Below are 56,262 nucleotides of genomic sequence, written 5' to 3' on the forward strand. Positions count from 1 at the left end.
CGAAATTCACCGACACCACGCCGGTTGACGCAGATGCCGCATTCGCTAGGGCTTGACCGTAGCAACGACGGCCAGGACCACACGGTTTTGCCGTACGCACGGCCCGCCATTTCACCACCGGTTTCGACGACGTTGTGCACCTTGCCGCCGACCTGATGACGAGACGAAGCCTAGCAGCGCCGCTCGTCGGAACGAAGCCTTGGGCTCACGGAGAGCAATCCGCCCTGCCCTTGGCCACTCGCACCCGAACGCTGCCGCGTCCACCGAAAGCCCGGCTCGCGAACATGACGACCACAAGATCGCCCCTCAAGGATGAGCCGGGATGGACGACACATACGCCATTTCCGAATTTCGGTAAAGTGGAATATTTTTGTGGGGAGGGGTTGACGGGGTGGCGGGTGTTTTGCCCGACGGGTAGTCCTCCCATAGGTCAAAGCCGCACATGCGAAGCTTGGGGAAATCGTAGCGGGAGACCGCTACGGTGCCAAACCCACGACTGTGGAGGCGCTGTTCGCTTACCGGAGGGCAGCTTAACCCCCGGCCTCGTGCCTTGATAGCCCGCCAGAAGCCGCCGTTCTTACGCGGTCCACGCGCGCCCGCGCATCGATGCAAAAATTCACGATTCCGACCGTATCATTCGGTGCACCTCTCCCCCGCGGAGAGAGGTGATCCGAGTCCTCGCCTTGTACCGATTCAAGCGCGTTCATCCGGTCTAGCTCGGAACAGGGGCTTCCGATTCCAGCAGGGACGCGGCCTTGAGATCGCTCCAGAGCGCGGCTGGCACCGTGGTGGTCAGCGCTGCCACGTTGCGCTCGACCTCCTGCGCATTATGCGCCCCGAGGACCACGCTCGCGACCGCGGGATGACCGAGCGCAAAATGTAGAGCGGCCGTCGGCAGCGCTACGTCATGAGCTGCGCAGATACGCTGGATTTCGGCAACCTTCGAAAGGATCTGCGGCGGTGCGTCCTGATAATTGTACTTGGCGCCCTTGGTGGCGCCCGTCGCCAGAATCCCCGAATTGAACACGCCGCCGAGCAGCACCGCGATGCCCTCCTTCAGCGCCAGCGGCATGAACTCTTCGACTGCTGGCTGCTCCAGCAGCGAATAGCGCCCCGCGAGCAGCATCACCTCGAAGGATCCGGCCTGCGCGAAGCGCACGCACATCTCGGCCTCGTTGACGCCGATCCCGATGCCCGCGACCACACCTTCGGAACGAAGTTTGTCCAGCGCTACATAGGCCCCGGACATCGCTTCGCGAAACCGGTCCTCGATCGCGTCCTTGCCGTGGGTCCACACATCGACATCGTGGATTAGCAGCAGGTCGATCCGGTCGGTGCCAAGCCGCAACAGCGACTGCTCGACCGAGCGCATGGTGCCGTCATAGGAATAGTCGACGACGGCCCGGTGCGGCTGTCCGCCAACAAATCCGGACCGAGTCTCCGGCTGGTGAAACGGATCCATCCAGCGACCCGTCTTGGTGCAAAGCACCACATCCTTGCGGGGCACGCGCCGGAGCGCCGTTCCGCAGCGATGCTCCGACAGGCCGTTGCCATAGTGCGGTGATGTATCGAGCAGATTGATGCCGAGCTCGAAGGCGCGGCTCGCGGCGGCGATCGCAGTGTGGTCGTCGAGCTCGAGAAAGAGATCGCCGAGCGGTGCGGTTCCGAACCCGAGGATGGAGACTTCGAGACCGGTCCGGCCAAGTGTGCGGCGCGGCAAAGCTGATTGCGAAATCATGGTGGATTGCTCTTCCTTCTTCGCGCCTTGATCGCGCGCTCGTCTCATTGCAGCGACGCGCAGCGTATGTATTTGCCGTCGGGTGTCAACGCGAGGATTGCGGGTCTCGTACAAGACTATTCCGCTCATACATTCGGGTTGCTAAGAAAAGCGGAACCGGCACGCGGGCACTTCACGACCTGCGGCAACGAAGGAGGAACGATGCTCCCCTATGTCACGCACGATCCGCGATTTGCCCGCCTGGTCTTTGGTCACGCCAATCTCGAAAAACTCACCAGCGGCTGCCGCTGGGCCGAAGGACCCGCTTACTTTCCGGCCGGCCGCTATTTGATCTGGTCCGACATTCCGAGCAACCGGATGATGCGCTTCGACGAGACGGATTCATCGGTGTCGGTGTTCCGCTCGCCGAGCTTCAACTCGAACGGCAACACGACCGATCGCGAGGGGCGGCTGGTCACTTGCGAGCACTTCATGCGCCGCATCACCCGGACCGAGCACGACGGCTCCATCACGGTGCTTGCCGAACAGTTCGAAGGGCGTCGGCTGAACTCGCCCAACGATGTCGTGGTGAAATCGGACGGCTCGATCTGGTTTTCGGATCCGACCTACGGCATCGACAGCGATTACGAGGGCCGACATGCCAAATCCGAGATTGGCGCCTCCAACGTGTACCGGATCGATCCAGCGGGCGGCGAGATCAGCCTGGTCGTCTCTGACCGCGTGCAGCCGAACGGGCTGGCGTTCTCGCCAGACGAGAAGCTGCTTTATGTCGCCGATACCGGCGCGACCCACGTCGACGGGCTGCCCGCGACGATCTGGTCCTACAAGGTGCAGGGAAACGAGGTCGCTGAGCCCTCGCTGTTTTCCACCTGCCCCGACGGGCTCTATGACGGATTTCGCTGCGACATCCATGGCAACATCTGGACGTCGGCGGGACGGAGCGTGTTCTGCTACGGGACCGACGGGACGCATATCGGCACGATCCCGATCGGTGAGATCGTGGCGAATGTCTGTTTCGGCGGTCCACGGCGCAACCGCCTATACATTTGCGGACAGACCTCGTTGTATTCGATCTTCCTCAATACGCGCGCGGCCGTGTAAGCTTAGGCCGGCCATCTAGCTCGTGACGCGTTCGCCCCGCCCGTAGACGAGCAGCATGAAGATGATAACGAGACCATAGATCACCTGGCGGCCCGCCTCCGGCATCTCCATGATCGACAATACGCTGTTCAGGAGCACGATCAGGACGACGCCGATCAGCGTGCCGAGATAGCGGCCGCGGCCGCCGAGGATGTTGGTGCCTCCAATCACGACGGCGGCGATCGAGGGCAGCAGATAGGCGTCTCCCATGCCTTGGTAGGCCTTGGTGGAATAGCCGGCGAGCAGCACGCCCGCGAGCGCGGCAGCAAGGCCGCAGAGCACGAAGCAGACCACCGTGACGCGGCGCGTGTTGACGCCGGCCAGATAGGCCGCCGCCTCCTTGTTGCCGATGGCGTAGATGTAGCGGCCGAGCGACATGCGCTGCAGGATGACGACCACCAGCACGGACACCGCGGCCCAGACGAACAGCGCGTTGGGAATGCCGAGCGTACGATCGCCCGCCAGCATCCGCATCAGGTCGGTCGCCCCGGTCTGCGGTGCGTAGCCGCCAGTATGCGCGACCATCAGGCCGCGCATCACGGCATTCACGCCCAGCGTAAAGATCATCGAGGGGACCCGCAGATACGCGACCCCGACGCCGTTGACGAGCCCGACCAGAACGCCGACCCCGAGCCCGACCGGAATTGCGAGAGGACCGCCGACCGAGGTCGCCATCATGGCCGCGGCGGCGAGCGTCCAGGGCACCGACAGGTCGATCTGCGCGATCAGGATCACGATCATCATGCCGGCCGAGACGATCCCGAGGAACGCACCGATCTGCAATTGCTGCAGAAGATAGGCCGGAGACAACAGGGGAGCGCTGCCGAAACGGGCGAATGTGTAAACCGTACCCGCGACGAGAATGACGACGATGAACGCCGCCGCAATCAGGATCGGGCGGTCGTCGCGCGAGAGACTGAATGAGGCCGCCGTCATCGAAACAGCTCCAGCGTGTTCTTGACGCGTAGCATGCCCAACGCGCCGATGCTGACGGCAGCGAGCAGGATCACGCCCTCGAACAGCGGCTGCAGAAGAGGGGCAATGTCGAAGATGCGGAAGAAGAAGGAAATCACGCGCAAGACCATGGCCCCGAAGATCGACCCGATCGCACTGCCGGTTCCGCCAAGCAGCGAAGTGCCGCCGATCACCACGGAGGCGATCGAGTTGAGCGTATAGGCGCCGGCCTGCGGAATGTCCGCATTCCCAGACGACGTCTGGATAGCAAGGAAGAGACCGCCGCAGCCGGCGAAGAAGCCCGCGAGCGTGAAGGCGGCGATCTTGGCGCGCTCGATCGGAAGGCCGGACATATAAGCCGCGCCCTCGGCCGAGCCGATCGCATAGACGGCGCGGCCGAGAACGGAGCGGCGGAACGGCACCCACACCAGCAGCGGAATGAGAACGAGAAGCACAAAGGGCACCGGGATCCAGGCGAACGGCGCAAACCAGGCAGCCGCGCCATCGTCGAAGATGTGCACGGTCGAGGCGAAATCGCCGAGCGAGTTAGTCAGCGCCCAGTTCAGATCAACATCGATCTTGCCGCCCGGGGTCGGACGCAGGAAAAGCGCGATGCCGATGTAGACCGCGCCGGTCGCAAGCGTCGCGATGATCGGCTGGATGCGCCCATAGACGACGACGCAACCATTGATAAAGCCGGCAGCCGCGCCGATCGCAAGGCACACGGCGATCCCGAGCAGAATGCCGCTCACGCCGCCCGGAAAGGTGCCGAGGCCGAGATGCACGCCGAACATGTCGAGATGCAGCGGCGCACCACCTGCCGCGCCGGTCAGGAGGTAGCTCGCAAAGCAGCCCACCATGGTCATGACCGCTCCGACGGAGAGATCAAGGCCCGACATCAAGACCGGCACTGTCTGCGCCATCGCCAGCATGGCGAGCGCAAAGATTTCGTCGCCATTCTGCACCAGCACGGCGGAGGAGAAACCGCGGGGATGCGCGGCGTTGTAGAAAATGTAGAGGGCACAGAACAACAGGATGGCGGTGACCAGACCGATGTTCTGGCGGATCCTGATCGCGATATCGTCAAGCATGCGCCGCCCCCGCTGCGGTATCGGTGTCGACATTCAGGGAGCTTGCGACAATGTTGGTCTCGGTGAGGTCGTCGCCCTCGAGCTCGCGCACGATGCGGCCGTCATACATGATGACGACGCGGTCGCAGCAGCCGATCAGCTCGTCATAGTCGGTCGAGTAGAACAGGATTGCGGCGCCCTGGTCGGCGAGTTCGCGCATCAGCCGGTAGAGCTCCTGCTTGGTGCCTACGTCGATTCCGCGCGTGGGATCGTTGAGCAGGATGATGCGCGGATCGGTCATCAGCCATTTGGCGAGCACGACCTTCTGCTGGTTTCCGCCCGACAGCGTCGAGACCGCATCACTCGCTGCGTCCAACTTGATCTGTAGCCTCGCGATGGCTCGCTGGATCGCGGTGCGTTCCCGGCCGGTATCGATGAATGGGCCAGTGGAAAGCGCGTCGAGCGATGCGATCGCAAGATTGTCCGCGATCGACATCGGCAGCATCAGTCCTTCGGTCTTGCGGTCCTCAGGGACGAGCGCGATGCCGACCGATTTTGCCGCCGCCGGGGAGCCGGGACGTACTTCGCGATCCGCCACCGTGAGACGACCAGTGACGCCGCGCAAAACACCGAACAGAGCAAGCAACAGGGATTTCTGGCCCTGCCCGTCGAGACCGCCGAGCCCGACGATCTCGCCGGCGCCGATGCTCAGTGAAATGCGATCGAGCTGCCTCTCCCAGCACAGGTTCTCGAGCGCCAGCACCGGCTTCGCGGCATTTCGCGCAGGCTTGGGCGGATACTGGGCCGCGATGTCACGCCCGATCATGAGCTGGATGATATCGGCGGTCGAACGCCTCCCCTTGTCGAAGGTCTCGATATGGCGGCCGTTGCGAAACACCGAGGCGCGGTCGGCGAGCGCCTCGACCTCGTGCATGCGGTGCGAGATGTACAGGATTGCGACGCCCGCGGCCTTGAGCCGTGCCAGCATCGCATAAACCTTCTCCACATCGGCGCTCGTCAGTGCCGATGTCGCCTCGTCGAGGATAAGCAACTGCGGCCGCTTGCCGAGCGCCTTCGCGATCTCGACCACCTGGCGCCTCGATAGGGGCAGATCGCGCACGCGCCTCAGGGGGTTGACGTCCTCACAGCCGATCTCGGACAACAGTTCTTCGGCGCGGCGGCGCTGGGCCTTCGCATCGATCAGGCCGAACCGCCGCGGCGGGGATGCAATGGAGATGTTGTCCGCGACCGAGAGGTCGGGCATCAGCGATAGCTCCTGAAAGATGCAGACGACACCGGCTGCATTCGCCGCCGACGGCGTGGCGAAGCTGACCTCGCTCCCCGCGAGGCGCATGCGGCCGCTGTCGGGCTGCACCACACCGGCAATGATCTTGATCAGGGTCGACTTGCCGGCGCCGTTCTCGCCCAGCACGGCGTGGATCTTGCCGCGCTCGCAGGCGAAATCGACCCCTTCCAGCGCCCGAACGCCGGCATAGCGCTTGGAGATGCCGGCAAGCTCCAGGAAGGCGGATTGCGTCGGGTCGGCAACCGGCATGCCCGGGCCTTCACGCGACGGCGGCCCGGCGAATGCCGGGCCGTGACAGAGACATCGCTGGAGCCGTCACTGGGTGTTCTTCTCGCTCTGCGACATGATCTCCGGCGCAGTGAAGTTCACGCCGCACGGCGTGAACTGATTCGGCGCGAAGAAGTTGGCATTGAGCTCAGGCCAGTAATTCGTGCCGGGCTTGAGATCCTTGTAGGTCGCCACTGGAATCGGGATCGAGATCAGCTGCGGCATAATGTTGCCCTGCAGCGCCGAGATCGCCGCCTTGGTCGCGATCGCCACCAGCGCCGGCGATTGGCCGTAGGACATTCCCTTCAGTCCGTCCTTGGCGTGATCGGCGATCTGCTTGCGGTACTCGTTCTCGCCCTCACCCGACATCGGCACAAAGGGATGCTTGGCAGCCATCAGCGCCTGCACGGTGCCGTCGGATCCGCCCTGGGTGAATACTCCATCGAAATGGCCATGCACTGCTAGCGCATCCGCAGTCACCTTCTGCGAGGTGCCGGTGTCCCAATTACCCACCACCTCGGTGATTTTGAAGCTGTTGCCGGGCGATTCTAGTACCTCGCGGAAACCGAGATGACGGTCGCGGTCGACGGAATTTCCCGGCAGGCCGCGGACTTCAAGGATGTCGCCGGATTTCTTGCCGCTCTCGTCGATCAGCCATTTGGCCGACATCCGGCCCATTTCCTTCTGGTCCTCGTTGACCATCATCACCTTGTCGGTGTCGAGGACGTTGTCGAACGGCACCACCACGACGTTGTTCTTGTCGGCAAGACGGATGATGCGATCAAAACCGTCGGGAGCGACCGCAATGGTAACGATTGCGTCGAAGCCTTGGTTGATGAAGTCCTCCATCGCGCCAAGTTGCGCCGCCACATCGGTCCCGGTGGAAACGACCTTGAACTCCTTGATGTTCTCTTTGATACCCGGCTGATCGGCGAAAGCCTTGGCAGTCTTCACCATCTGGATGCGCCAGGTGTTGCCGACAAAACCGTTGACCAGCGCGATCCTGTAGGGGCCCGCCTTCTTGGGCCACTGAAAGAATTTGGTCTCGGACGACCATGGCTTGAAGCAGGCGGGGTCGGCGCCCGGGCCGGAGACGACCTTAGGACCTGCCAGAGCACTCACCGATGACAACAGCAAGCCGGCGCAAGCCAGCCCCGTCAGACGAAGCGTCCACACCATGTCGTGTCTCCCTGAGCGTTTGTGTTCCACCCTAACGCGGCGCGTAGCCATGCCGGGAATTGACCTTCCCGTGCGCGTGTTGCGTTAGGATGGCACGCAACTTGCGATGCTGACAAGCCGAGGGCGGACGCTCCGGCGCGAGACACGATCTGCACGCACGGCCAACCGACGACAATTGCGGGAAGCAGAAAACGTAACAATGACAGTCGGATGTTCGTGGGCGGCAAGGGATTGTGCAACGGCGAAGCTGGCCGTGGCCGGCCTTTCATGGTGGCATCCACGCGCGTGACGAAAAAAATGACACTCAGGGAAAAGTGTGAATCGCGACGCGAAGCCGAACGAAGCCCGCTTGCTGAAGCTGGGTTGAAGCCAGAAGCCCGGACTACTTGCTTTCGTCCGGCAGGGTCGCGTAGCGCTCCTTCGCTGAGATGATCGCTGTAGGAACGCCGATCGCTCGCAGCTCCTCACTCAGCAGCTCGAAGACGCGATCAGGTATCGCACTGCGACGTGGCTGGCGAACATCTCGCTTGCTTGACACGTTCTGGAGTGCCGGTCTCTAATCTCCCTCAAGGTCCTGCGGTTGGACAGGCAACTCTTTCTGCCCCCAAGCAAGAACAGGCTCGACTGCCCCCACCCATCGACTCTCAGATCGAGGGTGCGGAATCCAAGATAGTTTCCTGGGAGGGAACAATGGACAGACGTCAGACGCTCAAGCTGATCGGTGGTACGGCCGCGTTTGCCGGTGCCGGTTTTCCGGGCCTTGCCTTTGCGCAAGCCCAAAAGGAAATGGTCACGGTCGTGAAGATCGCGGGAATTCCGTGGTTCAACGCACTTGAAAAGGGAATCCAGAAGGGTGCGAAGGACTTCAGCATTAATGCCACTATGGTTGGCCCGGCGAACGTCGATCCGGCACAGCAAGTAAAGCTCCTTGAGGATCTGATTGCCAAGAAAGTCAACGTGATCGGCTTGGTCCCGCTTGATGTAAAAGTCTGCGAGCCCGTGCTGAAGCGCGCCCAGGCCGCCGGAATCAAGGTCATCACGCATGAGGGTCCGGAACAGGAAGGTCGTGACTGGAATGTGGAATTGATCGACTCCGTTCGCTTCGGCGAGGTGCAGATGGAACGTCTCGCCAAGGACATGGGCGGCGAAGGTGATTATGTGGTCTATGTCGGGACTCTTACGACGCCGCTTCACAACAAATGGGCCGATGCCGCGATTGCCTACCAGCAGAAGAATTTTCCGAAAATGAAGCTCGTCGCCGACCGCTTCCCCGGCGCCGACGAGATCGACACCAGCCAACGCACGACGCTCGACGTGATCAAGGCCTATCCGAACCTGCGTGGTATTCTCGGCTTCGGTTCGAATGGACCTATCGGGGCCGGAAATGCTGTGCGTCAACAACGCCTTGGCAAGAAGATCGCCGTGGTCGGCACCGTGCTGCCGAGCCAGGCGAAGTCGCTTATCGCGGACGATACGATCCGCGAAGGTTTTCTGTGGAATCCCACCGATGCGGGATACGCGATGGTCGCGGTGGCCAAACTCGTGCTCGATGGCAAACCGATCACGGATGGCGTCGATGTACCCGGCCTTGGCAAGGCAGCCGTCGACGTTGCAGGAAAGCAGATCAAGGTGGACAAGATCATGCGCATCAACAAGGAAACCATCGACGGGCTGATCGCCGGAGGGCTCTAGGCCGACACCCGTTTAGTCGCCTCATCGCGCTGCATTCCCGGCCCTTCCGGTCGGGAATGCAGTACCACTCGAGTGATCGCACGATCGAACGTCCATTGCAGGCGAACCTTTGGCGACTTTCCTGGAGATGTCCGACATATCGAAGCGCTTCGGCGGCGTGCACGCGCTCCGCGGCGTCGATTTCACTCTGGAAGTCGGCGAGGTGCATTGCCTGGTCGGTGAAAACGGCTCCGGAAAATCCACACTGATCAAGATCATTTCGGGCGTCGAGGCAGCGGAGCCTGGCGGCCGCATCGCAATTTCCGGCAAGGAATATCCCAAACTAAACCCGGTCTACTCCACGCATTGCGGCATTCAGGTCATCTACCAGGATCTTTCGCTATTCCCCAACCTCACCGTCGCCGAGAATATCGCGATGGCGCACCATCTTGGCGGCCTCCATTCGGTGAACTGGGCCTCAATGCGCGCCACCGCGAAGACCACAATGGCAAGGATCGGCGTCGAGTTCGACCCGGACGCGAAAGTCTCAGAGCTCAGCATTGCCGGACGCCAGCTGATCGCGATCTGCCGCGCCTTGGCTGCGGATGCCAAACTCCTGATTATGGATGAGCCGACGGCATCGTTGACCCGCCACGAGGTGAACGCCCTGATCGCGCTCGTAAGGGAGCTGAAGCGTGCTGGCATCTGCGTCGTTTTCGTCAGTCACCGTCTCGACGAGGTGCTTGAAATCGCCGAACGCGTAACGGTACTGCGGGATGGCGCCAAAGTCGGTACTTTTGCTGCAGACACAATCGACGGTGGGAAACTCAGCCATCTGATGACCGGTAAGTCCTTCGAGTATCAGGTACAGGCGCCTGAGCTTGCCGCTGGCCCGGTCGTGCTGGAAGTGAAGGGCCTTGGCCGCCAGGGTGAGTATGAGGATGTAAGCTTGCAGTTGCGCGCAGGGGAAGTGGTGGGTCTCACCGGTCTGCTCGGCTCGGGTCGAACCGAACTCGCGCTATCGCTGTTCGGCATGAAGCCGCCCGACCGCGGCACCATCTTGCTTGACGGGCAGCCGATCGCGCTCCGGACAAATGCAGAGGCGATCGATCGAGGGATCGCCTATGTATCCGAGGATAGGCTTACGCTTGGTCTCATCCTGAATCAGTCCGTCACGGCGAACGTCACGCTCACCGTGCTGGAACGTCTGGCTGGCGCATTCGGCCTGATTGCCGCAGGCGCGCGACAGAGCCATGTGGCTCGGTGGGTCTCCGAACTCGGGATTAAGGTCTCCAACCCGGCCAACGCGGTGAAGACCCTCTCCGGGGGCAATCAGCAGCGGGTCGTGCTCGCCAAATGGATGGCGACCAGCCCGCGGGTGCTCATCCTCGATAGTCCTACGGTGGGCGTCGACATCAGCGCCAAGGACGGAATCTATGAAATCATCCGGCGGCTGGCCCGCGACGGCGTTGCGGTGCTGATGATATCAGACGAAATCCCGGAGGTCCTTTATCATAGTCATCGCGTGCTGGTGATGCGGGAAGGACGTTTGACAACCGATGTGGCTGCCGCAGCCACTTCCGAAGATGCGCTTCGGCAGGCCGTCAATGCCTGAATCGCGCATTGCATCATTTGGGAGGTTTCGTCGCAGCCATGAGTTCTGGCTGCTGATGGTAATCCTCGGGCTCTGCGCCAGCTTGGGCTTCGCGAATGCCCAATTCCTGACCGTGCAGAATCTGTTTGATCTGCTGACCTCCTACGCCTTCGTCGGCGTCCTGGCGCTCGGACTATTGGTCGTGCTGATCGCCGGGGGTATCGACATCTCGTTCACCGCCACCGCGTCCGTGGCGCAATATGTCACACTCTCGCTTGCCAATGCTTACGGCGCGAACTGGATCAGCGTCTTTGCGATCGCGATTGGGATTGGCGGTGCGCTGGGTGGCCTCAATGCGATCTTCATCCAGAAACTTCGAATACCATCGATCATCGTTTCGGTCGCAACTCTGAACATTTTCTATGGACTTCTGATCTTCTTCACCGGCGGCAAATACATCTATTCGTTGCCCGACTGGTTTGCGACCGGAATATTCTGGTTCGAATTCGAATGGGGCAAGGATAGCTCGTACGGCATCAACCTGCAGATCCTTGCGCTCGCGCTGGCGTTTCTCGTCACCTGGCTCCTGCTTAATCGAACTAATATCGGCCGGCAAATCTATGCCATGGGAGGCAATGCCGACGCTGCACAGCGGCTCGGCTTCCACATTTTCGGTCTCAACATACTGGTCTATTGCTACATGGGTGTCATGGCCGGAATCGCCTCCCTGATCCAGGCACAACTCGCGCAATCCGTTGCCCCGACAGTGCTGGTAGGCAAGGAACTCGATGTGGTCGCCGCCGTCGTGCTGGGCGGCGCCAGCTTGATGGGCGGCGTCGGCACAGTCCTCGGCACGTTTTTGGGCCTGACACTGCTCGCGGTGCTCCAAAACGGAATCATTTTGTTGGGCGTTTCGTCCTACTGGTCGCCGTTCTTCGTCGGTTTGGTTATTCTCATTTCGGTCTCAGCGACCGCCTGGTCCCAGCGAGAGCGGCGAACCCGGAGCGCGCGCCGATGAGCAATGCGCCCGCCCTCTCGCTTCGCCGGCGTATGGTCGGCCTCGCCGGCAGCGGCACGGTCACCACCCTCACCCTGCTGTTGTTCGCGCTCTGGGTGGCGTTCGCGATCACGATCGGCGACCGGTTCTTCTCGGTCAACACGCTGCAATCCATGGCTTTCCAGATGCCCGAACTCGGCATCCTCTCACTTGCGATGATGCTGGCCTTGCTATCCGGCGGACTCAACCTTTCGATCATCGCGACCGCCAATCTGTCCGGACTGACCATCGCCTTCCTGCTGACGCACTACATCCCGGGGAGTCAGGGCCTTGCCTGGGTCGGCATTCAGGTGCTGGCGATCGCTGCAGGATTCGCAGTGGCCGCATTGGTCGGCCTCCTCAACGGTTTTGTCATCGCCTATCTCGGCGTTTCGCCGATCCTGGCCACGCTCGGCACGATGACGCTCTGCAAGGGCATCGCGATCGGCCTGTCGCGCGGTAACGTCATCTCCGGATTTCCGGAGCCCATTGTATTTATCGGCAATGGAACGGTTTTCGGGGTACCCTTTGCTTTGATCGTACTTGTGTTCTGCGCCTTGCCCGTCGCGCTCATGCTGAACGCGACGCCGTTCGGGGCAAAGGTTTACATGATCGGCTCGAACGAGAAGGCGACCCGCTACTCCGGCGTCGATACACGCGCCGTCCTCCTCAAACTCTATGTGTTTTCCAGCTTGCTCGCGGGCGTGGCAGCGGTGGTCATGTTGGCACGTTTCAATTCGGCCAACGCAGCATACGGCGAGAGCTATCTGTTGGTCACCATTCTCGCGGCCGTCCTCGGCGGCATCGATCCGTTTGGTGGCTTCGGCAAAGTCGGCGGGCTATTGCTTGCGCTGATCATCCTTCAGGTGATCTCATCGGCATTCAACCTTCTGAACCTCAGCCAATTCCTCACGCTGGCGATCTGGGGTGGAATCTTGATTGCCGTCGCGGCGGTTCCTCATTTCGCCGGCAAAGCGCCGCGGTAGCCAGCGATGATGCGCTCGATCGCCTCGCCCCGTATCGCAGTTCTCGACATTGGCAAGACCAATCTCAAACTGCTAGTGGCGAGCGAGGACGGCTGGCCGCTCGAAACACATGCGCTTCCAAATGTGCCGATGACTCAGGGCTCGTACCTCGCCTATGACCTTGCCGGGTTAGAAGAGTGGTTTCTCGATACCCTTGCCGTCGTGTCTCAACGCCATGCCATTGGAGCCGTGATCGTGGCTGCGCATGGATGCGGTGCGGTTCTCGTCGACGGTGATACGCCAGTGCTGCCGATGATGGACTATGATGCCGTCTCTCCACCGGCAATCGATGAAGCATATGCGCGAATCGCGCCCGGTTGCGATGAAGTGTTTTGCGGAATCGGAGGGGCGATGCGGCTAGGAAAACAGCTGCTGTGGCAGGAAAGCGCGTATCCCCTCGAATTCGCCCGCGCAAAAACCTATCTGACCACCGCGCAGTTTTTTGCCTTGCGGCTTGGCGGACGTGCGGCCAGTGAAATCTCACAGCTCGCGGCTCAGAGCCATATCTGGGACCTCATCCACCAGCAGCCTTCTTCTCTTATGCGCAAGCGCGGCTGGACACATCTGCTGCCCGAATGCGTACCCGCCGGCGAGGTGCTAGGGACGGTTTCGGAATCCGTAGCCAGGCGCTCCGGCCTGGCGCAATCGACCGAGATCCTCTGTGGCGTCCATGATTCCAACGCCAACCTGTTCCGCTACAAGGCCGCCGGCATGGCCGATGCCACGATCCTATCGACCGGTACCTGGATGATCGGCTTTCAGCGCGGCCTCCCCCTGGACAAACTCGATTGCACGCGCGCGATGGTTCTCAATATCGATGTCGATGGCGAGAATGCACCTTCGACATTGATCGCGACCGGCCGCGAATACGACCTGATCCGCGGGAACAATTGTGCTTCCGATGCAGCCGTCCTTGCCGCATTGCCCACCCTGCTGTCGAGGGGAACCCTGGCGCTCCCCTCATTCGTCGGCGATGATGGATTGTTTCCGGGCGCGGCTCGCCGCGGACGGGTCATCGGACCGCCCCCCGAAACGCCTGCCGAATGGCAGGCATTGGCGGTGCTCTACGCAGCATTCAGCGCAAACCGCTGTCTTGATGCGCTCGAGAGCTCAAAACGCATAGTCATCGATGGTGGCTTTGCCGCAAACCTGCCCTTCGCCCGTTGCCTTGCGACTTTGCGATCCTCGCAGAGCGTCTGGGTGAGTCGGTCTCCGGACGGAACGGCGCTTGGCGCTGCGCTGCTGTGGCGGCGGTTCTCGCGTACGCTGCCGGTTTCGAGCGTGCTCCTTGAAGCCGTCACATCACTCAGCAACGATGGGTTCGAACCGCGCGACCTTTCCGCCGCCTACCAGTCCTGGATCGCTTTCTCGGAGCCGTCTTCATGACAGACCACAATCATGCCGATCTCCGCCAAGGCATTGTCGATACCTGCAGGGAGATGAATCGAAACGGCCTCAATCAGGGCACATCCGGCAATCTTTCGCACCGGATTCCAAACGGCATGCTGATCACGCCTACCAGTCTGCCCTATGATCGGATGCAGCCAGACGACATTGTCGCGATGGATTTTGCCGCGAACTACCAGGGCAACCATCGGCCTTCATCCGAATGGCGCTTTCATCGCGATATTCTGCGAGCACGCGAAGACGTCAACGTCGTGCTGCATACGCATTCCACCTTCAGCACGATTCTCGCCGTTCATGAGCGTGGCATTCCCTGCTTCCACTATATGGTTGCAGTTGCGGGTGGCAACGATGTGCGCTGTACGCCATATGCTTGTTTCGGCACTCAGGCACTATCGGACTACGCCCTCAAGGCCCTCGAAGATCGCAACGCTTGCCTCCTTGGCCATCATGGCTTGATCGTGACGGCCCAAACGTTCGAAAAGGCGCTTTGGCTCGCCGTGGAGGTGGAGACGCTGGCGAAGATGTATGTCCATGCGTTGGCTATCGGCGAGCCGCCGCGCCTCAGCGACGCTGAAATGGCGCAGGTACATGAGCAGATGAAACGCATGGGATACGGCCAGGCGCCTGATCTTGACGATGTCGGCGATGTTCCGCGCGCCCTCCCTGAGTCGAAACGGACGGCACATTGATGGTGGATTTCGCGGACAGCTGCCACCAAGTTCGCTCGGCACCGGCCCACGCAGAACGAAGGCCGAGGCCGGATGTGCGGGTTTGACCGTCACAGCCCTTGGGCAGAAGACGTGCGCGAACAATCAGGCTTGCCCGCTTCACCGCTCAACAGTTCAACGACTTAGCTTGTCGATCGGCTCCGCGCAATTGCGGCAGGATACGCCGCCCTCACCGGGAGAAGAACCTCGTCATCGACGCAGACCTGATCCCGGGCGCCGATGGCGCGTCGCCTTTTTCGCGCGTGCGGGGCAGACAAACAATCACCTGCATGGAGTGAAACTATCAAAGTTTAATGCGCTCTGTCGTTCTCATCGATCAGATTGGGGACGGGTTCTGAGTTATTAGGCGACCAATGCAGGCAGGATTTGCGTTCTCCAAGCTCGCCGACCGGTTGGCGAGCCTCACTCCCGTAACGGCTGACGATCTCCACCTGCTCGCGGACATGGCAAGCACAATCGCGCATCTCAGTTCGCGTCAGGCCGTTTTGCGGCATGGCGATGATACCACCCAGTGCTGCCTGCTGCTTCAGGGATATCTGTCCTGGCAGGATGCAGAGAGTACGGACGGGCAGATCACGTCAATCCATGTTCCCGGTGACATCGCCGATCTACACACGCTTTATCGTCCTCGCGTTGACGGCAACCTGATCGCGCTCGGGCCCGCCATCGTCGCTCTCGTGCCACACCGCTTCTTTCACGATTTGTCCGCGCGTTCGCCTGCGATGTCTCGCGCATTGCTGCTGATGCTGCTCACCAGCCACGCCATTCAGCGCAACTGGACGGTGAACCTGGGTAGTCGTGATGCATTGACGCGAGTGGCGCATCTGCTGTGCGAGATCACCACCCGCCTGCAAAGCGTCGGCCTGGCGAGAGATCTCAGGCTGCCGTCACCCTTTACCCAATCGGACCTTGCGGCAGCGTGCAGCATTTCCCCAGTGCATGCGAACCGCACAATTCAGGAACTGCGACGATGCAACCTCCTGCAATGGCAGGGTAAGACGGTAACGATCACGGACTGGCCGGGACTCGTGCGGCTCGCAAGATTCGATCCGACTTACCTGGGCATTCAGTCCAGCCGCGACGATGCGTCGTCCTCGCGTCTCAGGCCACTTACGGCGGACCTTGCGCTCGCTTGAGCCCGTTTCGGACGACACCTTGACGGATTGCGGAGCGTGCAATCAGGGCCTGCCGCGCTTCTCCAATGACATCATCCCAATTATCTGGCGTCCTCTGATGAAACAGCCGCAGGCTCGGATACCAAAGGGAGTGGGACTCGGATGACGGCCAGCGCCAGTCGCAATCCGCATGCAACAAGACCCACGCATCACAGCCGAGTGCTCCCGCGAGATGGGCCACCATGGTATCGACGCAAATGAGCAGATCGAGCCGCTGGAGGAGATGACCGAGAACCGTAATGTCAGGTGTGCTGACGTCCCTCGCGCCGATCTCGGCCAGTTCGCGCGCTCGGGCCCCGCGTTGCAGCGAGCAGAGCGTCACGCCGGGAACGTCAAGTTGCCCCAACAGGGACGGCGGGATGGTCCTTCGTTTGTCCCAGTTGCCGACTTCCCAAACCAGACCGACGGCAAGCCTTCGCAGTCCAAGACCTGGAACTTCAAGACCTGGAACTTCAAGACCTGGAACTTCAAGACCTGGAATTTCGAGACCTCGAAGTTCAAGACCTCGCACTTGCGCAAGTGCTGGCGCGACCGCCGGCGGCAGCGATACGTAAGGTGCCCGCATCTCGACGTGCTCCCGCCCCGCCCTTATGGCATGCGGCACCTCCATGATTTCGACATCGGCTTCGAAGTCGACCTCAGGCGTACCATCATGGAGCGCAAAGGCCCGATCGACGCCAGCCGTTCGCTCGACCAGCGGCAGAAGCTCGCCCTGGCACCAGACCGTGACCCGGCGCGCGACGTCACGAAGCGGCCGCATGAAGCGCAGGAACTGGATGGTGTCGCCGAGCCCGTGGTAGCAGCGGACCAGCACATCCTTGCCCGTCAGCTCCTCGCCGCGCCAGATACGCTGCAGGTGCCGAGGCCCGGTGTGCTTGGGTGGATACGCAAGCATCGCCAGATCGCGGTCGCTGATCGCCCAGGCGCGTTCGAAGTCGCCTGCCCGCATCGCTTCCGTCCAACTAACCGACACTCGCGGTGATCCGATCAACGCCGCACGAATTTGTGAAAACGGCTCATCTTGCCATCCTTGGTGCGGTCCTGGTGAAGGAACGCGATGCCGGTCTCGTCGAACTTCGCGAAGAATTCGTCCCAGCTGATCCGGTCGAGACCTTCGTCGGGCGGATCGAAATCGATGCGCAGGATACCGGCGTGTCCGTCCTCCTCGGTAGCCTTGACCGTCGCGGGCTTTCCGCCGCGTTCCTCCGCCCATTTCCTGATCACGTCATGGCTGGTGGTCTGCTGGGCTTCGCTGGTTTGTGATTTGGTTGACATGTCACACCTCGACTGCTGACAAAGAGCGAGCGACGAATAGGTCGTCGCGTCAGACTGTTCGCCGTGAACGCCGGACGGAAGGATTTGTTCTTTCGTGGTGTCGGGCTCTCTCAGAGCATCATCTTCTTCATCTTCATCATGGAAGCTTTTAGTTCCCGCCAAACTGCTCGGGATTCTATCCCAGGTTAAGGGCGCGAAATTTTTTTGGCCGGAATCTGACGTAGTGCCGTGAGTTCAGGAACGAACATACGTTCCTCACGTTCGCCGACGTACTTACGTCAACACTGCAAGTCTTCAACACTGCAAGTCTTTAACACAGTACGTCTTCAACACTGCATGCCTTAACGCTGCACGTCTTCCGGAGGGCCTAGATCCATGCATTCTCGTCTTCAGGACAGGCGGCGCGTGCGCGTCGGCATCGTCGGTGTCGGCAATTGTGCGAGCTCCTTCGTTCAGGGGCTCTCCTATTACCGGGACGCCAAATCGAATGAGCCGGTGCCTGGGCTGATGAACGCCGATCTCGGCGGCTACCACATCAGCGACATTCAGGTCGCGTCGGCCTTCGACGTCCATGCCGGCAAGGTCGGACGCGACGTGGCCGAGGCAATCTTCGCAGCGCCGAATAACACGCACCGCTTCTCCGACGTCGCGCCCACCGGCGTCATGGTCCAACGTGGCCCTGTCATGGACGGCGTCGGCCAATATCTCAAGGACGACGTTCCGATTGCGGATGTTGCGGAAGCCGACGTCTCCGAGGTGCTCGCGACGTCGCGGACGGACGTGCTTGTGTCCTATCTTCCGGTCGGTTCGCAGCGCGCGAGCGAATTTTACGCCGCGCGCGCGATCGAGGCCGGCTGCGGCTACGTCAATTGCATCCCGGTCTTCATTGCCTCGAATCCCGACTGGCGGCGGCGATTCGAGGATGCAGGCCTGCCGATCGTCGGCGACGACATCAAGAGCCAGGTCGGCGCCACCATTCTGCACCGTGTGCTCGCCAATCTCTTCCGCGAACGCGGCGTGCGGTTGGACAGAACCTACCAGCTCAACGTCGGCGGCAACACCGACTTCAAGAACATGCTCGAGCGCGAGCGGCTGACGTCCAAGAAGATCTCCAAAACCCAGGCCGTGACCAGCCAGTTCGATGTGCCCATGGATGCCGATAATATCCATGTCGGCCCGAGCGACCATGTGCCGTGGCTGACCGACCGCAAGCTGGCTTTTATCCGCCTGGAAGGCACGACGTTCGGCGGTGTTCCCTTGAGCGCGGAGGTCAAGCTCGAGGTCTGGGACTCCCCGAACTCGGCGGGTGTCGTCATCGACGCGGTCCGCTGCGCCAAGCTCGCCATGGACCGCGGGCAGTCCGGCGCGCTGACGGGCCCCTCGAGCTATTTCATGAAGTCGCCGCCTCAGCAGTTCACGGACGAGGAGGCCGGACGGCGAACGCGCGCTTTCATCGACGACAAGGCGTACGCCTGATGGCGAAGATTATTCATCTGATCCGCCATGGGCATCATGCCCTGCTCGGCCACACGCTCTGTGGCCGGATGAAGGGCGTAGAGCTCGATGATCTCGGCTGCGAGGAAATCGCGCGATGCGCCGATACCTTCACGCCGCCGCCGAGCATGGTCCAGTCGAGCCCGCAGCGGCGCTGCATGCAGTCGGCCTGCATCCTGGCGGCGCGCTTCGGCTTGCCAGTCGAGATCGTGCCGGCACTCGACGAGCTCGACTACGGCGAATGGACCGGACTGTCCTTTGAGGCGCTCGGTCGGGATCCCCGATGGTCGCGCTGGAACGAACAACGCGGAACGAACCGCCCGCCAGGCGGCGAAAGCATGCGGTCGCTCCAGAAGCGCGTCGTCGCCCATCTGGAACAAGTGCGCAATGATCATGGTAGCGGCACCGTCGTCGTCGCCGTCAGCCATGCCGAACCGATCCGCGCAGCGCTGCTGCATTATTCCCGGAAAGAGCTCGACGACTTCCTCTCGATCAAGATCGACCCCGGCAGCGTCAGCACCCTCAGCGTGGACAATCGCGGACTCAAGATCACCGGGATCAATCAGCGGGTGCCAGCGTGAAGATCGTCATTTTCGGCCTGACAATTTCCTCGTCCTGGGGCAACGGTCACGCCACCTTGTGGCGAGGGCTTTGCAAGCATCTCGCGCGCGCCGGCCACAGCGTCGTCTTTTTCGAGCGCGACGTGCCGTACTACGCCGGCGCGCGGGATTTGCACGAACTGCCCGGCGGCCAATTGCGACTGTTCCCGAACTGGGACGATGTGCTTCCTTTGGCGCGCAGCGACATTCGTGATGCCGATGTCGCGATCGTGACCTCCTATTGTCCCGACGCGATCACCGCGACGGAGCTCGTCCTGTCCGAGGGTCGGGCGGTGCCCGTGTTCTACGATCTCGATACGCCGGTCACCCTGGCGAAGCTGATGGCTGGCGAGACCGTTCCCTACATCGGGCCGCGCGGCCTGCGGGATTTCGCCCTGGTCCTGAGCTTCACCGGCGGTCCACGCATCTGCAACGAATTTCGCGACAGGCTCGGCGCTGGCAATGTCCGTCCGCTCTACGGCCATGTCGATACGGACATTCATCGGCCGGTGCCGTCGCAGCCGCATTACCGTGCGGATCTGTCTTATCTCGGCACATATTCGCAGGATCGCCAGCGCGCGCTCGAGGCCCTCTTCGTCGAACCCGCACGTAGCAGGCAGGATCGGCGCTTCCTGATCGGGGGTGCACAATACCCGGAAGATTTTCCCTGGTCGCCAAACATTTACTTCGTGCAGCACTTGCCGCCGTCTGAGCACGCGTCGTTCTTTGCGTCGTCCCGGCTGACACTCAACGTCACGCGCCGGGCCATGGCGGAGATGGGCTGGTGCCCCTCCGGCCGCCTGTTCGAAGCCGCTGCCTGCAAGGCCCCGCTGCTCAGCGACGACTGGCCGGGACTCGATGAATTCTTTGTACCCGGGCAGGAGATCCTGATCGCACGCGATGCGAAGGACACGCTCGCCGCGTTGACGATGACCGACGCCGAGCTTCAGCACATCGCCGGGCGCGCCTATGAACGGACCATGGATCAGCACACATCCGACAAGCGCGCAGCCGAACTGATTTGGCTGTTCGAGCAGACGGCATCCCTTGGCGCGCGCCGACAGCAACCCGAGGAGGCCTGATCATGTGGGGTATTGTTCCGGCCGCGGGCCGCGGCAGCCGTATCCAGCCGCTCGCCTTCTCCAAGGAGTTGCTTCCGGTCGGAAGCCAACGGGACGACGGCATCGACCGTCCGTGCGCGGTCTCCGAATATCTGCTGGAGCGGCTGATCCTTGGGGGGGCCGACAAGATCTGCTTCGTGATCTCCCCCGGCAAATCGGACATCCTTGAATATTTCGGCGATCATTATGGCAGCGCCCAGCTCGCCTATGTCGTGCAGCCCGATGCGTCGGGGCTGTGCGATGCCGTGTTCAGGGCGGGCACGGTCGTTGGCCACGACGAAGACATCCTGGTCGGACTTCCGGACACCGTCTGGTTCCCGAAGGCAGCCTTGCAGGCATTGCCGGCCGCCGACCTGTCGTTTCTGCTGTTTCCAGTCGAACACCCCGAGTTCTTCGATGCCGTCGTGCTCGACGGCGACCGCGTCACGGAGATCCAGGTCAAGCAGCCGGATGCGGCGTCGAAATGGATATGGGGCGCCTTCAAGATGTCCGGCAACGGATTTCGCGAACTCCAGTCGTTGTGGACAAAGCGCGAGCGCCGGGATGAATATTTCGGGACGCTCGTCAATGCCTACATCGCGGCCGGCGGCCGGGGTCTCGGCGTCAAGGCCGGCGAATCCTATGTCGACGTCGGCACCATCGACGGCTACCGGACGGCAATGGCGTTGCTCGCGGAAAGCTCTCCCGGGAACGGACGCTCTCGACTGCTGGCCGGCGGTTCGCCGGAGGCAGCCCGCCCGGCCCCCGCAATGAACAATGGAGTGACCGCATGAGCAGTGGCGCCTTCTCCCGCGAGGAAATCCGCCAGCGCGTCGATGCGCTCGGGCCATGGTTTCACAATCTGGACCTCAACGGCGTGCCGACAGCGCCTTCACACTTTCTCGGCGACTATCCCAACGTGAAATGGCGCCGCTTTTCCGGGATCATTCCGGACCGCCTCGAAGGCAAGACCGTGCTCGACATCGGCTGCAATGCCGGTTTCTACGCCATGGAGATGAAGCGGCGCGGCGCCGAGCGCGTCCTCGGCCTGGACACCGACGACGAATATCTCGCGCAAGCCCGCTTCGCGGCTGAGGTGAACGGGCTCAGGATCGAATTCCGCAAGATGTCAGCCTATGATGTCGGACAGCTGCGCGAAAAATTCGATCTCGTGATCTTCATGGGCGTCCTCTACCACCTGCGGCACCCTCTGCTGGCGCTCGACCTGATCCACGAGCACGTGGCCGGCGATCTCCTGCTGTTCCAGTCGATGCAGCGCGGCGACAGCCGCGTGGATTCCCTCGACAAGAACTACGACTTCTGGACCACCGATCAGTTCGATTCCCCGGGCTATCCAAAGCTGCACTTCATCGAGAACAAATATGCCGACGACCCCACCAATTGGTGGGTGCCGAACCGCGCCTGCGCCGAAGCCATGCTGCGCAGCGCCGGCTTTGCGATCGCGGCGCATCCGGAAGAGGAAGTCTATCTCTGCAAGCGGGTGACAAGGCCGCAGGCGGAAGGTCCGGTTTATCCGTCGCGGGAGACCGGCCGATGATCGAAGCCGCCAAGATCTGGAACGAGCCCAACAACAAATCGCACTGGGACATCCTGATCGATCCGGATTGGACCATGTTCGCCAGCCTGGCGCTGGCTGCCGGAAAGGCGATCCGCAGCGCGCATCCCACACTCCCGCGTGTGCTTGGCGGCATGTCGCCGATCGATCCGTCCTTCATGCGCAACATGCAGGCGCGCGGCGTGCTCGATCATGTCGATGCCGTGGCCGTGCACGGCTTTCCGCTGGACTGGAACCTGTGGCAGATCGCGGAATGGCCCGCCAAGATCGAGGAGATCAAGGCGGTCACCTCGCTACCGGTCTGGGTGACGGAGGTGGGAGTCTCGTCCTTCGGTGCCGAGGAGGTGCAGGCCTGGGGACTGACGCGGACCGCTGAGCTATTGACTGGCCGGGCGCCGCGGATTCACTGGTACAGCCTGTACGATCTGCCTTCGAGCTGGGAGGCGACTACGCGGCACAAGGAAGCTGAAGGCTCCTCCTACTACCGGCATTTCCACATGGGGCTGCTGCGCGAGGACGGCACGCCGAAAGCTGCCGCGGACTTGTTCGGCCAATATGCACCTGCGATGGGCCTGTGCCAGTGGTTTCACTTCGAGGACCACCGCCTCGATGACGCCGTGCGCTGGATGCGCCGACTCGGCGTGCAGCATCTCAGGACCGGCCTGTCCTGGGCTGACAGCTTCCGTCCCAATGCGCTCGCCTGGTTCGATCGGCAGATGGACGCGCTGGCCGAGTTTCAGGTCACGGTGACCTTCTGCTTCACCCCGGAACATCGGGGTATCGAGCCTCATCACACCAGCCCGCCGCTCGACGTCAACGAGTTCGCGGATTTCTGCGCACAGATGGTCGAACGCTATTGCGCGAAAACCGGGCTCGCGCCGTCCGCAGCGTCTTCGCGCGCGGCCATCTCGGAGCCGACATGCGTGCCCTGATCCTGGTGATGGACTCCGTCGGCATCGGCGCCGCGCCCGATGCCATCAATTACGGCGACGAGGGTGCTGATACCGTCGGCCACATTGCTGACATGTGCATGGCCGGCAATGCCGACGGACCACGCCGGGAGGGGCCGCTTCGGCTTCCCAATCTGGTCGCGCTCGGCCTTGGCCAGGCTTGCCGTCTCGCCACCGGGCGCGTACCGCCGGGGCTCGATGGCCGTCCTGAGCATGCGCGATTTGGCTGCGCGAGCGAGATCTCCAAAGGCAAGGACACGCCATCCGGCCATTGGGAGATCGCCGGCGTGCCGGTGCCGTTCGACTGGGGCTATTTTCCAAGAACCAAGCCGTGCTTCCCGCGCGACCTGATGGAGCGCCTGTGCAAACAGGCCCGATTGCCCGGCATCCTCGGGAACTGTCACGCGTCCGGCACCGAGATCATCGCCGAATTCGGCGAGCGTCACATCAGGACGGGCGAACCGATCTGCTATACATCGGCCGACAGCGTGTTTCAGGTCGCAGCGCACGAGGACACGTTCGGACTCGAACGCCTCTATGAGGTCTGCCGCATTGCGCGCCGACTGATCGATCCCCTCAACATCGGGCGCGTCATCGCACGTCCCTTCATCGGCACGTCGGCAGGCGACTTCAAGCGAACAGCGCATAGGAAGGACTTTTCCGTTCCGCCGCCGGGGCGGACAATCCTCGATCTTGCCGAAAGCGCAGGCCGTGACATCGTCACGATCGGCAAGATCAACGACATCTTCGCCCATCGCGGCACCGGAAGGAACTTGCGCGGCGACGGCAACCAAGCGCTGTTCGATGCCACGCTCGATGGGCTGGCCTCTCTCGCAGAGGGCGGCATGCTCTTTGCAAATTTTATCGATTTCGACACACTGTATGGCCATCGCCGAGATGTCGGGGGCTATGCAGCGGCACTCGAAACCTTCGATGCACGCGTTCCGGATCTGCTGAACCGCCTGCGCGACGATGATCTCCTGATCATCACGGCCGATCATGGTTGTGACCCAACCTGGAGCGGCACCGATCATACGCGGGAACAAGTGCCGGTCTTGGCGTGGAACGCACGATCAACTTCTCCGATCGGCAAGCGCGCCGGATTTGCGGACATCGGCGCGACGGTCGCGAGCCATCTCGACCTGCAGGCGCCGGTTCACGGCGTGCATTTTTAGCCCGCTGCACCGGACAGATTCACCTGGGTTATTGATCCAGGTTAGAGAAATATTCGTTTGTAGGTTTCGCAGGAACGAACATTCCTTGCATCGCTTCTTATTCCAAATGTGACTGGCGCGCCGGTCGCCCGACCAGAACAGCAGCGCGCTTTCATTCTCATCACGGATTGATCCCGCAGGATCGATCTCACGGCGGCACGGAGCGGTGAATGACGCGAGTATTGATCACTGGAGGTGCGGGATTCATCGGGTCGCATGCGGCCGACGCACTGCTGGCGGCCGGCTATGAAGTCCGCCTGCTCGACAATCTCTCGCCGCAGGTCCACGGAGGCAACCGCCAGCGTCCCGCCTATCTTGCCAAAGACGCGGAGCTCGTCGTCGGTGACGTCACCGACGCTCTCGCGGTCGATCATGCGTTGCGCGGCACCGACATGGTGCTGCATCTCGCATCAGCGGTCGGCGTCGGCCAGAGCATGTACGACATCGAACCCTACGTCAGAACTAACGAGCTCGGTACCGCCGTGCTGTTGCAGACGCTATCCAAGCGCCCGGTCTCGCGGCTCGTGGTGGCCTCGTCCATGAGCATCTACGGCGAGGGCCTTTACCGGAGCGCCGATCAGAGCGTGGTCGCCTGCGAGGAGCGGGCGGTCGAGCAGCTTCGCCGCGGCGATTGGGAGCTGCGCGATGCGGCCGGCCACCCGCTCGACCCCGTTCCTACGCCGGAGACAAAGCAGCCTTCGCTGAGCTCGATCTATGCGCTCAACAAATATGCGCAGGAGCGCATGTGCCTGATCACAGGCAAGGCTTATGGCATCCCGACCGTGGCGCTACGCTTCTTCAATGCGTTCGGGCCTCGTCAGGCCCTGTCCAATCCGTATACCGGCGTGCTGGCCATCTTTGCCGCCCGGCTGCTCAACTGCCGCCCTCCCCTCGTCTTCGAGGACGGCCGGCAGCGCCGCGATTTCGTCCATGTCCATGACGTTGCCCGCGCCTGCCGGTTGGCGCTGGAGGCGGAGCACGCGCAGGACGTCTTCAACGTCGGCTCGGGCCAGAGTCGCACCATTCTGTCGGTCGCGGAGGATCTGGCCGAAGTCATGGGGCGCCGCGACATTGCGCCCGAGCTGACGCGGAAATATCGCGCCGGGGATATCCGGCACTGCTTCGCCGACATGGGAAAATCCCGCGACGTGCTCGGCTTCGAGCCTCGCGTCGTATTCAGGGCCGGGCTCGAAGAGCTGGCGGAATATCTCGCCGACCAGATCGCTGACGATCAGGCCGAGCGAGCCACCAAGGAGCTGCAGCAACGAGGATTGGTCGCGTGATGAGTGAACGAGACAACAGACCCGTCCTGATCACCGGCGGCTGCGGGTTTATCGGTTGCAACCTCGCCGATCGCCTCGCGGAGCGTGGCGAGCCGGTGCTGATCCTGGACAACCTCGCCCGCGCCGGCGTGCGGGAGAATGCGCAATGGCTGAAGTCCCGGCATGGCGACCGGGTCACAATCACCGTCGCCGACATTCGCGAGCCGATCCCGGTGATCGACGCGGTACGCGAAGCCCGCGCCGTGCTGCACTTGGCCGCCCAGGTCGCCGTCACCGACAGCGTGAGCGATCCGGCCGCCGATTTCGAGATCAACGCGCGTGGCACATTGAACGTGCTCGAAGCCGTGCGGCTCCACAACAACGCCGCGCCAATCGTGTTCGCCTCGACCAACAAGGTCTACGGACGCCTGATCGACGATGGCGACATCGCGCTCACCGGTCGCCGCTACACGCCGACAAGCGGCCTGCTGGCCGCCGGCATCTCGGAAAATGCGCCGCTCGACTTCTACAGCCCCTATGGATGCTCCAAGGGAACGGCGGATCAATACGTTCACGACTATGCGCGGGTCTACGGCCTCCAGACCGTGGTGATGCGGATGAGCTGCATCTATGGGCCCCGTCAATTCGGCACCGAGGATCAGGGCTGGATCGCGCATTTCCTGCTGAGCGCCATCCGCAGCAAGGAGCTGACGATCTATGGCGACGGCCATCAGGTCCGCGATGCGCTTCACGTCTCCGACGCGGCCTCGGCCTGGCTCGCCGTGCTCGATGGCATCGCGCTCGCCCGTGGACGCGTCTTCAATCTCGGCGGCGGTCCGGCCAACGCAATCAGTCTGCTGGAATTGATCGACCGCATCACCGATCTGACCGGCCGCAAGGTGGCCTATCGCTTTGCTGATTGGAGGCCGGGGGATCAGCCCTGGTACGTCACCGACACGCGCGCGCTCTCCAGCGCGCTCGGCTGGGCGCCTCAGGTTTCGTTCGCAGACGGCCTCCGATCCCTTCACACCTGGCTGGACGGCCGGTTCGGATCGTCGCAAGGTAACCGCGAGGCGCTGGCATGACGCGTGTTGCCCTCATCAATCCAAACTGGGATTTTGGCGGCAGCATCTATTTCGGCTGCCGATCCCCTCACCTTCCGCTCGAACTCGGGATCTCCGAGCATTATTTGAAGGCGGCCGGGCACAAGACGCTGCTGCTCGACGCCCACATGTTCGATCTTTCCCTCGCCGATATCGAAGCCGAGCTGCGCGCGTTCGGCCCCGACCAGATCGTCATCACGACGGCACCGACCTATCTATTCTGGCGCTGTGCCCCTCCCGAGCTCCGCGTTCCGCAGGAGCTCGCGAGGGCGGTGCGCGATTTGGCTCCGATCCTGATCGCGGTGGGCCCGCATGGCTCGACTGTGCCAAGGACCGCGCTTCAAAAGCTCGGCACCGATATCGTCGTGATGGGCGAGTGCGAGGCGTCCTTGCTGCGTCTCGCCAATGGCGAGCGGGACTTTCCGGGCCTGTGCTTCGCCGATGGCGCATCGCTCCGTGTCAATGGCGGCCCGCAGGCCGTCGCGTTCAAGGATCAGCCGCCGCTCGACTGGCCGGAGGAGATGATCCGGCGGCACCATCATCACCATCATCGTTTCGAAGCCGAGCCGCAGGCGCCGGGAGCCGAGGTCGAGTCGTCCAGGGGATGTCCGTACAACTGCACCTTCTGCGCCAAGGAGAATTTCCGCAACGCTTACCGCAAGCGGCCTGCCTCCATCGTTCTCGAAGAGATCGACGGCCTGCGTCATCAGGGCATCGAATACGTCTATTTCATCGACGAGATTTTCCTTCCGAACGCGGAACTGCTGGAAGGGCTGACCACACGCGGGCTGAAGTTCGGTGTGCAGACCCGCATCGACCTCTGGAAGCCGGATATGCTCGCGCTGCTCGGCCGCGCCGGCTGCGTCTCGATTGAAGCCGGCATCGAGAGCCTCACGGTCGAGGGCCGCGCCGCGCTCGCCAAGAACTGCAAGATGACGACCGACCAGCTTGCCGAACGGCTGGTTGAAGCGCGCCGTCACGTTCCTTTCGTCCAGGCCAATTTGATCGAAGTTCCCGAGGATGATGATCCCGTCGTGCAGCGCTGGCGCCGCACCATGCAGGATGCCGGCATCTGGGCCAACGATCCGGTCCCGCTGTATCCCTATCCGGGCTCGCCGGATTATCGAAAGCTGTGGGGCGAGCCCGACGATTTCGCCTGGGAGCGCGCACACCGGCACTATCTTGCGATGTTCGACCAGTTCAGCGACGTGCAGAACGATCGCCCGGTCCCGCTCGAGACTCTCGAACTGCAGGTGACATCATGAGCCGCAGCTCGCAGCTCAGGATCCTGATGACGACCGATACCGTCGGGGGCGTCTGGACCTACTCGTCCTCTCTTGCTTCGTCCCTTGCTGCGAAGGGCGCCGACGTCACCCTTGTGACGATGGGTCCGCGCGCGCGAGCCGGCCAGCTTGAGATGCTGCGTGGCTCGCGGGTCCGCCTGATCGAAACGGACCTTGCACTCGAATGGCAGGACCCGGAAGGACGAGATCTGCCCCAGGCCAGGCGCGTCCTTGCGAAGCTCGAAACCGGAATCAGGCCCGACGTCGTTCACCTCAATAGTTTTCGCGAGGCGACCTTCGCCTGGCGCGCTCCGGTGGTCGTCGTCGCACATTCCTGCGTCAACTCCTGGGGGCTCGCCTGCCGCGATACGAGCTGGCTCGGCGAACCGAAATGGCGCGGCTACACCGAACGGGTGACGGCCGCACTCGACACCGCACAGGCCTGGGTTTGTCCCAGCCAGTCCTTCAACGATGACATTGCGGAAATCTATCGGCCTCGCTCGCGCGGCATCGTGATCTGGAATGGAATTGGCCCTCAGGGTCTCGCGGGACGGAAGCAAGACATGATCTTTGCGGCGGGCCGGCTCTGGGACCGCGCCAAGAACATCGAGGTCCTGGCGGCTGCGGCGCCTGGGCTGGACTGGCCCGTTCAGGTTGCCGGGCCGGTGAACGAGTGCCCTTCGGCTTCCGTCACATGGCTCGGGCATTTGCCTCACGAAGCCATGCGCGCGCACTTGCAGCACGCCGCTATCTTTGCCAGCCCCGCGCTCTATGAGCCGTTCGGCCTCTCCGTTCTGGAAGCCGCGGCGGCGGGATGCGCTCTCGTCCTGTCCGACATTCCCACTTTCAGGGAATTGTGGAGCGGGGCCGCGCTGTTCGTCGACCCCACCGACAGCAAGGCGCTGCATCGAGCACTCGCGGATCTGTGCACCGACGATCGCGAGCGAGTGCGGCTGCAACGTGCCGCCTTTGAGCATTCCCTGACCTACTCGCTGACCCGAACCACGAGCGCCTATCTCAGCCTCTACGAGGAGCTGCTTGCTGACCATCACGCGCCCGCCCCCATGGAGGTACGCGCATGAAATGCGTTCTGTTCTACCACGCGTTCACCTCCTGCTGGAACAACGGCAATGCCCATTTCCTGCGCGGCTATGCCCGCGAACTTCACGCGCTCGGTCATGAAGTCGTCGTGTTCGAGCCGATCGACGGCTGGAGCCGATTGAATGCGATCCGCGAGGGTGGCAGTCAGACGATGGAGGATATTCCAACGCTGTTTCCCGGCATCGGCATCCGCCGCTACGACGCCTCCCTTGATCTCGATGAAGCCTTGCACGGTGCCGACCTCGTCGTCGTCCACGAATGGAATTCGCCTGATCTGATCGCAGACATCGGATCGAGACGGGCTCACGGCGCTCCGTTCACGCTGCTGTTCCACGACACCCATCATCGCGCCGTCAGCGCGCCGGACGAACTTGCGCAGTTCGACCTCGACGGCTTCGACGGTGTGCTCGCCTTCGGCGAGGTCCTTCGTCAAATCTATCTGAAGCTCGGCTGGGCCGACCGGGCCTTCACCTGGCACGAGGCGGCCGACATCGCCCTGTACCATCCGCTGCCGCATGTCGAGCGCACCGACGATGTCGTCTGGATCGGAAATTGGGGCGACGGCGAACGCAGCACCGAGCTCAACGAATTTCTGGTCGAACCCGTGGCCGAGCTGAAGCTGCGCGCGGGGGTCTATGGCGTCCGCTATTCGGACGGGGCGCTCGACACCATTCAGGCGGCAGGCATTCGGTATGGCGGCTGGCTGCCCGCACACTGGGCTCCCATCGCTTTCGCCGGCGCACGCGCGACTGTCCACGTTCCCCGCGGCCCCTATGTCCGCTTGCTTCCGGGCATTCCAACCATTCGCGTCTTCGAGGCGATGGCCTGCGGCATTCCACTGGTCTCGGCCCCCTGGTCGGATGCGGAAGGCCTGTTCCCGGAAGGTGCCTATCTCGGCGCCTCCGACGGCACCGAAATGAAGCGGGCGCTTCGTGCGCTGCTCGATGACCGGGAGTTATGGTCCTCCACCGTGGAGACCGGACTCCGGACAATCAAGGAACGTCACACCTGCCGTCACCGGGCGGAGCAGCTTGTCGGCATCGTGCAGGACCTCCGGGTCACAGGCCACTCCAAAAAGCCCCTGCGATACATCGGAGCCTCCGCATGAAGATCTGCTTCTTCGGGTCCAGCCTCGTCTCATCCTACTGGAACGGTGCTGCCACCTATTACCGCGGCATGCTGAAGGAGATTGTGGCCCTCGGCCACGACGTCACATTCTTCGAGCCCGATGCCTTCGAGCGCCAGGCCCATCGCGACATCGACGATCCGGACTGGGCGAAGGTGGTGGTCTACGCCGCGACGCCCGACGGCTGGCGAAGCTCGCTTGAGGAAGCGGCCCGCTCGGCCGACATGCTGGTCAAGGCCAGCGGCGTCGGCGTCTTCGATCGGGAGCTGGAGAACGCGGTCGCTGAAATTCCGTCGAATGCGATGCGCATCTACTGGGACGTCGATGCCCCCGCGACGCTGGAGTCGGTGGCGGACAATCCAGACCATCATCTGCGCCATGCGATCCGGTCCTACGACATGGTTTTGACCTATGGCGGCGGCGATGCTGTCGTATCCGCTTATCGCGGCATCGGCGCGCGAGACTGCGTGCCGATCTACAATGCGCTCGACCCCACCACGCACTTTCCGGCGCCGCCCAATGCGCACTTCACCTGCGATCTGAGCTTGCTGGCAAACCGCCTCCCTGATCGCGAGCAGCGCGTCGAGCGGTTCTTTATCGATGTCGCCTGCCGATTGCCGGACAAGACGTTCGTGCTCGGTGGATCGGGGTGGGACTCGAAAGACACGCCAGCCAATCTGCACAAGGTCGGGCATGTCGGGACCGGCGACCACAACGCGTTTTTCGGCTCCGCTCTGGCTACGCTGAACGTCAATCGCGATAGCATGGCCCGCTACGGCTTCTCGCCGCCAACGCGCGTGTTCGAAGCCATCGGTGCCGGAGCCTGCCTGATCACCGACCAGTGGGACGGCATCGATCATTTTCTCGAACCAGATCGCGAGGTGCTAGTGGCCGCGAGCGGGGCCGAGGTCGCAGAGCATCTTGCCGCACTGCGCCTCGACCGGGCTCAGGCGATCGCAGCGCGCGCTCGTGCGCGCATTCTGAGCCATCACACCTACCGGCAGCGCGCGCGCCAGTTCAACGATCTCTTTGCCGCAAGCAGTTCGCGAATCGAGGCAGCAGAATGAACCTCACCATCGTCGTCGTCGGTCTTTCGGTTACTTCGTCCTGGGGCAACGGTCATGCCACGACCTACCGCGCCCTGATCGAAGCCCTGGCACGACGAGGTCACCACGTCACGTTTCTGGAACGCGACGTCCCCTGGTATCGCGAGCATCGCGATCTTGCCAAGCCTTCCGCTTGGACCGTCGAGCTTTATCAATCCTTGAAGGACATCCCGCAGCGTTTCGGCAAGATAATCCGCGATGCCGATCTGGTGGTCATTGGCTCCTACGTGCCCGACGGCATCGCGATCTCCGAATGGATCACGACCCACGCCCGGGGGATTACCGCCTTCTACGACATCGACACGCCGGTCACGCTTGCCAAGCTCGAGCAGGGCCTGGACTATCTTTCCGCGGCGATGATCCCGCGCTTCGACCTTTATTTGTCCTTTGCCGGCGGCCCGGTGCCCGGCATGATTGAGGAGAACTATGGCAGTCCGCTGGCGCGGGTGCTGTATTGCAGTGCCGACACCGACATCTACGCGCCACAACGCGTGGAGAAGAAGTGGGCATTAGGCTATCTCGGAACCTATAGCGAGGACCGGCAACCGGTTCTGGAGCAGTTGCTGCTCGCCCCTGCTCGCACTCTGTCACGCGAGCAATTCGTCGTCGCCGGGGCGCAGTATCCCGATGAGGTGGTCTGGCCCGCCAATGTCGCCCGGATCGAGCACCTCACGCCCAGACATCATCCGGGATTTTACGCAGAGCAACGCTTTACGCTAAACGCCACCCGCGCCGACATGCGCGCGCTCGGCTTCTCGCCCAGCGTTCGGCTGTTCGAAGCGGCCGCGTGCGGCACGCCCGTCATCTCGGACCGGTGGCCTGGAATCGAGACCGTCTTCGAGCCTTTCCGGGAAATCCTGCTCGCATCGAGCCCCCGCGACGTCGTGGAGATCCTGCGCGACATGCCCGAGGAGCGGAGGCGCACGATCGCGGAAAACGCACGGCGGCGCGTTCTGGCCGACCACACCTCCGACCATCGCGCCCGGCAAGTGGAGACCTACTACGCCGAGGCATCGGTCCGTCGCCGTCGGAAAGCCCCGCAACTTCCCGCCTCGCGTCCCATGCAGGTCGCTCAAATCTGAAAGGCACCACCATGACACTTCAGACCCGCATCAACGCGTCCCGCCGCTCCCCCACCGTTCTGGTGGCCGGCGGCGCCGGCTTCATCGGATCCCACCTCTGCGACTCGCTTCTGCAGCGCGGCCACACCGTGATCTGTCTCGACAACCTGTTTACGGGAAGGATCGACAACATCCGGCCGCTGCTCAATCATCCGAATTTTCGCTTCATCGAACATGACGTGCGCGATCCCGTCGAGATCGACGGCGACATCGACCGGATCTACAGCCTCGCCTGCCCGGCGTCGCCCCGTCACTATCAGAAGGATCCGGTCGGCACGATGAAGACGTGCGTGCTCGGCACCATCAACATGCTGGAGCTCGCGCAGCGGAAAGGCGCGCGGGTGCTGCAGGCATCAACCAGCGAGGTCTACGGCGATCCGGAGGTCCATCCCCAGCCGGAAACCTATCTCGGCAACGTCAATCCGATCGGGCCCCGGGCCTGCTACGACGAGGGCAAGCGGGCCGCGGAAACGCTGATGTTCGATTACCATCGCATGTACGGGGTCGAAATCAAGGTCGCGCGCATCTTCAACACGTACGGACCCCGGATGCTGGAGAATGACGGACGCGTGGTCTCCAACTTCATCGTGCAGGCACTTCGCGGAGAGCCGATCACGATCTATGGAGGTGGTACGCAGACCAGGAGCTTCTGCTTCGTCGACGATCTCGTGCACGGCCTCCAGCTGCTCATGGAGAGTTCGTCTTCGATTACCGGTCCGTGCAATCTGGGCAATCCCCACGAGGTCACCATCGAGGCCATTGCGCGCGACGTGCTGGCGTACACGGAATCAATTTCCCCGCTCCGGTTCGAGGAGTTGCCCAAGGACGATCCAAAGCGCCGCAAACCGGTGATCGACACAGCCGTTCGAGCGCTGGGATGGCGCCCGCGCGTGGCGCTCAAAGACGGTCTCAAGGCGACGATCGCCTATTTCGCCATGCGCATGGCCGGGGAAGCGCCGGCACTCGTTCCGGCCATTGCACCGCGCCGGGGCGGACGTACCGGGGCACGCGGCAAGCTGACGATCGCCGATCGGCAGTGATCAGCGGAACTCCTCGCGAGCCCTCAAGCCCGTGAAGCAGCCGCGCCGCGGACCGACTTGCAGAGGTTCTCGAGATGGTACTGGTATTCGGAGATCGCGCGGTTCGCCATCCGGATCCGATTTTCCTGGCCTTCCTGGACCATCATGGTGATGCGTTGGGCTAGAAATACGCACGCATCGAATTCATCGTGGATCGCTCCACTACGGGCGAGAAAGTCCCATGCGATCTCATAGGCCTGTTCGGCAGCAGGATTGCGGTAGTCGTTGAAGATGATGTGCGTCATGACAGCAAAACGCGGATGAGAGGGTTTCGGTCCTGCGAGCCCATATGACAGCGCAGGCAGCCTCGGCGGCCGATACATGCCCGTAGGAACGAACGATTCCTGCCCGTGTTGACCTCGCAGTTCCTACCGACGGCTTTTTGTTCATGGTCAAGGATCTATCGCGTGAAACGGAGAAGGACGGCACCCGGAAGCTGATGATGGCGGGATCGGGAGTGGCCGCGGTCCTGTTTGTGGGGTTCATCGTCTGGTTCGCCGTCCCGCAGATGTTCGGGGCAACGGACTATCTGGGCCGCCCCTCCACAGGAGCCGGCTGCCTCAACGATCAGCAGCGCGAACAGCTCCGCTCCATCCTCTCATCAGCGCATGACCCCGCGATGGATCGCCCGAATTTCGAGATGATGATCGGTACTTCCGTGCCGCGCCAGTACGCTGATCGCGTGCCGCCGCATCGACGGATTGTAGAGAGGACAGCTTATGCCGAAAGCAAAAGAACCTGAAAACGATCCGAGAGAAACCCCGGTCGACGATCCGCGACAGCAGACCGATTTGCCAACCCACCGGCAGACGGACCAGCCTTGGCAGGGGAATCCCGAGAAGGAGCAGATCGACCCAAAGCGTCCCCCGATTGATCTGGAGCGGTGGCAAAAATCGAATACCCACTAGCTGCGACGCACGTACCTCGTTCACGCGTCGAGCTCATGGATGGTGGGCCGCAGGTCGCCCTCATCCAGATCGAGCGTCGCCAGCGTGATCGGCAGCTTGAAGCGCCTCGGACCGGCGCTCCCGGGATTCAGGAAAAGCACTCCGTTGATCGTGTTGACCTGCACCCGGTGCGAATGTCCTGATATCACCACGTTCACACCGGTTGCCGCAGGGTCGATGGCGAGCGTCTTGAGATCGTGCAGAAGATAGAAGCAACGAGCGCCGAGGCGCACCGTTTCGGTTTCGGGATAGCGCCTCGCCCAGCTGCCGACGTCGACGTTTCCCCTGATGGCGGTGACAGGTGCTATTCGGCAAAGCCGCTCCAGAACCTCCGGCGCGCCGATATCACCGGCGTGGAGGATATGCGACACTCCCGCAAGACAGCGCTCGGCCTCCGGCCGGAGAAGGCCATGCGTATCCGAGATCACGCCGATCCTCATCAACATGTCAGGCCGGGACTTCAGTGCAGGACATCCATTGGCACTTTCCCGATCTCCTCACCCTCCTGGTTCGTGACCAGGATAGAAAAATGACGATTCCTGAGTTCGGGACGCTCCGCGAGGCTTTTTCTCGGACAACGCAGTCCCGCAAGCGGGGCTCCGACGACTACGGGTCGGGAGTACAAAATCGCAGGAGATAGTAGTTAGGGGTGCAAAATCGCGGAATTTGGTAGCGGGAGAGGGACTCGAACCCCCGACCCCAGGATTATGATTCCCGTGCTCTAACCAGCTGAGCTACCCCGCCACAGGGTCGCGAGGGCCTGACAAGGCCGATCTCGCGAACGCGCGGCATATAAGGAAGGGGGCGGCGGGCTGTCAATCCGCCTTCGCTTCCGCTTAGCGAAAGCTTCGGCGGACATGGCCGCGGGTGGAGACGAATTGGCTTGTTTTGAGCTTAATTTCCGGCCGCACCGTCATGGCCGGGCTTGTCCCAGCCATCCACGGACTTCTTCGCTGCCGCCGAGAACGTGGATGCCCGGGACGAGCCCGGGCATGACGACGAGATTGGGGATGCGGAACAGGGCCTATTTCGGCCTTACTGTCGGATCCCCGCCGGGGCTGCCGGGGGGCGGGATCACGGGCATGGCGCCGTTCGTGCTAGGCGCCGGGGCGTGCATCTCGGGATCGACGCCGGAGGGCGGGCAGAGCACGCCGTCCGATTTGGCCAGCTTGTCGCCGAGCGGTTCCCGGGACTGGCCGGTGGTGGTGCCGTCGGCTGAGCGGTTCGGGCGGTCCTGCGGCGTGCAATTAGTGGCGTGCTGCGGGGATGGCGGCGCGGTTTGTTGCGGCGGCGTCGCCGGGGCGGGCGGGGCCTGCGCGATCGCGCTGCCGGAGGCGGCGATCAGGAGGCTGGCCAGAATGATGTTCGATGTGGTGCGCATGGGAGGGAAACGCGCGGGGCGCGCGCCCTGTTCCCACCCCCGAACATTACGATTTGAGGTAGCGGATCAACGAAAAGTGCCCCATCGGCGGCATCGGGCGGCGCTCCGCCAGCGTAACGCCGCCGTGCTTTGCGGCCCAGACGACCAGGCGGGCCCACGGAAACTCCGGGCGCCAGCCGAGGCGGCGGGCCAAGGGCGCAAACGCGAGTTCGGAGAGTTTGCGCAAACCCTTTTCGGCGCCGATGTGATTGACCAGGATCAGCTCGCCGCCGGGCTTGAGCACGCGCACGAACTCGTCGAGCGTGCCCTCCGGATCCGGCACGGCGGTGATGACGTATTGCGCGACCACCGCGTCGAAGAAGTTTCCGGGGAAGGCGAGATTCTTCGCGTCCATCACCGAGAGCACCTCGACATTGCTCAGGCGCAGCGCACGCACGCGCGATTGCGCCTTGCGCAGCATCGGCTCGGAGATGTCGACCCCGCAGATTTTTGTGGTGCGCGCATAATCCGACAGCGAAAGCCCGGTGCCGACGCCGACGTCGAGGATACGGCCGCCGATACGGTCGGCCTCGGCGATGGTCGACTGCCGGCCGGCGTCGAACACCTTGCCGAACACGAGATCGTAGACCGGCGCCCAGCGGCCATAGGCCTTCTCGACCCCGGCCCGCGAGATGTCTGCTGCCATGCCCCTGCCCTATATATTTTTTTAGCCGCGGACCGCTTCTGCGAGCGGCCTCGTCGTGCTGCTTGCGGCCTTCGCGGCGGCGCTTTGAATGAAGCCGCCGCCGAGCACGCAGGCCTGGCCGCCAGGTGCGTCGTAGAACACGCAGGCCTGGCCCGGCGAAACGCCCTCTTCGCCGGCGACGAGCTCGACCTCGTAATGGCCGTTTGCGCCGCGCAGCCACGCCGGCTGGGGCGCGCGGGTCGAGCGCACGCGCACGAACATTTCGAGTCCATTGCCGATGGCGCAGTCGATGTCGCCATCGCCAATCCAGTTGACGTCGCGCAAGCTGATGCGATGCATCTTCAGCGCCTCGCGTGGGCCGACGACGACGCGGCGGTTGGCGGCCTCCAGCCGCACCACGAACAGCGGCGCGGCGGCTGCGATGCCGAGGCCGCGGCGCTGGCCGATGGTGAAATTGGCGATGCCGTTGTGACGGCCGAGCACGCGGCCGTCGAGATCGACGATGTCGCCGGGGTCCATCGCGTTCGGCCGCAGGCGGGTGATGATGTCGGTGTAGCGCCCGGTTGGCACGAAGCAGATGTCCTGGCTGTCGTGCTTGTCGGCGACGGCAAGACCGAAGCGCCGCGCCAGCTCGCGCGTCTCGGGCTTGGTCATGTCGCCGAGCGGAAAGCGCAGATAATCGAGCTGTTCCTGCGTGGTCGCGAACAGGAAGTAACTCTGGTCGCGATCAGCGTCGGCGGCACACACCAGCGCGCGCGAGCCGTCGTCGCGGCGACGCGAGGCGACGTAATGGCCGGTGGCAAGCGCGGTGGCGCCCAATTCGCGCGCGGTCTTCAAGAGGTCGCGGAACTTGACCGAGCGGTTGCACTCGATGCACGGCACCGGCGTCTCGCCGAGCGCGTAGCTGTCGGCGAAATTGTCGATGACGGATTCGCGAAAGCGGTCCTCGTAGTCGAGCACGTAATGGGGAATGCCGAGCTTGGCCGCGACATCGCGGGCGTCGTGGATGTCCTGGCCGGCACAGCAGGCGCCCTTGCGATGGGTCGCAGCACCATGGTCGTAGAGCTGCAGCGTGATGCCGACGACGTCGTAGCCTTCCGCCTTCAAAAGCGCAGCCGTCGTCGATGAATCGACGCCGCCCGACATGGCAACGACGACCCTGGTATCCTCAGGACGGCCTTCGAGATCCAGACTGTTGAGCATGGGCCTTAAAGCGTTGTGGACGGCGGCGTTGGGCGATCCGCTGGGTGCTTCCGGCGGGACATCGGCGATCCCCCGGGAACTGAGAGTTCCCGAAGGGCACGGCCTGCCCGGTCGAAAGCGGTTGAGAGCTGTCTCTTTAATATAGGCGGCCTTCCGGTGAAGCAATCACGGACCCCGCAAGGTTTACGGCAATTCTTGCCGGGGAGGCAGAAATGGCGGGCCTTCGAGAGGCCCTGAGGCGGGGACGCCAAATCATCAAACCATTGATTTCATTAAATAAAATTACTCAGCGCGAGGATGGCCCGCTCCTTGCTCCCTCTCATGGCGAAGATGTTTCCAAGGGGTTGCCTGTGGTCGGTCGTACGTCAGATGTCGTGGCAAGCGTGCAAGTCCCGAGCGCGCAGCAAAAGCCTGCCCGGTCGCAAGCGCCGAAAGAGAACTCCGCCAACGACTCGTTCGGCTCGCTGGTGGACAGCAACACCCAGGCGATCAGCGACAGCGCGGCGTCCTCCGCGCAGGACTCCCCGCGCCGGACCGATTCATCCTCCTCCGCCTCGGACAGGAGCCCGCGCGATCGCTCGGCGACCGACAAGCCCTCGCAGAGCAAGGCCAGCGACGACACTGACAATTCCGCGTCCGCCAAAAACGACATCAAGAACGACGCCAAGAGCGACGCCAAGAACGATACGACGGCTGATGCGGCCAAGGCTGATAGCAAGACCAAGGACAAGCCGGAGGCGTCCGACGCCAAATCGGCCGACAAGTCTGCGGACAAGTCCGACGAGACCAAGGGGGACAAGGCCGACGGCAGCCTTGCCGCCTTTGACGCCGTCGCGGCCGCGCAGATTGACGCGACGCAGGCCGCCGCTGTGCCCGATCCAAACGCACTCGTCGTGGCCGTGCCGGCCGATCCGAACGCGGCTACGAACCAGGCCGCCGGCTCCGCCTCCTCGCCGCTGACGATTGCCGCCGCCGGCATCGCCGCCAGCGCGTCCATCGCGGCGCAGATCGCCGGCCCCAAGACCGATACCGCGACGCCGGGCGACAAGAGCGCCAAGACCGCAAGTGCCAAGGTCGATGCCGACACTTCGGCGACGCTGGCCGATGCCGCGACCGGGACGACCGATTCGACCGCGACCGATGCCAAGACCAATGGCGGCCTGATCGCCGCGGTCGACCAGGGCACGCCAAAAACCTCGTTCAAGGCCGCAGCCCTTGCGCACGGCGCGGGCGACGTCTCCAATATCGGCCAGGACACCGGCAAGGCGAACGCCGCGCAGACCTCGGCGACAGCAGCGTCCGCCACCACGGCGCATCCGCAACCGGACAAGCCGTCCATCGATGCGAACGCGGCCGACGCCAAGGCTGGGGCTTCCGACCGCACCGCCGATGTGGCACCGGCGACGACAACCAATCATGCCCATGCCGGCACGCAGGTCGCTGTCCCCACCACCGACACCAGCGCGCAGGCGGCCTCGGCCGTGCAGGCGTCGCTGACCAATACGACTTCGGCCGCGACCGCTTCGACCGCGACGCTCACGGCGACCGCGGCCACCAATACGGCCATTCCGATCAGCGGCGTGCCGATCGAAATTGCCGCCGCTGCGCGCGCGGGCAAGACCCGGTTCGACATCAGCCTCGATCCGCTCGACCTCGGCCGCATCGACGTCCGCATCAATGTCGACCGCAACGGCCAGGTCACCTCGCATCTCACCGTCGAGAAGCCGGAGACGCTGCAGATGCTGCGGCAGGACGCGCCGCAATTGCAGCGCGCGCTCGACGATGCCGGCCTTAAAACCGGCAGCAACGGACTGTCCTTCAGCCTGCGCGACCAGAATTCATCGGGCCAGAACTCCGGCCAGAACAACGACAATGGCGGCAATGCCCGCCGGCTGATCGTCAGCGACGACGACGCAGTTCCCGCAGCCCCGGTCGGGCGCAGCTACGGCCGCATGCTCGGATCGAGCAGCGGCGTCGATATCAGAGTGTGAGGAGTATTCGATCATGACTACCACGAATGCCGCCACCGCCCCGTCCGTCGTCTCCGGCACGACCGACCTGCCGAAATCCTCGTCGAACCCAAGCCTGGGCTCGAGCACCGGCGCGACGCTGGCCGGCAACTTCCAGACCTTCCTGACGCTGCTGACGACGCAGCTGCAGAATCAGAATCCGCTCGATCCGCTGGACACCAACCAGTTCACACAGCAGCTGGTGCAGTTCGCCGGCGTCGAGCAGCAGCTCAAGACCAACGACTCGCTGTCCCAGCTCGTCACCCTGCAACAGACCACGCAGGCGACCCAGGCGCTCGGCTTCGTCGGCAAGACCGCCCTGGTCGACGGCACGACCGCAAGCATGACCAACTCGTCGGCAACCTGGCATCTCAACGTGCCCAGCGACGCCACCGTCGACATCACCGTCGCCAATGCCAGCGGCCAGACCGTGTTCACCGGCAAATACACCGCCGGCGCGGGCACCGACGTTCCGTTCACCTGGAACGGAATGGGCAATGACGGCACGCAATGGCCCGACGGTAAGTACACGATCTCGGCCACGGGCAAGGACGTCGCCAACAACAATGTCGGCATCGCCGCGCAGGTGCAGGGCACGGTGTCATCCGTGGACCTGACCCAGTCGCCGCCGCTGCTGACCATCGATGGCGCCAGCTACACGATGAGCCAGGTCAAGAGCATCATCGCGACGGCCAGCAATTAAAGGCGGAATGCCGCTGTGTCGTCCTGGCGAAAGCCAGGACCCATCGCCACCGAAAGTCGTTTTGGCGCGAGGAAGTAACTCCGAGTCTTCGCCAAACTTCGCGCTGGGGTAATGGGTCCTGGCGTTCGCCAGGACGACGTTGAGGGCCGTGCGACACCCCCGCAGGCCTCTTTCGTTAGTAAAGTATTTACGAACACCCCCCTCGGCCCGCCCGGACGCACCGTCCCGCCGGTCGAGACGGCTGCGTTCCAGCCATTTTCAACGAGAATTGTATTGAAGCCTTAGGCTTAGCGGATTTTTAAGTCGGCGGGCGTAGGGTTCCTGAGTGAGTTCAGTGGTTGAGAGTTTGTGAGTACGCCATGACAGAACCCCATCGCCCGAGGGTAAAATACGTCATCGGGCCGGACGGTAGTCCGTTGACGATTGCGGATCTGCCTGCACCCGGCACCAAACGCTGGGTCATCCGCCGCAAGGCCGAGGTCGTCGCCGCAGTCCGTGGCGGTCTTCTCTCCCTTGAGGAGGCCTGCAGCCGTTATACCCTGACGGTTGACGAATTCCTCTCCTGGCAGTTTTCGATCGACCAGCATGGTCTGGCGGGACTTCGCACCACCCGTATCCAACAATATCGCCAGTAGGCAATCCGGAAATCTGCGGCTTTTGACGAAAATCGGCCTCGCCTTGCGAGGCCGATTTTTTTCATGTTTCGTTTTGGCGCTACTTTTGTCGCAGCTCTTAACCTTCGTTAACCATATCGAAACCATCACCTAGGCAATAATTGCCCAGTCGGCCTTTCCTGTGAAAGCAGCCGAATCTGTCGGGGCGGTTGCTTGCAAGGTCTTGCGGACTTTCTGAAGGGTATCGGAGCCGCCCGGTTCGGGGCGATGATCGCGGTCACCGCCGCGCTCGTCGGCTTCTTTGCGTTCGTCATCATGCGCGTCACCACGCCGCAGATGACGACGCTGTTCACCGACCTCAGCGTCGAGGACTCCTCGGGCATCATCAAGGACCTGGAGCGCCAGGGCATCCAGTTCGAGCTGCGCAACGAGGGCACCATCATCATGGTGCCCAAGGACAAGGTCACCCGGCTGCGGATGAAGCTCGCCGAGGGCGGCCTGCCCAAGGGCGGCGGGGTCGGCTACGAGGTGTTCGACAAGTCGGATGCGCTCGGCACCACCTCTTTCGTCCAGAACATCAACCATCTCCGCGCGCTGGAAGGCGAGCTCGCCCGCACCATCCGCGCCATCGACCGCATCCAGGCCGCCCGCGTTCATTTGGTGCTGCCCGAGCGCCCGCTGTTCTCGCGCGAGGCGCCGGAGCCGTCGGCCTCGATCGTGGTGCGGGTCCGCGGCGCGCTGGAAGCCCAGCAGATCCGCGCCATCCGCCACCTCGTCGCCTCTGCCGTGAACGGGCTGAAGCCGCAGCGGGTCTCGATCGTCGACGAGACCGGGCAGCTGCTCGCCGACGGCGCCCAGACCGATCCGGAGCAGGCGATGGGCGACGAGCGCCGCACCGCCTTCGAGAAGCGGATGCGCAAGCAGGTCGAGGACATCGTCTCCTCCGTGGTGGGGACGGGGCGGGCCCGGGTCCAGCTCTCCGCCGATTTCGACTTCAACAAGATCACCCAGACCTCGGACAAGTACGACCCCGAAGGCCGCGTGCTGCGCTCGACCCAGACGCGCGAAGAGCAGAGCATGACCGCCGACAACAACGGCCAGGTCACCGTCAACAACGAGTTGCCGGGCAACCAGCAGAACGGCGGCGTCGCGGCCAAGGACCAGAGCAAGAAGAGCGAAGAGACCAACAATTACGAGATCTCCCGCACCACCAAGACCGAGGTGACCGAGGCCGGCCGGGTCAACCGCATCTCGGTCGCGGTGCTGGTCGACGGCATCTACTCCAAGAACGACAAGGGCGATCTGGCCTACCAGGACCGCACCAAGGAGCAGCTCGACCGCATCGCCACGCTGGTGCGCTCGGCGATCGGCTTCGACCAGAAGCGCGGCGACCAGGTCGAGGTCGTCAATCTGCGCTTTGCCGACGCCCCCTCCACCACCCCGATCGCGGAGCCGAGCGGCTTGCTCGGCATGCTCCAGTTCACCAAGGACGACGTCATGTACTTCGTCGAGCTCGGCGTGATGATGCTGCTCGGCCTGGTCGTGCTGTTCCTGGTGATCCGGCCGCTGGTCAAGCGCATCCTGGCATCGGACGAAGTCGCGGCCGCCATCTCCGGCGTCCTCACCGGTCCGGCGAGCGACGAGGCCGCGCCCGCCAGCCAGCCGCTCCTGCCGAGCGGCGCCGCGAGCGCGATCGACGTCGCCACCGTCCAGGGCCAGGTCCATGCCCAATCCGTCCATCGCGTCGGCGAACTCGCCGAGCGCAATCCCAACGAGACCGTCGCCATCATCCGCCAATGGCTGACCGAACCCACGAAATAATCGAGAAGTGATCTGACATGGCCGCTGCCCTGCAAAACGCCAATTCCAACGACATCACCAGCGTGATCTCCACGCTCGGTCAGCGTGCCGGCAGCCGCGGAGGCGCGAAGGTCGACGCGGTGGCGGGGCCGAAGCGCGCCGCGATCCTGATGCTGGCGCTCGGCGAGCAATATGGCGGCAAGATCTGGTCGCTGCTCGACGACGACGAGGTGCGCCAGCTCTCGCTGGAAATGTCGACGCTCGGCACCGTCGAGGTCGACACCGTGGAGGACATGCTGCTCGAATTCGTCTCGCGGATGTCGGCCTCAGGCGCGCTGATGGGCAATTTCGACGCCACCGAGCGGCTGCTCCAGCAATATCTGGCCCCCGAGCGCGTCAACGGCATCATGGACGAAATCCGCGGCCCCGCCGGCCGTAACATGTGGGAGAAGCTCTCTAACGTGCAGGAAGAGGTGCTCGCCAATTATCTCAAGAACGAATATCCGCAGACCATCGCGGTCGTGCTGTCGAAGCTGAAGCCGGAACACGCCGCGCGCGTGCTTGGCATCTTCCCCGAGGATCTGGCGCTCGACGTCGTCAACCGCATGCTGAAGATGGAGGCGGTGCAGAAGGAGGTGATCGAGAGCGTGGAGAAGACGCTGCGCACCGAATTCATGTCCAATTTGTCACAGACCCGCCGACGCGACGCCCACGAGGTGATGGCGGAAATCTTCAACAATTTCGACCGCCAGACCGAAACCCGCTTCATCACCTCGCTGGAAGAGGACAACCGCGAATCGGCCGAGCGCATCAAGGCGCTGATGTTCACCTTCGACGACCTCGTGAAGCTGGATTCCGGCTCCGCCCAGACCCTGATGCGCAACGTCGACAAGGACAAGCTCGGCGTCGCGCTCAAGAGCGCCAACGAGGACGTCCGCAATTTCTTCTTCGGCAACATGTCGTCGCGTGCGGCAAAAATGCTCCAGGATGACATGGCGGCGATGGGTCCGGTCCGCCTGCGCGACGTCGACGAGGCCCAGGCGCTGCTGGTCAACCTCGCCAAGGATCTCGCCGCCAAAGGCGAGATCATGCTGACCAAGAACCGCGCCGACGACGAGCTGGTGTATTGATGGCCGCTCCGGCAAAATTCCTGTTCGACAACGACTTCGCAGCGCCCGACCGGACGCGCGAGAAGGCCGCAACCGCGGCCGAGATAGCCCAGAAGGTCGCGGAAGCCGAGGCGCGCGCCTATCAGGACGGCTTCGCCGCCGGCCAGCGCGAGGCCAAGGCCGAGAGCGACCGCCGTGTCGCGCTCGCCATGGAAGAGATCAACATCGCCATCCGGGGCATCGCCTCGGGCATCGGCAACATCGAATCCAAGATGGAGACCGAGGCGGTCGACGTCGCGGTCGCGGTGGCGCGCAAGCTGTGCGCCGATCTGGTCGCCGCCGAGCCGCTCGGCGAGATCGTCGCGCTGGTCAAGGACTGCTTCTCGCATCTGGTCGCGACGCCGCATCTCGTCGTCCGCATCAACGACGCGCTCTACGATTCCGCGCGCGAGAACATCGAGCGGCTGGCCAGGCAGAACGGCTTCGAAGGCCGGCTGGTGATTCTGGCCGAGCCGGAGATTGCCACCGGCGACTGCCGGATCGAATGGGCCGATGGCGGCGTCGTGCTGGAGCGCGCCGCCATCGCGGCCAAGATCGACGAAATGGTGGGACGCTATGTTGCGTCCCGCAGGGGGAGTTAAATCATGAGCGACACTGACGGACAGGTCCCGCTGCCCGACCTCAACGGCCCGATGCCGCCTACCGGCACCGACGTCGGCTACAACGAGGACGAATATGCGACGCGCGCCGCCGCCGACCTCGAGGCCGTGTTCGACGTGCCGGTGCAGGTTTCGGCGGTGCTGGGCCGCTCCAAGATGGACGTCAGCGAGCTGTTGAAGCTCGGACCCGGGACCGTGCTCGAGCTCGACCGGCGCGTCGGCGAGGCCATCGACATTTACGTCAACAACAAGCTGGTCGCCCGCGGCGAAGTCGTCCTGGTGGAGGACAAGCTCGGCGTGACCATGACCGAAATCATCAAGACTGAACGCGCCTAAAGCGACGACGCGCGGCAGCGCGACCACAGGAGACTGACATGCGGCTTCTCATCGTTGGCACATTGAAGGGCCAGCTCACCACCGCCACCAAGATCGCGATGGCGAACGGCGCCACCGTGACCTACGCCGAGGATAACGAACAGGCGATGCGCGTGCTGCGCAGCGGCAAGGGCGCCGACCTGCTGCTGGTCGACGTCGCCCTCGACATCCGCGACCTCGTGATGCGGCTCGAGGCCGAACACATCCACGCGCCGATCGTCGCCTGCGGCATCACCAACGACGCCCGCGCCGCGGTCGCCGCGATCCATGCCGGCGCCAAGGAATACATCCCGCTGCCGCCGGACCCGGAGCTGATCGCAGCGGTGCTGGCTGCCGTCGCCAACGATTCCCGCGAGCTGGTCTATCGCGACGAGGCGATGGCCAAGGTGATCAAGCTCGCCCAGCAGATCGCAGGCTCGGACGCTTCGGTGATGATCACCGGCGAATCCGGGACAGGCAAGGAAGTGCTGGCTCGATACGTCCACACCCGCTCGGCCCGTGCCAAGCGCCCGTTCATCTCGATCAACTGCGCCGCGATCCCCGAGCATCTGCTGGAGTCCGAGCTATTCGGCCACGAGAAGGGCGCCTTTACCGGCGCGATCGCCCGTCGTATCGGCAAGTTCGAGGAGGCAACCGGCGGCACGCTGCTGCTCGACGAAATCTCGGAGATGGACGTCCGCCTGCAATCGAAACTGCTCCGCGCCATCCAGGAGCGCGTGATCGACCGTGTCGGCGGCACCAAGCCCGTCCCGGTGGACATCCGCATCATCGCGACCTCGAACCGCAACCTGGTCGAGGCCGTGCGCGAAGGCACGTTCCGCGAGGACCTCTTGTTCCGGCTCAACGTCGTGAATTTGAAGATCCCGCCGCTGCGCGAGCGTCCCCTCGACATTCTCGAGCTCGCCCAGCACTTCGTGAAGAAATACGCCGAAGCCAACGGCGTGCCGATGCGCCCGATCTCGGCGGAAGCGCGGCGCGTGCTCTCCACCAACCGCTGGCAGGGCAACGTCCGCGAACTCGAAAACACCATGCACCGTTCGGTCCTGATGGCGCAGGGCGACGAGATCGGTGCCGATGCGATCCTCACGCCCGACGGCGACCGCCTCGACCTCGCCAAGACCGCACCGGCCGTGGCGCATGCCACCATGGCCGCCGAGCAGGTGACGCGGGCGCTGGTCGGCCGCACCGTCGCTGACGTCGAGCGCGACCTGATCCTGGAGACGCTGAAGCACTGCCTCGGCAACCGGACCCATGCCGCCAATATCCTGGGCATCTCGATCCGCACGCTGCGCAACAAGCTCAACGAATATTCCGACGGCGGCATTCCGATCACGCCGGCCGGCACGCCGGGTGAATATCCGCGCATGCCGATGGTGGGGGCGTAGGCGCTCCTGCCGAACATTGAGACTGCGAATGCCCGGGGCTGGTCCCGGGCATTTTTGTAGGTGAAGTGCAGACAGCCTCCAGACTCTCAATGTCGTCCTGGCGAAAGCCAGGACCCATTACCCCAAGGGGGGTTGGCGAAGATTCGTCGTTCGGTACTCCTACCACCCTCCGTCGACAGATTCCGCGGTATGGGTCCTGGCTTTCGCCAGGACGACGTTGGGGAGGCAGCGTGCATCAAACCCGCAGACTGCGACATGGCCGCACCGCATTCTCCGACTAGGTCAAGCCCCCGCAAAGTCCTATAAGCGCCACCGAGAACCACGCGAGGGTGAACATGTCTCAAGCTCAAATCACGGATTGGCTGGCGTCGCAGCGGCAGGCGATGATCGACCTGCTGCGCGATGTCGTGAACATCGATTCCGGATCCTATGACAAGGAAGGCGTCGATGCGGTCGGGGCGCGGTTCGAGCAGCATTTCGCCGAGCACGGCATTCCGTTCCGGCGCGAAAGCCACGCCACATTCGGCGATGCCATCCACGCCGAAGTCGCAAAGCCCGGCAGCAACGAGAAGCCGGTGCTGTTGATGGGGCATCGCGACACCGTGTTCGGCAAGGGCGAGGCCGGACGGCGTCCGTTCACGATCCAGGGTACGCGCGCCTATGGTCCTGGTGTTGCCGACATGAAGTCCGGCGTCGTCATGAACATGTTCGTGGCAACCGCCTTTCACAAATTCGGCGGCAACCCGCACCCGATCAAGCTGCTGATCACCTCAGACGAGGAAATCGGTTCACCCTCCTCGCGGCCCGTGATCGAGCGCGAAGGACGCGCCGCGCGCGCCGTGTTCAATTCCGAGCCGGGCCGTCCGACCGGCAATATCGTCACCGGCCGCAAGGGCGGCATCTTCATGCATGTCGCCATTACCGGCAAAGCCGCGCATTCCGGCGCCAATTTCGCCGCCGGCGTCAGTGCAATCGGCGAGCTCGCGCACAAGATCGTTCATATCCACGCGCTGACCGATCTCGACAGGGGCATCACGCTCAATGTCGGTCTCGTCTCGGGCGGGCAATCCGTCAACACCACGGCGCCTTACGCGGAAGGGCAGATTGACCTGCGCTACGTCGATCCGGCGGACCGCGCGAGGGTGATGGCGGCGATCGAGACGATCATCGCGACACCTTACGTGCCCGGTACCAGCGCGACGCTGACGGTCAAAGGCGAGTTCGTGCCGGTGGTGCAGAGCGCCGATTCAAAGGCGCTGTTCGAGAACTATCAGGCCGCCGCAAGGCAGGCCGGCCTCACGACGCTTCAGGGCGAGTTCTCCGGCGGCTGCGCCGATTCCGGCTTCACCGCCGCGGTCGGAACGCCGACCATCTGCGGCCTCGGCCCCGTCGGCGGGCTCGCGCACACGCCGGAGGAATATCTCGAGCTCGACAGCATCGTCCCGCGCGCGCAGGCGCTGGCGCTGGCGATCTTGCGGGGGTGAAAACAGGTGCCGTAGGGTGGGCAAAGCGAAGCGTGCCCACCGCTTCAGGTGCCGGGGAAAGATGGTGGGCACGGCGCAAGTGCGCCTTTGCCCACCCTACGAGACCTCCCGAACCTCACGAATAGCTCGGCGCATCCGGCCTGCGGAAGATCTGGATGGGGTCGCCCGGCACGATCGGATGACCGCTGAACATCGCATAGGCGTAGAGCGCGAGATAGGCGATCGCGAGCGCGCCGACCGCGTAGAAGGCCCAGGTCGCGACGCGTTTCATCATTGCGCTCCATTGCTGTCCCGGCGGGAGGCTCAGGCAGCGCTTCTAGAGCGATGACGGGGAAAAGGCCAGCCTGCACGGCCCATCGCCGGCGGCGATCAAATGCCGCGGCGGACGTGGGTGGGAACGCTGACGTCCGCGAGCCTGACCGCGTCTTCGTCCTGATCCACCGCCACGTACTGACCGTGCCAATAGGCCAGCGCAGCATTGCGGGTCGAATTCTTGACGTCTCGCACTCGCCCGATGACGATGCCGTGCGAATGGCGCTCGATGAGCTCCTCGACCTCGCAATCGACGGCGGACAATGCGCCGACCAGCAGCGGAACACCGGAGACCGCCGTCACCCATCTGGCGCCAACGAAACGATCGGCACCCTTAAGTCCGCCCTTGCCGGCAAAGCGCTCGGCGACATCGAGCTGATCGGCCGCGAGGATGTTCACGCCGAAGGCACCGTAGCGGCGGATCAGCGGGAAGGAGGAGGCGTCTCGATTGATGCTGACGATCAGCGTCGGCGGATCGACCGAGAACGAGCTGACCGAGGTGACTGTCATGCCGGTGATGTCCTTGCCCCGTCCCGCGGTGATGACGCTGACGCCGCCGGTGAGGTGGCGCATGGCGCCGCGGAAATCGGCGGACGAGACGGCATTTTCGGTCATGAGATCGCGGGGCACTACATTCATGGCATACTCCCCGAGGCTGGGGTTCCCTCTATTTAGGTACGATCGTCCGCCGACAAAAGGTGGTTCAGGATCGAGCCTTCGAGACCCGCGAGCTCGGCCGAGCCGCGTTGGCGGGGCCGGGCCGTGTTAACCACGACGTCGTGGGCGATCCGCCCTTCCTCGATCACCAGCACCCGGTCGGCCAGCGCGACCGCCTCGGCGACATCGTGGGTCACCAGGATCGCGGTAAAGCCCTGGTCGCGCCAGACGCGCTCCAGCAACCGCTGCATCGAGATACGGGTCAGCGCATCCAGCGCGCCAAGCGGCTCGTCGAAGGCGAGCACACGGGGGCGCGAGACCAGCGCACGGGCAAGGGCTACACGCTGCTTCTGGCCGCCCGACAGTATCGATGGCCACTGGTCGCGCTTGTCGGTCAGCCCGACCTCAGTGAGCGCCTTCTCCGCGCGTGAATGCGCGTCGGAAGAGGCGCGATCGCGGCCGAGGCCGACCTCGACATTGGAGAGAACGCGGGCCCAGGGCAACAGCCGAGGCTCCTGGAACATCACGCGGATATCCTCGGGCTTCACGGCGTCGCCGAGCGAGATGCTGCCGGCGTCGAACTTCTCCAGGCCCGCGATAAGGCGCAGCAGCGTGCTCTTGCCGCAGCCGCTTTTGCCAACGATGGCGACGAACTGGCCGGCGGGGATGTGCAGGTCGATGCCGCGCAGCACCTCGTTGTCGCCGTAGGATTTGCGCAGGCCGCGGATGCTGAGCGGCAGGCCGGAGGTCTGCACCGGGCGCTCCTCGCGCACCACGCGGGCGTGAGGCGCGAAATTGGCGCGGGTTGCGAGTTCGGTGTCCGGAAGGGAGGTACGAAGGGCAGTCTGCATGTGATTCCCGGTGTGTCTGCTCAGCGTTTCCAATAAGCGGGGTGCCAGGAGAGCGTCAGGCGCTCCAGCACGCGGGAGGCGCTGTCGGCGAGCTTGCCGAGCAGCGCGTAGATCAGGATCGAGAGCACAACGACGTCGATCAGCATGAACTCGCGCGCCTGCATCGCCATGTAACCGAGGCCCGAGGACGCCGCGATGGTCTCGGCGACGATCAGGGTCAGCCACATGATACCGAGCGCAAAACGGATGCCGACGACGATCGAGGGCAGCGCGCCCGGGAAGATCACGCGGCGGAACAGCTCGCCGTCAGTCATGCCGTAGATGCGGCCCATCTCAATCAGCTGCGGGTCGACGGTGCGGATGCCGTGCAGCGTGTTGAGGTAGATCGGGAAGAACACGCCGAGTGCCACCAGGAACAGCTTCGCGCTCTCATCGATGCCGAACCACAAGATGACCAGCGGGATCAGCGCCAGATGCGGCACGTTGCGCACCATCTGCAGCGTGGTGTCGGTGAGCTTTGACGACAGCTGCGACAGGCCGTTGGCAAGACCGAAGGCAAAGCCGATGCTGCCGCCGATCAGGAAGCCGATCGAGGCGCGCCAGAACGAGACCCAGATGTTGCGCGCGAGCTCGCCGGAGAGCAGTAGCTTCCAGCCCGCAAGCAAGACGTCGCTCGGCGCCGGCAGCACCCGCGTCGGCACGAAGCCGGTGACGCTGGCGACCTGCCAGATCGCGATGATGGCGAGCGGCACGATCCACTGGACCAGGCCGTCCACGCGCGGCAGGCGCAAACTACGGGGAAGCGAAACGCTGTCGATCAGGCTCATGATTGCGACACCTTCTGCTGCGGACGGAAGTCGCTGCCGACCGTTTCACCAAAAGGACCGCTGTTGAAGTGCAGCCTGGTCACGTTGCTGGGCTGCTCCAGCGAGAGCAGCGGGAACACCAGCTCGGCGAAACGATAGGCTTCCTCCAGATGCGGGTAGCCCGACATGATGAAGGTATCGATGCCGATGTCCTGATACTCCTTGATGCGGGCCGCGACCGTCTGGGCGTCGCCGACCAGCGCCGTGCCGGCGCCGCCACGCACGAGGCCGACGCCGGCCCACAGGTTCGGAGCGATCTCGAGCTTGTCGCGCTTGCCGCCATGGAGCTGCGCCATGCGCTGCTGGCCAACGGAATCCATCCGCGCAAAGTTCTTCTGCGCGGCCGCGATGGTCTCGTCGCTGACATGCTTGATCAGCTCATTGGCCGCACGCCAGGCCGCGTCATTGGTCTCTCGAACAATCACGTGGAGCCGGATGCCGAAGGATAGTTTTCGACCGCGTGCGGCGGCCACCTCCCTCACCTTCGCGATCTTCTCCGCGACCAAGGCCGGCGGCTCGCCCCAGGTCAGATATTTGTCGACGGTGTCGACGGCGACGTCGATGCCGGCATCCGACGAGCCGCCGAAATAGAGCGGCGGACGCGGCGACTGCACCGGCGGAAACAGCAGCTTGCCGCCTTCGACATGGATGTGCTTGCCCTCGACATTGACGGTCTTGCCGGCGAGCAGCTCGCTATAGACGCTGAGGAACTCGCGGGTGACCTCGTAGCGCTCGTCATGGGCAAGGAAGATGCCGTCGCCCTTGTTCTCGACGGGATCGCCGCCGGTGACGACGTTGACCAGAAGCCGACCGTTGGTGATGCGGTCGAGCGTCGCGGTCATGCGCGCGGCCACGCTCGGCGATTGCAGGCCCGGCCTGACCGCCACGAGATAGCGCAGCCGCTCGGTGAACGGCGCGACCGAGGAGGCGACGATCCAGGAATCTTCGCAAGATCGCCCAGTCGGCAGCAGCACGCCGAAATAGCCGAGCTGGTCGGCGGCCTGCGCGATCTGGCGCAGATAGTTGAAATTGACCTCGCGGCCGCCGGTGCCGGTGCCGAGATAACGGCCGTCGCCGTGGGTCGGCAGGAACCAGAGGATGTTGGCGTTGCTCATGGAGGTGCTCCGATGACTAGCCGTACGTCGTTCCGACCGCGGCAGCGACGATGCCGATCGATATGACGATGGCTGCGAATACGCGTTGAACGATACGCCTCATTTTCAAACCTTTTGAAATGGGGAAATTGGTGGGCACGATCACGCTGCCGGGTTGCGCCAGACGATGTCGCGGATCACGATCGGCTTCGGGATCAGGCCGAGCTTGTGGAAGCGGTCGGCGACGCCCTGCTGGGTCGTGACGATGTCGTCGGTGACCGGGCCGACCACGAAATTCGCGCGCTTGGCGGCGAGGGTCTGGATGTCCAACGGGACGCCGGTGATCGTGGCGAGCGATTTGGCGACCTCGTCGCGGTGCTGTTCGGCCCATTTGCCAGCCGCGGTCGTCACATCGATGATCTGCTGCAGGATGGCGCCGTGATTCCTGGCGAAATCGCGATTGGCGATGAAGAAGGAATTGGTCTTGGTGACGTCGCACGCATTGATCAGGATGCGGCCGCCCTGCTTGGTCTCGCCGATCGCGAAGTAAGGATCCCAGATCGCCCACGCCTCGATGCTGCCATTGGCAAAGGCAGGCCCGGCATCCGGCGGCGTCAGATAGACCGGCGTGATGTCCGCGTAGGTGAGGCCCGCTTTCTCCAGCGTCTGCACCACGATGTTGTGCGCGCTGGATCCCTTGGTGAAGCCAACGCGCTTGCCCTTCAAGTCGGCGATGCCGCGGATCGACGAGTCCTTCGGCACCAGGATGCCCTGCCCGTTGGTGATAGGCTGGCCGGCGGCATAGACGATCGCCGCGCCCGCCGCCTGGGCGAACACCGGCGGGGAATCGCCGACCGCGCCAAAATCGATGCTGCCGACATTCATCGCCTCCATCATCGGAGGTCCCGACGAGAACTCGACCCATTTCACGTCGATGCCCAATGGCGCGAAATGTTTTTCCAGGGCGGCCTGCTGACGCGTGATAACCAGCACGCCGGTCTTCTGGTAGCCGATACGAATGCCCTTCACCGCGCCTTGTGCTTTGGCACTTGAAGCGAATGCGGCGGCTGCCGCAGTTCCAACGGATAGTTTGAGAAAGTCCCGACGTTGCATCCGACACTCCAGGCCGCGTGCGGCCGTCCTTCATTCGTGTTCGTGAATGATGGTGTGGCTGATCGGAGGTGTCGAGACGCGCGGAAAAATAGCGATGCAAGCACTGCGCAATTGGCAGAGCGCATGATTATCTTTCAATCCACGGAGCGAACGCAGGGGATATTTTTCCGCACGCGAATGTGAAAAACGCACCTACCTGACCGAGAAACTAAAAAATCGCGAAAACAACCCCATGCACAGTAGCCGGCGCGTGCGAAAACAACGACTTACGTTTATCCGAACTTGACTTGACTCGTCGGGCAAAACAGGGGCAGGATGGCATCATGGCGGCGTTGCGGATGGACCGGTCCCTGCCGGCCTAATGCAGCCATCTCACGGGCAGATTCTGCAGCCCGCGAAACGCCCAGCCGCCGATCCGCACCGGCTCGTCGTCGGCGATCTCGAGCCGGACGGCACGGGCGAACAAGGTCGGTAGCGCGACGTCGGCAATCATGGCGCGCGAGGCCCAGGCTCCGGCGCAGAAATGCGGGCCCGCGCCGAATGCGACGCTCTTGGCCGTATCACGCCGCACGTCGAAATGGTCGGCGCGCTCAAAATGCTTCTCGTCGCGGTTGGCGGAGCCGAACATGAGGAATACGCGTTCATCGGTTTCGAACGCGACGTCACGGATCGTCCACGGCTTTGCGATGCGTCGCGGCGACATGCCGATCGGCGAGATCCAGCGGGCGTATTCCTCGAACGCCTGGAGCCACGACACCTCGCCCTTGCGCACGAGATCGAGCTGGTCGGGATGGGTCAGCAGCGCCCACACCGTGCCGGCGATCGCCTTGCGCGGCTCGTTTTGACCGCCGGAGATCGCGAGTTTGACGTTCGCGCGCACGCTCTCCATCGCCATGCCCGACGCGAGGAGCACGCCGAGGATGCTCTGGTCGGGATGCTTGCGCATCACCGGCAGGATGTCGTCGATCGCCGCATCGATACCCGACGTCGCCGCATGGCAACGCGCCTCGACGGCTGCGTCGCCGCTGTAGTTGGCGATGCCCTCGATCATGCCCTGTGACCAGGCGTCCATGTCGGCAAAGCCGATATTGGTGAGGCCGGTGATCGACTTCAGGCATTCGCCGGAGAACGGCAACGCGAAGTCGCGCATGAAATCGATCCGCCCGGGCGCGATCGCGTCGATGATGCGATCGGCATGGGCCTGGAACAGCCCGCTCCAGTGCGCCTTGACCGTCTTCGGCGACACCGTCGGAAACATCGCGCGGCGCTCGACCTGGTGCGCCTCGCCGTCCTTGCGCATCATGTTGTGGCCCATCAGCCGGTTCATCAGGCCTGCAGGCTGATGCGAGGAGAACACGTCGATCTGCTTCTCGGAGATCGAGATATCGTCGCGGCTCGTCAGCAGCGTCGAGCCGAGCTGCGGCACGAAGGCGATCGGCGCCTCCTTGCGCATCTTGGCGAGCATCGGATAGGGGTCGGCCCAGAATGCGGCCGGGTCGATGTCGATGCGCGGCGCCGTGCTCAAGCTTCGCTCCATTGCTGTTCGCCACCGAGGTTAGCGGCTTCAGGAGGCGCCGTCTGTCCCCAGCGATTGGGACAAGCAGCCTCAGGGCGTGTCTTCGCAAGTCGAATGGCCGACGACGGCGGCGTCGATGAGACATCCGCCTGCGACCGACCATGCGTCAGCCAATAGTCGTTCTGCCAACTCTCGTAACCAAGCAATTCGCCAAAGCGTCGTTCGCGATCATCGGACCAGGCTCCGGGTTCGTTTAGGAGTGTAAGCATGGTATCAACCTGCCACTCATGGCCGGGCAACGTGTAGAAGAGGCTCCGATATTCGAACTGCGGCGCGTCAGGACATGTTTCGATCAGCTCGCGTCTTATCAAGCGACCTTCAGTGACGTGCCTGTCGAACAGGCGCCAATATCGAATGCAAATATCTGGCTCCTGGCCAATGATGTCCATGAAATACGCGAGCGGCTTGATACCCCTCAACATCAAGCCGAGCTCTCTGTTGGTGTGAACCAGATAAGGCAGTTGACGAAGCCGTTCGGGATGCATGTTGGGCATGTTGGTCGCGCAACGTTAATTTCTGCTGAGAGTCTCGTGCGGACGCGCCAGCTGGCACCGAGCTTTAGTCAGGATTTCCCGCCAGACCCGCCCCACTTCGTTTCGGACCCGAGTTCATCACTCCAAAGCACCCGCTATGCGTCGCGTGAACCGGCGGAATCCAACGCGTAGATCTCTCACCCTGAACATGAGGGTTATGAGCCATTCTGGCGTTCCCAGATGACGGAGTGTCTGCGCAATTCCCTGATCCATGCTCTGGCTCATATTCTGGTCGGTGTAATGCGTGCTCCCCTCACGGCTCCAATCAAGTCTCCAAGCGATCTCTTCTCGCAACGCGTCGACGCCCGACAGACGCCGAGCAAAATCCAACTCTCTTCTGGCGCAGATCCGCTCGATCCGGGGGCGGACGGCTTCATAGTAGTGGATGCCCCAGTTCTCGAGCCTTGCGTGGGTCGCCTCGTGTACGATGGCGGACGCGATCCATTCGACCGTCGTGCTTTCAGAATCGACGACACGCGCGTCGAGCAGGCAGGCGTTTATTGAATGCTGATAGCATCCGGCGCCGTGCGGAACCAATTGCACCCAGATTCGAAAAAGACTCTTCTTGATGCGCCGGTAGTGAAGTGGAGCAAACCTTTCGATCAGCCGCAGCGCGGCTTCGACGCGTTGCAGGGCTCGCTCGGGATCATCCGATAAAGATCCGATCCAGAGGCCGTCGACAACGCGGCTTTTCGACATCCACAGCCCGATTCTATCGATGAGCGAAGGTCCTGTCGCTGGGGAGCCGCGAGACATGGTGGTCGACATCTCTTCCGATCGAGCTAGCAGATCTCAAAGCTAATACAGGGGCTCCGCTTCGGCGGGTTTTACGATTTGGTTCCAACTTTATCGATCGCGGAGGCGAGGTCCGCATCGGGTTTGGCACCGGGCCGGAGATCCGGCCCTATCCCGGCAGCAGCCGTGCAGGACGAAGCTTCGATGTTCGCTTATGGACCAGACCCGTCCCTCTTCCCGTATAGTAGAGGCTGCTGAAGCGGAGAGAGCATGAGCGTGGCGGAATCATTCGACGTGCCATCGAAATCGGTGAACGGAACGGCAAGATTACCTTCGATGAACTAAATCAGCTGTGTGACAGCAGCACACTTGATCCCAAAGACGTTGAACGCGTTCTCAACGCCCTGAGTGAAGCGGGGATTTGGATTGAAGGAGACTGAAACCTGACTCTGGTTATATCGCCTACAATGGGTCACAGAGCGACAGTCCCGG

At 63.2% G+C, this 56,262-nt stretch carries 56 protein-coding genes and 1 tRNA gene; 36 read left to right on the forward strand and 21 right to left on the reverse strand.

Annotated elements, in window-relative coordinates; genetic code table 11:
- Positions 1–712: 712 nt before the first annotated feature.
- On the reverse strand, positions 713–1,738 hold the full coding sequence (locus tag FXB41_RS09725; RefSeq protein ID WP_219681619.1) for an aldo/keto reductase: 1,026 nt from the start codon (positions 1,736–1,738) through the stop codon (positions 713–715).
- Between the two features lie 201 nt (positions 1,739–1,939).
- On the opposite strand from FXB41_RS09725, the gene FXB41_RS09730 reads away from it, so the two are divergent.
- On the forward strand, positions 1,940–2,839 hold the full coding sequence (locus tag FXB41_RS09730) for an SMP-30/gluconolactonase/LRE family protein (protein ID WP_219681620.1): 900 nt from the start codon (positions 1,940–1,942) through the stop codon (positions 2,837–2,839).
- A gap of 15 nt (positions 2,840–2,854) precedes the next feature.
- On the opposite strand, the gene FXB41_RS09735 is transcribed toward FXB41_RS09730, so the two are convergent.
- The 4 genes from FXB41_RS09735 to FXB41_RS09750 form a co-directional block, all read right to left on the reverse strand.
- Entirely contained in the window at positions 2,855–3,814 is a 960-nt protein-coding gene (locus FXB41_RS09735) for an ABC transporter permease (RefSeq protein WP_007596117.1), read from the reverse strand.
- Positions 3,811–4,923, reverse strand: coding sequence for an ABC transporter permease (locus FXB41_RS09740; protein WP_007596118.1), 1,113 nt, complete (start codon positions 4,921–4,923; stop codon positions 3,811–3,813). Before FXB41_RS09740 ends, FXB41_RS09735 begins: the two co-directional genes overlap by 4 nt.
- Positions 4,916–6,457, reverse strand: a complete 1,542-nt coding sequence (locus FXB41_RS09745) for a sugar ABC transporter ATP-binding protein (RefSeq protein ID WP_219681621.1) — start codon at positions 6,455–6,457, stop codon at positions 4,916–4,918. The genes FXB41_RS09740 and FXB41_RS09745 overlap by 8 nt, the downstream gene beginning before the upstream one ends.
- A 66-nt stretch (positions 6,458–6,523) precedes the next feature.
- Positions 6,524–7,654, reverse strand: a complete 1,131-nt coding sequence (locus tag FXB41_RS09750; RefSeq protein WP_219681622.1) for a sugar ABC transporter substrate-binding protein — start codon at positions 7,652–7,654, stop codon at positions 6,524–6,526.
- A 690-nt stretch (positions 7,655–8,344) separates the two neighbouring features.
- Between FXB41_RS09750 and FXB41_RS09755 the strand changes: the two genes are divergently transcribed.
- From FXB41_RS09755 to FXB41_RS09790, 8 genes are all read left to right on the forward strand, one after another.
- Complete coding sequence (locus FXB41_RS09755; protein ID WP_219681623.1) at positions 8,345–9,346, forward strand: autoinducer 2 ABC transporter substrate-binding protein; 1,002 nt, start codon at positions 8,345–8,347, stop codon at positions 9,344–9,346.
- 127 nt (positions 9,347–9,473) lie between these two features.
- Positions 9,474–10,940, forward strand: a complete 1,467-nt coding sequence (locus FXB41_RS09760) for a sugar ABC transporter ATP-binding protein (protein ID WP_376707489.1) — start codon at positions 9,474–9,476, stop codon at positions 10,938–10,940.
- Positions 10,933–11,937 (forward strand): ABC transporter permease, encoded by a 1,005-nt coding sequence (locus FXB41_RS09765; protein WP_219681625.1) that lies wholly within the window; start codon positions 10,933–10,935, stop codon positions 11,935–11,937. Before FXB41_RS09760 ends, FXB41_RS09765 begins: the two co-directional genes overlap by 8 nt.
- Positions 11,934–12,941, forward strand: a complete 1,008-nt coding sequence (locus FXB41_RS09770) for an ABC transporter permease (RefSeq protein ID WP_007596126.1) — start codon at positions 11,934–11,936, stop codon at positions 12,939–12,941. Before FXB41_RS09765 ends, FXB41_RS09770 begins: the two co-directional genes overlap by 4 nt.
- Positions 12,942–12,947: 6 nt before the next feature.
- Complete coding sequence (locus FXB41_RS09775; protein WP_219681626.1) at positions 12,948–14,366, forward strand: FGGY-family carbohydrate kinase; 1,419 nt, start codon at positions 12,948–12,950, stop codon at positions 14,364–14,366.
- The gene (locus FXB41_RS09780) at positions 14,363–15,076 is read left to right on the forward strand and encodes a class II aldolase/adducin family protein (protein WP_219681627.1); all 714 of its coding nucleotides are present in this window, start codon (positions 14,363–14,365) and stop codon (positions 15,074–15,076) included. The genes FXB41_RS09775 and FXB41_RS09780 overlap by 4 nt, the downstream gene beginning before the upstream one ends.
- A 392-nt stretch (positions 15,077–15,468) precedes the next feature.
- On the forward strand, positions 15,469–16,251 hold the full coding sequence (locus FXB41_RS09785) for a Crp/Fnr family transcriptional regulator (protein ID WP_219681628.1): 783 nt from the start codon (positions 15,469–15,471) through the stop codon (positions 16,249–16,251).
- A 169-nt stretch (positions 16,252–16,420) separates the two neighbouring features.
- Positions 16,421–17,272, forward strand: a complete 852-nt coding sequence (locus FXB41_RS09790; RefSeq protein WP_219681629.1) for a hypothetical protein — start codon at positions 16,421–16,423, stop codon at positions 17,270–17,272.
- Positions 17,273–17,277: 5 nt separating this feature from the next.
- Here the strand turns inward: FXB41_RS09790 and FXB41_RS09795 are convergent, their stop codons facing one another.
- Complete coding sequence (locus tag FXB41_RS09795) at positions 17,278–17,565, reverse strand: hypothetical protein (protein WP_007596131.1); 288 nt, start codon at positions 17,563–17,565, stop codon at positions 17,278–17,280.
- A gap of 375 nt (positions 17,566–17,940) precedes the next feature.
- On the opposite strand from FXB41_RS09795, the gene FXB41_RS09800 reads away from it, so the two are divergent.
- The 15 genes from FXB41_RS09800 to FXB41_RS09870 all read left to right on the forward strand — a co-directional run bounded on the left by FXB41_RS09800 (position 17,941) and on the right by FXB41_RS09870 (position 33,640).
- Entirely contained in the window at positions 17,941–19,041 is a 1,101-nt protein-coding gene (locus FXB41_RS09800; protein WP_219681630.1) for an inositol-3-phosphate synthase, read from the forward strand.
- The gene (locus FXB41_RS09805) at positions 19,041–19,640 is read left to right on the forward strand and encodes a histidine phosphatase family protein (protein ID WP_219681631.1); all 600 of its coding nucleotides are present in this window, start codon (positions 19,041–19,043) and stop codon (positions 19,638–19,640) included. Before FXB41_RS09800 ends, FXB41_RS09805 begins: the two co-directional genes overlap by 1 nt.
- On the forward strand, positions 19,637–20,740 hold the full coding sequence (locus tag FXB41_RS09810; RefSeq protein WP_219681632.1) for a CgeB family protein: 1,104 nt from the start codon (positions 19,637–19,639) through the stop codon (positions 20,738–20,740). Before FXB41_RS09805 ends, FXB41_RS09810 begins: the two co-directional genes overlap by 4 nt.
- 2 nt (positions 20,741–20,742) lie before the next feature.
- On the forward strand, positions 20,743–21,552 hold the full coding sequence (locus tag FXB41_RS09815) for a nucleotidyltransferase family protein (RefSeq protein WP_219681633.1): 810 nt from the start codon (positions 20,743–20,745) through the stop codon (positions 21,550–21,552).
- Positions 21,549–22,316 (forward strand): TIGR04290 family methyltransferase, encoded by a 768-nt coding sequence (locus FXB41_RS09820; protein WP_219681634.1) that lies wholly within the window; start codon positions 21,549–21,551, stop codon positions 22,314–22,316. Before FXB41_RS09815 ends, FXB41_RS09820 begins: the two co-directional genes overlap by 4 nt.
- Positions 22,313–23,266, forward strand: coding sequence for a glycoside hydrolase 5 family protein (locus FXB41_RS09825; protein WP_007596137.1), 954 nt, complete (start codon positions 22,313–22,315; stop codon positions 23,264–23,266). Before FXB41_RS09820 ends, FXB41_RS09825 begins: the two co-directional genes overlap by 4 nt.
- Positions 23,254–24,459 (forward strand): phosphopentomutase, encoded by a 1,206-nt coding sequence (locus tag FXB41_RS09830; RefSeq protein ID WP_219681635.1) that lies wholly within the window; start codon positions 23,254–23,256, stop codon positions 24,457–24,459. The genes FXB41_RS09825 and FXB41_RS09830 overlap by 13 nt, the downstream gene beginning before the upstream one ends.
- 209 nt (positions 24,460–24,668) lie before the next feature.
- A complete protein-coding gene (locus FXB41_RS09835; RefSeq protein ID WP_219681636.1) occupies positions 24,669–25,781 on the forward strand; it encodes an NAD-dependent epimerase/dehydratase family protein in 1,113 nt (370 codons plus the stop codon).
- Positions 25,781–26,845, forward strand: a complete 1,065-nt coding sequence (locus FXB41_RS09840) for a GDP-mannose 4,6-dehydratase (RefSeq protein WP_219681637.1) — start codon at positions 25,781–25,783, stop codon at positions 26,843–26,845. The genes FXB41_RS09835 and FXB41_RS09840 overlap by 1 nt, the downstream gene beginning before the upstream one ends.
- Positions 26,842–28,128 carry a TIGR04295 family B12-binding domain-containing radical SAM protein gene (locus FXB41_RS09845; RefSeq protein ID WP_219681638.1) on the forward strand — a complete coding sequence of 429 codons (1,287 nt, stop codon included), beginning with the start codon at positions 26,842–26,844 and terminating at the stop codon, positions 28,126–28,128. Before FXB41_RS09840 ends, FXB41_RS09845 begins: the two co-directional genes overlap by 4 nt.
- On the forward strand, positions 28,125–29,228 hold the full coding sequence (locus tag FXB41_RS09850; RefSeq protein ID WP_219681639.1) for a glycosyltransferase family 4 protein: 1,104 nt from the start codon (positions 28,125–28,127) through the stop codon (positions 29,226–29,228). Before FXB41_RS09845 ends, FXB41_RS09850 begins: the two co-directional genes overlap by 4 nt.
- Entirely contained in the window at positions 29,225–30,355 is a 1,131-nt protein-coding gene (locus FXB41_RS09855) for a CgeB family protein (protein ID WP_219681640.1), read from the forward strand. Before FXB41_RS09850 ends, FXB41_RS09855 begins: the two co-directional genes overlap by 4 nt.
- Positions 30,352–31,440, forward strand: a complete 1,089-nt coding sequence (locus FXB41_RS09860) for a CgeB family protein (RefSeq protein WP_219681641.1) — start codon at positions 30,352–30,354, stop codon at positions 31,438–31,440. Before FXB41_RS09855 ends, FXB41_RS09860 begins: the two co-directional genes overlap by 4 nt.
- Positions 31,437–32,561: a CgeB family protein gene (locus tag FXB41_RS09865; RefSeq protein WP_007596145.1), complete on the forward strand. Its 1,125-nt coding sequence runs from the start codon at positions 31,437–31,439 to the stop codon at positions 32,559–32,561. Before FXB41_RS09860 ends, FXB41_RS09865 begins: the two co-directional genes overlap by 4 nt.
- Before the next feature lie 11 nt (positions 32,562–32,572).
- The gene (locus tag FXB41_RS09870) at positions 32,573–33,640 is read left to right on the forward strand and encodes a UDP-glucuronic acid decarboxylase family protein (protein ID WP_219681642.1); all 1,068 of its coding nucleotides are present in this window, start codon (positions 32,573–32,575) and stop codon (positions 33,638–33,640) included.
- 23 nt (positions 33,641–33,663) lie between these two features.
- On the opposite strand, the gene FXB41_RS09875 is transcribed toward FXB41_RS09870, so the two are convergent.
- Positions 33,664–33,924, reverse strand: a complete 261-nt coding sequence (locus tag FXB41_RS09875; protein WP_219681643.1) for a hypothetical protein — start codon at positions 33,922–33,924, stop codon at positions 33,664–33,666.
- Between the two features lie 143 nt (positions 33,925–34,067).
- On the opposite strand from FXB41_RS09875, the gene FXB41_RS09880 reads away from it, so the two are divergent.
- Positions 34,068–34,421, forward strand: a complete 354-nt coding sequence (locus FXB41_RS09880) for a hypothetical protein (protein ID WP_007596148.1) — start codon at positions 34,068–34,070, stop codon at positions 34,419–34,421.
- Complete coding sequence (locus FXB41_RS09885; protein WP_007596149.1) at positions 34,399–34,587, forward strand: hypothetical protein; 189 nt, start codon at positions 34,399–34,401, stop codon at positions 34,585–34,587. The genes FXB41_RS09880 and FXB41_RS09885 overlap by 23 nt, the downstream gene beginning before the upstream one ends.
- A 20-nt stretch (positions 34,588–34,607) precedes the next feature.
- Here the strand turns inward: FXB41_RS09885 and FXB41_RS09890 are convergent, their stop codons facing one another.
- The 5 genes from FXB41_RS09890 to mnmA form a co-directional block, all read right to left on the reverse strand.
- Positions 34,608–35,072 carry a metallophosphoesterase family protein gene (locus FXB41_RS09890; RefSeq protein ID WP_219681644.1) on the reverse strand — a complete coding sequence of 155 codons (465 nt, stop codon included), beginning with the start codon at positions 35,070–35,072 and terminating at the stop codon, positions 34,608–34,610.
- Between the two features lie 221 nt (positions 35,073–35,293).
- A tRNA-Met gene (locus FXB41_RS09895) sits at positions 35,294–35,370 on the reverse strand.
- A 280-nt stretch (positions 35,371–35,650) separates the two neighbouring features.
- Positions 35,651–36,007, reverse strand: coding sequence for a hypothetical protein (locus FXB41_RS09900; protein WP_007596151.1), 357 nt, complete (start codon positions 36,005–36,007; stop codon positions 35,651–35,653).
- A 46-nt stretch (positions 36,008–36,053) separates the two neighbouring features.
- Complete coding sequence (locus tag FXB41_RS09905; RefSeq protein ID WP_007596152.1) at positions 36,054–36,692, reverse strand: class I SAM-dependent methyltransferase; 639 nt, start codon at positions 36,690–36,692, stop codon at positions 36,054–36,056.
- 21 nt (positions 36,693–36,713) lie between these two features.
- A complete protein-coding gene (mnmA, locus tag FXB41_RS09910) occupies positions 36,714–37,895 on the reverse strand; it encodes a tRNA 2-thiouridine(34) synthase MnmA (protein WP_219681645.1) in 1,182 nt (393 codons plus the stop codon).
- 350 nt (positions 37,896–38,245) lie between these two features.
- Between mnmA and FXB41_RS09915 the strand changes: the two genes are divergently transcribed.
- The 9 genes from FXB41_RS09915 (at position 38,246) to FXB41_RS09955 (ending at position 48,033) form a co-directional block, all read left to right on the forward strand.
- A complete protein-coding gene (locus FXB41_RS09915; RefSeq protein ID WP_219681646.1) occupies positions 38,246–39,886 on the forward strand; it encodes a flagellar hook-length control protein FliK in 1,641 nt (546 codons plus the stop codon).
- A 13-nt stretch (positions 39,887–39,899) separates the two neighbouring features.
- A complete protein-coding gene (locus FXB41_RS09920) occupies positions 39,900–40,607 on the forward strand; it encodes a flagellar hook assembly protein FlgD (protein WP_007596155.1) in 708 nt (235 codons plus the stop codon).
- Between the two features lie 359 nt (positions 40,608–40,966).
- The gene (gene sciP / locus FXB41_RS09925; RefSeq protein ID WP_002714638.1) at positions 40,967–41,242 is read left to right on the forward strand and encodes a CtrA inhibitor SciP; all 276 of its coding nucleotides are present in this window, start codon (positions 40,967–40,969) and stop codon (positions 41,240–41,242) included.
- Positions 41,243–41,434: 192 nt separating this feature from the next.
- Positions 41,435–43,042 (forward strand): flagellar basal-body MS-ring/collar protein FliF, encoded by a 1,608-nt coding sequence (gene fliF / locus FXB41_RS09930; RefSeq protein WP_219681647.1) that lies wholly within the window; start codon positions 41,435–41,437, stop codon positions 43,040–43,042.
- Positions 43,043–43,059: 17 nt separating this feature from the next.
- Entirely contained in the window at positions 43,060–44,151 is a 1,092-nt protein-coding gene (fliG, locus tag FXB41_RS09935) for a flagellar motor switch protein FliG (RefSeq protein WP_219681648.1), read from the forward strand.
- Positions 44,151–44,771, forward strand: a complete 621-nt coding sequence (locus FXB41_RS09940; RefSeq protein WP_219681649.1) for a FliH/SctL family protein — start codon at positions 44,151–44,153, stop codon at positions 44,769–44,771. Before fliG ends, FXB41_RS09940 begins: the two co-directional genes overlap by 1 nt.
- A gap of 3 nt (positions 44,772–44,774) precedes the next feature.
- Positions 44,775–45,125 carry a flagellar motor switch protein FliN gene (gene fliN, locus FXB41_RS09945; RefSeq protein ID WP_007596160.1) on the forward strand — a complete coding sequence of 117 codons (351 nt, stop codon included), beginning with the start codon at positions 44,775–44,777 and terminating at the stop codon, positions 45,123–45,125.
- A 38-nt stretch (positions 45,126–45,163) separates the two neighbouring features.
- On the forward strand, positions 45,164–46,549 hold the full coding sequence (flbD, locus tag FXB41_RS09950; protein WP_219681650.1) for a sigma-54-dependent transcriptional regulator FlbD: 1,386 nt from the start codon (positions 45,164–45,166) through the stop codon (positions 46,547–46,549).
- Between the two features lie 335 nt (positions 46,550–46,884).
- Positions 46,885–48,033, forward strand: coding sequence for a M20 family metallopeptidase (locus FXB41_RS09955; protein WP_219681651.1), 1,149 nt, complete (start codon positions 46,885–46,887; stop codon positions 48,031–48,033).
- Positions 48,034–48,148: 115 nt separating this feature from the next.
- Here the strand turns inward: FXB41_RS09955 and FXB41_RS09960 are convergent, their stop codons facing one another.
- The 9 genes from FXB41_RS09960 to FXB41_RS10000 all read right to left on the reverse strand — a co-directional run bounded on the left by FXB41_RS09960 (position 48,149) and on the right by FXB41_RS10000 (position 55,803).
- Positions 48,149–48,307: a hypothetical protein gene (locus FXB41_RS09960; protein ID WP_018453881.1), complete on the reverse strand. Its 159-nt coding sequence runs from the start codon at positions 48,305–48,307 to the stop codon at positions 48,149–48,151.
- A 95-nt stretch (positions 48,308–48,402) separates the two neighbouring features.
- Positions 48,403–48,984 carry a flavin reductase family protein gene (locus FXB41_RS09965; protein ID WP_219681652.1) on the reverse strand — a complete coding sequence of 194 codons (582 nt, stop codon included), beginning with the start codon at positions 48,982–48,984 and terminating at the stop codon, positions 48,403–48,405.
- 32 nt (positions 48,985–49,016) lie between these two features.
- Positions 49,017–49,853 (reverse strand): ATP-binding cassette domain-containing protein, encoded by an 837-nt coding sequence (locus FXB41_RS09970; protein ID WP_219681653.1) that lies wholly within the window; start codon positions 49,851–49,853, stop codon positions 49,017–49,019.
- A 20-nt stretch (positions 49,854–49,873) separates the two neighbouring features.
- A complete protein-coding gene (gene ssuC, locus FXB41_RS09975) occupies positions 49,874–50,680 on the reverse strand; it encodes an aliphatic sulfonate ABC transporter permease SsuC (protein WP_219681654.1) in 807 nt (268 codons plus the stop codon).
- A complete protein-coding gene (gene ssuD, locus FXB41_RS09980) occupies positions 50,677–51,834 on the reverse strand; it encodes an FMNH2-dependent alkanesulfonate monooxygenase (RefSeq protein WP_219681655.1) in 1,158 nt (385 codons plus the stop codon). Before ssuD ends, ssuC begins: the two co-directional genes overlap by 4 nt.
- A 141-nt stretch (positions 51,835–51,975) precedes the next feature.
- Positions 51,976–52,926: a sulfonate ABC transporter substrate-binding protein gene (locus FXB41_RS09985; RefSeq protein ID WP_219681656.1), complete on the reverse strand. Its 951-nt coding sequence runs from the start codon at positions 52,924–52,926 to the stop codon at positions 51,976–51,978.
- Between the two features lie 358 nt (positions 52,927–53,284).
- On the reverse strand, positions 53,285–54,451 hold the full coding sequence (locus tag FXB41_RS09990) for a cytochrome P450 (protein ID WP_219681657.1): 1,167 nt from the start codon (positions 54,449–54,451) through the stop codon (positions 53,285–53,287).
- Positions 54,448–54,996, reverse strand: coding sequence for a hypothetical protein (locus tag FXB41_RS09995; RefSeq protein ID WP_219681658.1), 549 nt, complete (start codon positions 54,994–54,996; stop codon positions 54,448–54,450). The genes FXB41_RS09990 and FXB41_RS09995 overlap by 4 nt, the downstream gene beginning before the upstream one ends.
- A gap of 117 nt (positions 54,997–55,113) precedes the next feature.
- Positions 55,114–55,803 carry a hypothetical protein gene (locus FXB41_RS10000; protein WP_035993509.1) on the reverse strand — a complete coding sequence of 230 codons (690 nt, stop codon included), beginning with the start codon at positions 55,801–55,803 and terminating at the stop codon, positions 55,114–55,116.
- A gap of 272 nt (positions 55,804–56,075) precedes the next feature.
- Here FXB41_RS10000 and FXB41_RS41470 point away from each other — a divergent pair, with 272 nt between their 5' ends.
- A complete protein-coding gene (locus tag FXB41_RS41470) occupies positions 56,076–56,210 on the forward strand; it encodes an RNA polymerase sigma factor region1.1 domain-containing protein (protein WP_256375822.1) in 135 nt (44 codons plus the stop codon).
- Positions 56,211–56,262 lie beyond the last annotated feature (52 nt).

Source organism: Bradyrhizobium canariense, assembly GCF_019402665.1.
GTDB classification, from domain to species: Bacteria; Pseudomonadota; Alphaproteobacteria; order Rhizobiales; family Xanthobacteraceae; genus Bradyrhizobium; species Bradyrhizobium canariense.

Bases quoted from the DNA above. Each gene is read 5' to 3' on its own strand.
- FXB41_RS09845 (WP_219681638.1), top strand. From the start codon at position 26,842: ATGACGCGTGTTGCCCTCATCAATCCAAACTGGGATTTTGGCGGCAGC.
- FXB41_RS09880 (WP_007596148.1), top strand. From the start codon at position 34,068: ATGGTCAAGGATCTATCGCGTGAAACGGAGAAGGACGGCACCCGGAAG.
- ssuD (WP_219681655.1), bottom strand. From the start codon at position 51,834: ATGAGCAACGCCAACATCCTCTGGTTCCTGCCGACCCACGGCGACGGC.
- FXB41_RS09985 (WP_219681656.1), bottom strand. From the start codon at position 52,926: ATGCAACGTCGGGACTTTCTCAAACTATCCGTTGGAACTGCGGCAGCC.
- FXB41_RS09855 (WP_219681640.1), top strand. From the start codon at position 29,225: ATGAAATGCGTTCTGTTCTACCACGCGTTCACCTCCTGCTGGAACAAC.
- fliG (WP_219681648.1), top strand. From the start codon at position 43,060: ATGGCCGCTGCCCTGCAAAACGCCAATTCCAACGACATCACCAGCGTG.
- FXB41_RS09755 (WP_219681623.1), top strand. From the start codon at position 8,345: ATGGACAGACGTCAGACGCTCAAGCTGATCGGTGGTACGGCCGCGTTT.
- FXB41_RS09820 (WP_219681634.1), top strand. From the start codon at position 21,549: ATGAGCAGTGGCGCCTTCTCCCGCGAGGAAATCCGCCAGCGCGTCGAT.
- fliN (WP_007596160.1), top strand. From the start codon at position 44,775: ATGAGCGACACTGACGGACAGGTCCCGCTGCCCGACCTCAACGGCCCG.
- FXB41_RS09860 (WP_219681641.1), top strand. From the start codon at position 30,352: ATGAAGATCTGCTTCTTCGGGTCCAGCCTCGTCTCATCCTACTGGAAC.
- FXB41_RS09750 (WP_219681622.1), bottom strand. From the start codon at position 7,654: ATGGTGTGGACGCTTCGTCTGACGGGGCTGGCTTGCGCCGGCTTGCTG.
- FXB41_RS09835 (WP_219681636.1), top strand. From the start codon at position 24,669: ATGACGCGAGTATTGATCACTGGAGGTGCGGGATTCATCGGGTCGCAT.
- sciP (WP_002714638.1), top strand. From the start codon at position 40,967: ATGACAGAACCCCATCGCCCGAGGGTAAAATACGTCATCGGGCCGGAC.
- FXB41_RS09780 (WP_219681627.1), top strand. From the start codon at position 14,363: ATGACAGACCACAATCATGCCGATCTCCGCCAAGGCATTGTCGATACC.
- FXB41_RS09735 (WP_007596117.1), bottom strand. From the start codon at position 3,814: ATGACGGCGGCCTCATTCAGTCTCTCGCGCGACGACCGCCCGATCCTG.
- FXB41_RS09875 (WP_219681643.1), bottom strand. From the start codon at position 33,924: ATGACGCACATCATCTTCAACGACTACCGCAATCCTGCTGCCGAACAG.
- FXB41_RS09785 (WP_219681628.1), top strand. From the start codon at position 15,469: ATGCAGGCAGGATTTGCGTTCTCCAAGCTCGCCGACCGGTTGGCGAGC.
- FXB41_RS09885 (WP_007596149.1), top strand. From the start codon at position 34,399: ATGCCGAAAGCAAAAGAACCTGAAAACGATCCGAGAGAAACCCCGGTC.
- FXB41_RS09775 (WP_219681626.1), top strand. From the start codon at position 12,948: ATGATGCGCTCGATCGCCTCGCCCCGTATCGCAGTTCTCGACATTGGC.
- mnmA (WP_219681645.1), bottom strand. From the start codon at position 37,895: ATGCTCAACAGTCTGGATCTCGAAGGCCGTCCTGAGGATACCAGGGTC.
- FXB41_RS09790 (WP_219681629.1), top strand. From the start codon at position 16,421: ATGCAACAAGACCCACGCATCACAGCCGAGTGCTCCCGCGAGATGGGC.
- FXB41_RS09870 (WP_219681642.1), top strand. From the start codon at position 32,573: ATGACACTTCAGACCCGCATCAACGCGTCCCGCCGCTCCCCCACCGTT.
- FXB41_RS09970 (WP_219681653.1), bottom strand. From the start codon at position 49,853: ATGCAGACTGCCCTTCGTACCTCCCTTCCGGACACCGAACTCGCAACC.
- FXB41_RS09965 (WP_219681652.1), bottom strand. From the start codon at position 48,984: ATGAATGTAGTGCCCCGCGATCTCATGACCGAAAATGCCGTCTCGTCC.
- FXB41_RS09730 (WP_219681620.1), top strand. From the start codon at position 1,940: ATGCTCCCCTATGTCACGCACGATCCGCGATTTGCCCGCCTGGTCTTT.
- FXB41_RS09940 (WP_219681649.1), top strand. From the start codon at position 44,151: ATGGCCGCTCCGGCAAAATTCCTGTTCGACAACGACTTCGCAGCGCCC.
- FXB41_RS09900 (WP_007596151.1), bottom strand. From the start codon at position 36,007: ATGCGCACCACATCGAACATCATTCTGGCCAGCCTCCTGATCGCCGCC.
- FXB41_RS09920 (WP_007596155.1), top strand. From the start codon at position 39,900: ATGACTACCACGAATGCCGCCACCGCCCCGTCCGTCGTCTCCGGCACG.
- FXB41_RS09800 (WP_219681630.1), top strand. From the start codon at position 17,941: ATGCATTCTCGTCTTCAGGACAGGCGGCGCGTGCGCGTCGGCATCGTC.
- FXB41_RS09765 (WP_219681625.1), top strand. From the start codon at position 10,933: ATGCCTGAATCGCGCATTGCATCATTTGGGAGGTTTCGTCGCAGCCAT.
- FXB41_RS09740 (WP_007596118.1), bottom strand. From the start codon at position 4,923: ATGCTTGACGATATCGCGATCAGGATCCGCCAGAACATCGGTCTGGTC.
- flbD (WP_219681650.1), top strand. From the start codon at position 45,164: ATGCGGCTTCTCATCGTTGGCACATTGAAGGGCCAGCTCACCACCGCC.
- FXB41_RS09770 (WP_007596126.1), top strand. From the start codon at position 11,934: ATGAGCAATGCGCCCGCCCTCTCGCTTCGCCGGCGTATGGTCGGCCTC.
- FXB41_RS09815 (WP_219681633.1), top strand. From the start codon at position 20,743: ATGTGGGGTATTGTTCCGGCCGCGGGCCGCGGCAGCCGTATCCAGCCG.
- FXB41_RS09760 (WP_376707489.1), top strand. From the start codon at position 9,474: ATGTCCGACATATCGAAGCGCTTCGGCGGCGTGCACGCGCTCCGCGGC.
- FXB41_RS09795 (WP_007596131.1), bottom strand. From the start codon at position 17,565: ATGTCAACCAAATCACAAACCAGCGAAGCCCAGCAGACCACCAGCCAT.
- FXB41_RS09905 (WP_007596152.1), bottom strand. From the start codon at position 36,692: ATGGCAGCAGACATCTCGCGGGCCGGGGTCGAGAAGGCCTATGGCCGC.
- FXB41_RS09850 (WP_219681639.1), top strand. From the start codon at position 28,125: ATGAGCCGCAGCTCGCAGCTCAGGATCCTGATGACGACCGATACCGTC.
- FXB41_RS09955 (WP_219681651.1), top strand. From the start codon at position 46,885: ATGTCTCAAGCTCAAATCACGGATTGGCTGGCGTCGCAGCGGCAGGCG.
- FXB41_RS09960 (WP_018453881.1), bottom strand. From the start codon at position 48,307: ATGATGAAACGCGTCGCGACCTGGGCCTTCTACGCGGTCGGCGCGCTC.
- FXB41_RS09745 (WP_219681621.1), bottom strand. From the start codon at position 6,457: ATGCCGGTTGCCGACCCGACGCAATCCGCCTTCCTGGAGCTTGCCGGC.
- FXB41_RS09865 (WP_007596145.1), top strand. From the start codon at position 31,437: ATGAACCTCACCATCGTCGTCGTCGGTCTTTCGGTTACTTCGTCCTGG.
- FXB41_RS09825 (WP_007596137.1), top strand. From the start codon at position 22,313: ATGATCGAAGCCGCCAAGATCTGGAACGAGCCCAACAACAAATCGCAC.
- FXB41_RS09840 (WP_219681637.1), top strand. From the start codon at position 25,781: ATGAGTGAACGAGACAACAGACCCGTCCTGATCACCGGCGGCTGCGGG.
- FXB41_RS09725 (WP_219681619.1), bottom strand. From the start codon at position 1,738: ATGATTTCGCAATCAGCTTTGCCGCGCCGCACACTTGGCCGGACCGGT.
- FXB41_RS10000 (WP_035993509.1), bottom strand. From the start codon at position 55,803: ATGTCGACCACCATGTCTCGCGGCTCCCCAGCGACAGGACCTTCGCTC.
- FXB41_RS09995 (WP_219681658.1), bottom strand. From the start codon at position 54,996: ATGCCCAACATGCATCCCGAACGGCTTCGTCAACTGCCTTATCTGGTT.
- FXB41_RS09830 (WP_219681635.1), top strand. From the start codon at position 23,254: ATGCGTGCCCTGATCCTGGTGATGGACTCCGTCGGCATCGGCGCCGCG.
- ssuC (WP_219681654.1), bottom strand. From the start codon at position 50,680: ATGAGCCTGATCGACAGCGTTTCGCTTCCCCGTAGTTTGCGCCTGCCG.
- FXB41_RS09805 (WP_219681631.1), top strand. From the start codon at position 19,041: ATGGCGAAGATTATTCATCTGATCCGCCATGGGCATCATGCCCTGCTC.
- FXB41_RS09890 (WP_219681644.1), bottom strand. From the start codon at position 35,072: ATGTTGATGAGGATCGGCGTGATCTCGGATACGCATGGCCTTCTCCGG.